Below are 56,993 nucleotides of genomic sequence, written 5' to 3'. Positions count from 1 at the left end.
GCTCCTGCACGTACACGTCGAAGACGGCCTCGTCGCGCCGGTTCGAGGCGAACGCGAAGCGGTCGCCCTCGGAGTCCCAGCCGCCCCAGCGGTGTTTCGCCTCCGGGCGCTCCGTGAGGTCGGTGATCTCGCCCGACTCGTAGCTGAGCAGGTAGAGCTGGGCGCGCTCGTTGCCGCCCTCGTCCATGCCGAAGACGGCCTCCGCGCGCTCGGGCGAGGAGTCGACGAACGACACCGACTCCTCGAAGAACGTGTGCTGTTCGGGCCACCCGAGCGGCTCGTCGAGCGACCACACCTGTCCGGTGCCGGTCGTGTTCAACAGGAAGGAGAGCCGTCCGTTGGGTCCGAGGTCCGCCCCGCCGGCGTTTCGTACGTTGAGGTAGCGCTCGATGTCGTACCGGTGCATGGGGTCCGGTTCCGCGCGCTGTGTGAAACCGTTTCGGGTGGGGGAACCGGTCGCACGGCCGCGACCCGCGCGTTCGGCCGCGTCGCCCTCTCCCGGCGGATGCCGTGTCTTTTTATCCGCCCCAGCCGTCCGGTCGGCGTATGCGCGTCGCGTTCGTCTCGCTTTTCGCACCCGGCCACGGCGACACGCCGGCGCGGTCGCGGACGCGACGGATCGCTCGGGGGCTCGCCGAGCGCGGCCACGACGTGGTCTGGCTCTGCGCCCGCTGGTGGGGCGGCGACCACGACGCCTTCGAGGACGACGGGATCGCCTACCGGTCGGTGACCGCCGAGCCGTCGCCGTCGGCGTTCGCGGCGCGGCTCCCGCTCGCGCTCCGCCGGGTCGACCCCGACGTCGTCCACGCGGTCAACACCCCGCCGACGCCCGGGATCGCCGCGACGGTCGCGGGGACCCTCTCGCGGACCCCCGTCGTCGTCGACTGGTGGCGCGACCACCCCGCCGACTCCCGGCGGCGGTACCGGCTCCTCGCTCGGCGGGCCGACGCGGTCACGACCCCTTCCCGGACGACCAAGACGCGGGTCCGCGAGCACGGCGCCGCCGGCGAGAACGTGCGAGTGATCCCCGAGAGCATCGACTTCGGCCTCGTCGAGTCGGCGGGCGTCGACGACCGGTTCGACGCGGTGTACGCCCGGCGGCTGGACCGCCACGCCAACGTCGAGACGTTCCTGCTCGGGCTCGCGGAGCTCCGCGGTCGAGACTGGACCGCCGCGGTCGTCGGCGACGGCCCCGAGCGCGCCCGGATCGAGTCGACGGCGAGCGACCTCCGGATCGACGACCGGGTGTCGTTCCTCGGCGACCTCCCGCTCCGCGAGCGGATCGAGCTGTTCAAAGGGACGCACGTCGCGGTGGCGACGGCGACGTGGGAGACGTTCGCGACCGATCTGCTGTGGGCGCTGGCGTGCGGCTGCGTCGCCCTCGTCGAGTACCAGGCGGACTCGAGCGCCCACGAGCTCGTCGAGGGCCGCCGGCGCGGGCGACTCGTCACCAGCCCGGCCGAACTCGCGGACGAGTTCGTCGCCGTCGGCGACCTCGACAGGAAGTCCGTCGAGCGCGACTTCGCGTCCTACGACCACGACGCGGTGCTCGACCGGGTGATCGAGGAGTACCGCGGGCTCTCGAACGGGGAATAGCGCCGAAAACGAGCGGGCGCGACGAGCGGCTACTCCTCGTCTCGCGTGATCGTGCCGCCGTACTTCATGAAGACGAACGCGAGCCCGAGCGTGCTCGCCATCGCGACGAACGTCGCGACGCTGAGCGCGCGGGCGCCCTGCGGGACGAACACGGCGTCGGAGCCGCCGCCGCCGGTCGATTCGGTCTCGATGTCCTCGCCGACGGCGAGGCCGCCGTGCATGCCGGTCGTGGTGTGCGGCACGCAGTGGTAGTGGGTGATGCCCACGTCATCCTCGCTCGTCTCGTACTCGTAGGTCTCACCTTCTTCGCCGATCGGGTCGCCGCTGTCGAGGGCCGCCGGGCCGCCGTCCTCGACGGTTTGGACGTTGTGGGCGCCGCCGTTGCCGGTCCACTCGAACGTGACCGTCGTGCCGGTGTCGACCCACAGCAGGGTCGGGTTGAACGCGAGCCCCTGGTCGCCCGCGCCGACCTCGACCGTGACCTCGCTCTCGCCGCGGGCGTCCTGGTACTCCCCGCCGTTCCCCTCGGCTCCGCTCGGCCAGACCGGCTGTTCCTCCTGTGCCGCCGCGGTTCCCGCCGTCGCCGCCGTCGCCCCCGCGACGCCCGCCGCGCCGCCGGCGGTCCGGATGAACGTGCGCCGAGAGACGTCGTCCGTGCTCATACACCCCGGTTCGTGACGGCCTGTAGTGAATATGTTGATCCGAGCGTGCTCTCCTGTCGTGATCGACGCCCCGATTGACGACGGGAGGACGTGAATTGCTGTAGCGGATCGATTATTTATAAGTGAACGAGCGGTATCGCTCGCGTTCCGACCCGTTTATGGTCGCCGCCGCGCGCTGTCTCGGTATGACCGACGACGAGCGACGGAGCGAGCTGGTCGCCGCGCTGCGGGCGGCCGACGCCGTCCGGTTCGGCGAGTTCGAGCTCTCGCACGGCGGGACGAGCGACTACTACGTCGACAAGTACCTCTTCGAGACCGACCCCGACGCGCTCCGGCTCGTGAGCGAGGCGTTCGCGGACCGGCTCGCCGACACCGACGCGAAGCTCGCGGGCGTCGCGCTGGGCGCGGTCCCGCTCGTGGCCGTCACGGCCGCCGAGATGGGCCGCCCGTACGTCATCGCGCGCAAGCAGGCGAAGGAGTACGGCACGGGCAACCGCATCGAGGGCCGGCTCGACGAGGGCGAGGAGGTCGTCGTGTTGGAGGACATCGCGACGACCGGGCAGTCGGCCGTCGACGCCGTCGAGGCGCTCCGCGAGGCGGGCGCGACGGTGAACCGCGTGCTCGTGGTCGTCGACCGCGAGGAGGGCGCCGAGGAGCTGCTCGCCGACCACGACATCGAGCTGGAGTCGCTGCTGACGGCGACGGAGCTGCTGGCGGAGCGGGACGCGGAGTAGCCCGGCTCGAGCGGTTCGACCCTTTTAAATCGGCGTCAGGCCTCCGGCGCCTCGACCGTCGGCACCGCGACCCGGTCGAGCACGTCGGCGATCACGTCGCGCTTGTCGGCGTCGTTGACGGCGGCGTCCGGGGTCAACACGAGCCGGTGGGCGAGCGCCGGCTCCGCGACGCGTTTCACGTCGTCCGGCGTGACGAACTCGCGGTCGGAAATGACCGCGGCGGCCCGCGCCGTCTCGAAGAGCCGCTGCGTGCCGCGCGGGGAGACCCCCACGTCGACGCGGCGGTCGTTTCGGGTGGCGCGGGCGACCGACGCCATGTACTCCAGCAGGTCGTCGTCGACCCGGACCGTCTCGGGCACTTCCCGGAGGTCCGCGACGGCGTCGGGATCGAGCACGCGCTCGACCGTCGGCGCCTGCGCGACGCGGCCGGCGCGCCGCCGGAGCAGATCGACCTCGCCCTCGTCGTCGGGGTAGCCGATCGCGGTCTTGATCGTGAACCGGTCGAGCTGGGCCTCGGGGAGCGGGAACGCGCCCTCGCTCTCGACCGGGTTCTGCGTCGCGATGACGTAGAAGGGCTTCGGGAGCTCGTGGGTCTCCCCGTCGACGGTCACCTGGCCCTCCTCCATCGCCTCCAGCAGGGCGGCCTGCGTCTTCGGCGGCGCGCGGTTGATCTCGTCGGCGAGCACGACGTTCGCGAAGATCGGTCCGGGCGAGAAGGCGAAGGAGCCGTCGCGCTCGTCGAACACGTTGGTCCCGGTCACGTCGCTCGGGAGGAGGTCGGGCGTGAACTGGACCCGCGAGAACTCTAAGCCGAGCGCGGCCGCGAACGAGCGCGCCGAGAGGGTCTTGCCGGTGCCGGGCACGTCCTCCAAGAGGACGTGGCCGCGGGCGAGGATGCCGAGCGTGACGCGGTCGAGGAACTCGCGGTCGGCCACGACCGCGCCGCCGACCTCGTCGACGACGCGGGAGCAGGCCGCCGCGGCTTCGGGGACGTCCATACCGCTACCACGCGATCCGCGCCGAAAAGCGTTGTCGCGGGGCGGCCGAAGCAATTGGCCGACCCCACCGGTGACCGTACCGGCCGACCCCACCGTCGGCGTCGGCGATCGAAACGCATAACAGCGGAACCGGCCAACCGAAGAACGAGCCGAGGTAGCCTAGCCTGGCCAAGGCGGTAGATTCGAAATCTACTGTCCATTCGGACACCGGAGTTCAAATCTCCGCCTCGGCGCTTCTCTCGCGTTTCCGACCGGTCAGCGACGCGTTTTGTCGTCTGTCCGTATTTCCGTCCGCCGTCGATCACCGTCGGCGTGAGGCCGGGAGCCCGGAGGAGCGCGAACGTGTTCGGTCCGGAACCCGAGCCAGCGGGAGTGGGGGGAAGGGTCTTTATCACCCGTCGGCAGATCCCGACCGTGAACGATCACACGCTGTACGAGCGGCTGGGTGGACGCGAGGCGATCGGTGCGGTCGTCGACGAGTTCTACGACCGGGTCCTCGACGACGACCGGGTCGCACACCACTTCGAGGACGTCGACATGACGGCGCAGCGGGCGCACCAGACGCGGTTCCTGAGCGCGGTCGCCGGCGGCCCCGCCGAGTACGACGGGGACACCATGGACGAGGCTCACGACGGGATGGGAATCACCGGCACGGAGTTCGGCGCGATCGCGACGCACCTCGACGACGCCCTCGCGGAGTTCGACGTCGACGACGCGGACCGAGAGGCGGTGCTGGCGGCCGTCGAGGAGTTCCGCGACGACATCGTCGAAGCGGAGTAGTCGGTCGCGGCCGACCGCTACGGCTCTCCGCCCAGCGACTCCTGTTCCGGGGCGGCGTCGCCGCGGAGCCGCCGTCGGCGCTTGTCGTAAGCGGCCTCGAGCTTCGCGTTGGTCGCCCGCGAGACGAGGTAGCAGTCGGCGTCGTCGCCGTCGCGGGGATGCGCGCTCGCGACCCAGACGTGGCCGTCGCCCGTCGAGAGGTCGTCGGCCCAGCGCTCGGCGGCCGCGCGGCTCTCGAACGCGTGGCGGGAGCCGTCCTCGAAGACGAGTCGACCCACCTTCGCGTTGCGCTTGCGGGCGGAGGGTTTCACCGCGACGACGACGCTCACGGGCGACGTTCGGGCGGCATCGCTTAAAAACCCCGTCAGACGGCGGCAGCGGGGATCGCAAGAAACCCAACCCCGTGTTCCGTACCACGTCCCATGAGCGATCCGGACTGGTACGAGGACGCGACGATCTACTCCTTCGACGTCAAGACCTTCAACGACAGCGACGGCGACGGCTGGGGCGACTTCCGCGGCGCGATAGACCGGCTCGACCACCTCGACGACCTCGGCGTCGACGCCGTGTGGATCCGCCCGTTCTACCCGAGCCCGCTCCGCGACAACGGCTACGACGTGGCCGACTACTACGGCGTCGACGACCGGCTCGGGACCCTCGACGACTTCCGCGAGTTCGCCGACCGGGCGCACGAGCGCGGGATCCGGGTGATCACCGACCTCGTCTTCAACCACACCTCGAACGACCACGAGTGGTTCCGCCGCGCCCGCGAGGACCCCGAGTCGGAGTACCACGACTACTACCTGTGGACGAGCCACGTCGACGACGCCCACCAGCGCGGCAACATCTTCCCGGAGTACGAGGACGGCGTCTGGACGTACGACGAGATCGCCGGCAAACACTACTTCCACCAGTTCTACGGCCACCAGCCCGACCTCAACGTCGCGAACCCCGCGGTCCGCGAGGAGCTGTACGACGTGCTCCGGTTCTGGCTCGACCAGGGCGCCGACGGCTTCCGGATCGACGCCGCTCACCCGATGCTGATGCCGAAGGGGCACGAGGCGACCACCCTCGACGAGACCGACCTCGGCGAGTCCATCGAGCTGTTCAAGGAGATGCGGCGGGTCGTCGAGGCGGAGCAGTCCGACGCGGTGCTGCTCGCCGAGGCCGACGACGAGCCGGAGCACCTCGACTACTACTTCGGCGACGGCGAGGCGTTCCACCTCCAGTTCAACTTCGTGATGAACGCGCACCTCACGTACGCGGTCGGCGTGAAGGACACGTGGCCGCTCCAGCGCGCCGAGGAGATCCTCCCGGACGTCTCCGAGGTGGGCGGCTGGGTGAACTTCCTCCGGAACCACGACGAGTGGAACCTGCTGAAGCTCCCCGAGGAGGCGTTCGAGCACGCCCGCGAGTACTTCGGCGACGACGCCGGCGACTCGTGGATCTTCGAGCGCGGCCACCGCCTGCGGCTCGCCGACCTGTACGGCGGCGACCGCGATCGGATCGCCGTCGCCCACAGCCTCCTCTTCTCCCTCCCGGGCTCCGTCGCGCTCCAGTCGGGCGACGAGATCGGGATGGGCGCGGACCTCTCGCTCCCCGAGCGCGAGGCCGTCCGCACCCCGATGCAGTGGGACGACTCGGCGAACGGCGGCTTCTCGGCGGCCGCCCCCGAGGACTGTTACAACCCTGTGGTCGACGAGGGGGCGTACGCCTACGACCGGGTCAACGTCGCCGCCCAGCGAGACGACCCCGACTCGCTGCTCTCGCGCGTCGAGGCGCTCGTGGCCGCCCGCGACGCCTGCCCGGAGATCGCCCGCGGTGACTACCGCGCGCTCGACACCGACCACAAGGAGACGCGCGTCCACCGGTTCGACCACGGCGCGGGGGACGGGACGGACGAGGACGGGACCGTCCTGCTCTGCGCGCACAACCTCGCGGACGGGCACCGCAAGGAGGTCGTCGGCTTCGACGTCGACCCCGAGACGGTCGAGCACGTCGTCGGCGACGGCGGGCACTACGTCGCGAAGGGGGGCGTCACGTTCGAGCTCGACGCCTGCGATTACGCGTGGCTGCGCGGCGAGAAGCGGTAGAAGCGACGGCGCGTCGGACGGACGCGGGTTCCGTCGCCCTCAGTCGTCCGCCAGCGAGGCCGCGTCCGGCGTCGCCCCGTCCTCGGCGGCGGCCGAGAGCAGGCGGTCGAGCCCGTCGACCATCGCGACGACGCTGGCGCGCGTGATGTCGGCGTCGGTCGAGGAAACTGAGACCGACCGGTCGCCGCGCGAGAGGTCGACCTCGACGGTGACGACCGCGTCGGTGCCGCCCGTGATCGCGTCGACGTGATAGGAGTCGAGGTCGAAGGAGACCTCCTCGCCGGCGGAATCGCCGGCCAGCGCGGCCCGAACGGCCTCGAGACCGGCGTCGACGGGGCCGGCGCCCGTGCCGGAGGCGACGCGCTCGTCGTCGCCGACGCGGAGCCGGACCGACGCCGTCGGGAGGTTCCCGCCGGAGGTGGCCGACAGGTCGACGAGCTCGACGTGGCGGTCGCGCTCGCGACCCTGCACGTCCTCGGTGATCGCGAGGAGGTCGGCGTCGGTGACGCGCTTCCCGCGGTCGCCGAGCTCCTTCACGCGGTTCACGACCTCGCTCAGTTCGTCGTCGTCGACCGCCACGTCGTGTTCCGCGAGCGCGGCCTTGACCCCTGCGCGCCCGGCGTGTTTGCCGAGGACGAGCCGCCGCTCGCGGCCGACCGTCTCCGGCGGGTACGGCTCGTACATCGTTCCGTCCTTCAGGGTCCCGTCCGTGTGGATCCCGGACTCGTGGGCGAAGGCGTTGGCGCCGCAAACCGCCTTGTTCGGCGGGAGCGCGACGCCGGTCGCCTCCGACACGGTCCGGCAGAGCCGATAGAGTCGCTCTAACTCGACGGTGTCGATATCGTACGACCGATCGAGCGCGATGGCGACCTCCTCCAAGGCGACGTTGCCGGCGCGCTCGCCGACGCCCATTACGGTGCCGTGAACGGTGTCAGCGCCCGCCTTCAGCCCCGCGTGGACGTTCGCCACGCCGAAGCCGAGGTCGTCGTGGGTGTGGAGGCTCGTCGGGCCGCGGTCGGCGAGCCGCGAGACGACCTGCGCGGTGCGCTCCGGATCGGCCGCGCCGACGGTGTCGCAGTAGCAGATCCGGTCGGCGCCGGCGTCGAGACCGGCACCGAGCAGGCGCTCGAGGTAGTCGAGATCGGCGCGGGAGCCGTCCTCGCCGAGCACCTCGACCCACAGCCCGTGGTCGTTGGCGTACTCGACGAGTTCGACCGTCGTCTCCACCACGCCGTCGCGGGTCGAGCCGACCTTCGTCTCGACGTGTTTGTCCGAGGCGGGGACGACGAGATTCACGCCGTCGACGCCGCAGTCGAGCGCGTGGTCGATGTCGGCTTTCACGCCGCGGGCGAAGCTCGTCACGGTCGCGTCGAGGCCCTCGCTCGCGACCCGGCGGATCGCCTCGCGCTCGCCCTCGGAGGTGCACGCCGAGCCGGCCTCGATCAGGTGCATCCCCGCCGCGTCGAGTTCGCGGGCGACCTCGACCTTCTCGGCCGGCTTGAGCGAGACGCCCGGCATCTGCTCGCCGTCGCGCAGGGTGGTGTCTAACAGCTGTACCTCGTCGAGTGTGGTGAGTGGTGTTGGGGTCAAAAGGGAGTCCGTCGGCTCGTCGGTGGGTTCGGGGGCGGTACCGCCGCGGGGCGGTCGCGCCCCGGTGTCGTTATCGTCGGAGAATTTCGCGGCCAGCCGCCGTGAGGCGACTTCCTCTATCCCCCGAACGACCACGATCGTCTCGTGTCATTCGTGTCCGTGCCGACGAGTCACACACGGATAAACCGTCGGATCGCGACAGGTTTGACCGGACGGCTACCGCAGCGCGGTCGGGCGCTCCCTCCGAGGAGAGGCCGCAGATGCGACACCGGGGATACGGTTATACGGCCGCCGTCGGACGGATCGGTATGCGAAAAGCCGCGATCGACGACGTCGACGTCGTCACGAACCCGATGGGCGTCCACGACCTGCGAAAGCCGGTCTCGCGGGTGCTCGGCACCGAACACGTCGCGATGAATTACTTCGAGCTCGCCCCGGGAGACGCGTTCTCCGGCGGGCTCCACACGCACGGCGACCAGGAGGAGGTGTTCTACGTGCTCTCGGGGACCGCCACCTTCGAGGTGGGTCGCGAGCGCGAGCGGGTCGACGTCGGCGCCGGCGAGCTGATACGGTTCGCGCCGGGGGAGTTCCAGTCGGGCTTCGTGCGCGAGGACGCCAGCGAGGAGGTCGTCGCGTGGGCGTTCGGCGCGCCCGGCGCGCGCCACGACTGGGACCGGATCGAGTCGCTGATCGAGTGCCGCGAGTGCGGCGAGGAGCTCCCGCACGCGACCGAGCTGACCGACGAGGGGCGGTTCCGGTTCACGTGTCCCGAGTGCGGGACCTCCTTCTCGCCGTAGTCGACGGGCTCAGAGGTGCCGAGCGCTCGGCTGTCCCGCCCGCCGTCTCACCTCAGCAGCGACCGGAACGACCGCCGTCCCGTTCCGCACCGGTCTCGGTAGTCGCAGGCGGAACACCGGTCGTCGTCGACGCGCGCCGGCGGACCCTCGATCGCGCGAGCGGCTCGCAGCGCCCGCCGGTAGGCGGCCTTCTTCCGGGTCGTGAGTCGGACCTCGCGGACGGTCCCGACGCTCGGGTACTCGACGAGCGCGCGCGGCACCTCGCGCTCGCGCTCCCACGCGACCGCCTTGGCGACGGCGACGGCCCTGACCGCCTGCGGCTCCCAGACGCCGTTCGTCGGCGGCTCGCCGGGCGAGACAACGGTCGGGACCGGCGGGTCTGAACCCGCCTCACCCGCGAGCACCTTGTGGACCGTCCCGTGGCAGTCCTTTCCGGATCGGAAGGCGCGCTCGCGCTCGGGGTCGACGAGCCGGTCGTAGTCGCCGCGCTCGCGGAGCCGCGAGAGGTTCCGGCGGTACGCGGCAGGCGACCGGCGGATCGGCAGTCGTCGGAGCGTCGCGTCCGGCGCGTCGGCGAGCGAGGGATACCGAAAAGCGAGGTCGATCCGAGCCCGCACCTCGTCGGGCACGCTCCGGTCGTCGTCACGGCGCGCGTAGTAGAGCTGTCGCGGACAGTAGGCGGCGCGGGCGAGGTCGCTGAAGGCGATCACGGCTGGGGTGGCCGCGGTTCCGTTGAAAAGGAGTCGGCGCCCCCTCGGCCGGTCACCCTCGTATCCGATCGAGGTCCGCCACGAACGCTCGGAGCGTCTCCCGCGTCACGTGGGGCATGCAGACGACGCGCAACTCGCCGCGACCCGTCCGCGAAACCTTCCAGCCCGCCTCCCGCAGCGCGTCGAACTCGGGCTCCGGGAGCGCCGCGGCGACGAGCGGGAGCTCCGGTTCGACCACGTCGTACCCGCGATCGCCGAGCGCCCCGGCGAGCCACTCGGCGTTGGCGGTCGCGCGCTCGACCGCGTCGCGGTAGCCGTCCGGCCACAGCGCCTCCATCGCGGCGACCGCGCCGGCGACGCCCGCGCCGCTCCGGGTCCCCGTCAGCGTCGCCTGCGACCGCGTCTCGAGGTAGGGCGTGTCGACCGCGAGCGCGTCCAGCGCCGCGTCCTCGAGGGCGAGGAGCCCGCCGGCCGGCACCGCCGCCTGTCCGAACTTGTGCGGGTCGATCGTCAGCGTGTCGACGGCGGCGTCGCCGAACGACCACTCCCCGTCGGCGAAGGGGAGTACGAACCCGCCCCACGCCGCGTCGACGTGCATGAGCGCGCCGGCGTCGTGAGCGATTTCGGTCAGCGCCGGGATCGGGTCCACTCGCCCGTACTCCGTGCTCCCGGCGACGCCGACGACCAGCGCCGTCGCCCCGTCGACCGCGGCCGCGACGGCGTCGGTCCGGGTCCGGAAGTCGTCGTCGACGGGTACTGTCCGGAGCTCCACGTCGAGCAGCTCCGCGGCCTTGTGAAACGAGAAGTGGCCGCTCTCGGGAACGACGACGTTCACGTCGGCCGCGTCGTGGCGGTTCCGCGCGGACCGGACCGCCTGTACGTTCGCCTCGGTGCCGCCGGACGTGACGTACCCCGCGGCGTCGGTCGGGGTCGGGTGATCCGCGAGCGTCGCGAGCAGTTCGACCGCGCGCTCTTCGAGCGACGCGACCGCCTCGTACGTGGCCGGGTCGCCCGGGTTCGTCGCGAGGAACCGCTCTGCCGCCTCCCGGGCCGCGGGGTGCGGTTCGGTACACATCGACGAGAGCACCCGTTCGAACGACTGCGGCTCGGGCTGCTGCATTCGACCGAACGTTACCGCGGAGCGTCTTACCCGTTCCGCTCCGGGGCCTCTCCCTCGAGCGAGTCGCTTGCGACCGCGTCAGCGAACCGAGTCGAGGAGGAGCCGCTGTTCGGTCCGTTTCACCTCGTGTTGCACGTCGCGGACCGCGTCGATGTTCGCGGAGATGGAAGAGACGCCCGCCTCGACGAGGAACTCGACCATCTCGGGCTTCGAGCCGGCCTGCCCGCAGATGCTCGTGTCGACGCCGAGCTCTCGGCACGTCTCGATCGTGTCACCGATGAGCCGTAACACCGCGGGGTGGAGCTCGTCGAACCGGTCGGCGACGTGCTCGTTGTTGCGGTCGACGGCCAGCGTGTACTGCGTGAGGTCGTTCGTCCCGAAGGAGGCGAAGTCGATGCCGGCGGCCGCCAGCTCCTCGATCTGCAGCGCGCTCGCGGGCGTCTCGATCATCACGCCCCACCGGTGCGTCTCGGGGTCGATCCCGGACTCGCGCATGTGTCGCTTGATCCCCTCGATGTCGCTCGCGTCGTTGACGAGGGGGAACATCACCTCGAGGTTGTCGTACCCCATCTCGTAGAGCCGAGCGAACGCCGCCAGCTCCTGCCGGAACGGCTCGGGCTTGTCGAGACTCCGGCGGATCCCGCGCCAGCCGAGCATCGGGTTGTGTTCGGTCGGCTCGCCGTCGCCGCCCTCCAGCTCTCGGAACTCGTCGGTCGGCGCGTCGATGGTCCGGACCCTGACCGGTCGGGGGTAGAACTCGTCGGCGACCTGCCGGACGCCCTCGATGAGCTCGTCCTGATACGCGCGGGCGCCGTGCTCCGCGATGTACTTCTCGGGGGTCTTCCCGAGCGACAGCACCATGTGTTCGATCCGGAGCAGGCCGACGCCGTCGGCGCCAGTCGCCGCGGCGCGCTCGGCGGCCTCCGGGATCGAGACGTTCACTTTCACCTCCGTCGCCGTCATCGGCTTGACGGGGGTCTCCGGCCGCGCCGCCTCGACGGGTTCGAACTCCTCGCCGGGCTCGGCCTCGTCGTCGGCGCCGGCGCGGATGGTCCCCTTGTCGCCGTCGAGCGTGACGCTCTGTCCGTCGTTCAGGATCCGCGTCCCGTTTCCGGTGCCGACGACCGCCGGAACGCCGAGCTCCCGGGAGATGATCGCCGCGTGGCTCGTCATTCCCCCCTCGTCCGTGACGATCCCGGCGGCGCGTTTCATCGCGGGGACCATGTCGGGCATCGTCATCTCGGTGACCATCACGTCGCCCTCCTGTACCTGGTCGAGGTGGTCGAGCTTGTGCACGATCCGGACGGTGCCGGAGACGACGCCCGGACTGGCGCCGAGCCCGTCGACGAGCACGTCGGCGTCGTCCGCGAGGCCGCGATCGCTCCCGCTGTTCGCGGTGGCGCCGTCGTCCGTGCCGCCGTTGCCGGCGGTGCTCTCCGCGCCGTCGCTCGCGTCGGCCGCTCCCCCGCTCTCGGCCTCCTCTTGGATCGTCGTGATCGGACGGGACTGCAGCATGTAGATCTCGCCGTCGTATATCGCCCACTCCACGTCCTGTGGCGTCCCGTAGTGGTCCTCGACGCGCTTGCCGAGCTCGACGAGCTCCCCGATTTCCTCGTCGGAGAGGACTCTGGCGTTCCGTCGTTCGTCGTCGACCTCCAGCGTGACCGTCTCGCCGGTCTCGGAGTCTTTGACCATCTCCACCTTCTTGTCCGCGACCGTCACCTCGTCGACGGTGGCCCGCTCGCGGTCGTACACGTAGTTGTCGGGCGAGACGGTGCCCGAGACGACCGCCTCACCGAGGCCCCACGCAGCCTCGATCGTGATCTGCGGGTCGCCGGTCGAGGGGTGGCTGGTGAACATCACGCCCGACTTCTCGGCGTCGACCATCCGCTGGACGACGACCGCGATGTCGACGTCGGCGTGCGGGAACCCCCGCTGCTGCCGGTAGTAGATCGCTCGTTGGGTGAAAAGCGACGCCCAGCACTCCTTCACCCGCCGAATCAGGTCCTGCTCGCGGACGTTGAGGAACGTCTCCTGCTGACCGGCGAACGAGGAGTCAGGGAGGTCCTCGGCGGTCGCGGACGAGCGCACCGCGACGAACGCCTCGTCGCCGTCGTCGCCCATCGTCCGGTACCGGTCGACGATTTCCTCGCGAACGTCGTCGGGAAGCGGCGTCTCTAAGATCAGCTCAGCCGCGGTCTCTTCGGCCGCTCGCAGCGCGGCGGAATCCTCTGGGTCGACGTCGACCGCGGCGAACAGCTCCTCGTCGATTCCCGCCTCTTCGATGAACGCGCGGTACGTCCCCGCGGTGACGGTGAATCCCGGCGGAACAGGGAGTCCCGCACCGATGAGTTCACCGAGCGAAGCCGCTTTCCCGCCGACGGTCCCGACGTCGTCGGCGTCGACATCCTCGAGCCAGAGTACTGCCATTCGTATGCTCGATGGATCCGAGAGCCGACGTATGAAGCTTCCGGCACGCGCAACTGTGAATAAAAGATTACTCGCGGTCGAGTGATCGCGTCGACTCGAGGCGTTGACCCGGCGAAGTCGTCTCTGGACCGACGACACTCCGCGCGATCGAGGGGAACCGCGTCGTTCCGACATCCGCCGCGGACACTGGGACGAGAAACGTGGTTGAGGGCCGAAGCGCTCCGGGGAACGACGAACCGGTCGACGGCTCGTACACGGCCGTACGGTCCGTCCATTGGAATACTTATCTCCCGATCCACACACACGACTGATCACGTGTTACAGGTGTTGTAACAGTCAGTCGGTGCGACCCGTCGTCGGCCCCGTCGGTCACGCCGATGCGAGCCGCTCCCGCTCCGCACGCAGGAGCCGCTCCCAGAGACCGAACAGGCGGCTGTCGAGCCGGTAGCTCTCGTCCACTCGGCGGACCCACGCGTCGTCGGCGAACAGCAGCCGCTGGAAGCGCCGCACGGGCTCGGAGAGCCGATCGCGGTCGCCGCCGTAGTACGACAGCGACTCCTCGCGGGTTCGGTCGACGAGCGCCGCCGGGACCTCGACGCCGTCGGCGGCCGCGGCGTGTTCGAACCACTCCAGATGCAACAGCGCGTCGGCGAGCAGGAACCGTTCGCGGAAGCCGGAAACGCGGGCGAGCGCCGGTCTCCCGTCGACGGTCACGTCTCGCGGCCGGGAGAACCGTGGCGCGGTCACGGTCACGTTTGCGGCGTCCGCGACCTCGGCCGCGACGCGTCGGAGCCGCCACTCCCCGTATCGGACCGGCGCGATCAGGCCGAGCTCGTACCACGTCGGGAGCCACTCGCAGTACGGCTCGGAGAACCGCCCGTCGGCGAGCAGCGTCGCCGCGACGGAGCGGGCCGCCGACGGCGACAGCGTCGAGGGGTCCTCGCGGAGATCGGCCGCGATCCGCGCCCCGTCGAGCGCGTCGACCCCCTCGAACCCCATTCCCTCGGCGACGTGGCGTGTGTATGCGCGGCTGGCGGCGTACCAGTCGGCGAAGTCGGTCGGCGCCGTCAGGCGGAGGAGGCGGAGTACGGTGATAACCGTGCTACGCGGCGAAACGACCTAACTGCTGTGGCGGTTCACGTGTCGAAGTTGTCGAGGCGGCTCAGCGCGTCCGGGAGGGTGATATCGCGGTTCGTCCGCGTGAGGTGGCCGTACACGAACACCGCCGGCGCCGCACCGATCCCCATCGCGAGCAGGGCGGCGGGGAGCGTGAGATCGCCGAACACCGGGAGATCGAGCGCCCACGCGCCCACGATGATCCCGGCGGAGAGCGCGAGCGCGACGAGGCTCGTCACGAGGGCGCCCTCGCCGTTCGTCTCCACCTCGACGACGAACTCGTCGGGCTGCTCCGAGACCCGCCGGACGACCGAGTCGCGCTTGTCGAACTCGACGAGTCCCGCCTCGTCCATCTTCGGGCAGTGGAACTGGTGGAGCGACGTGTAGACGCTCTTCCGTTCGCCGTACTCGACCTCCCCGACGGTCGTCCCGTTCTCCCACGCGGCGATCTGCTGAGAGGCGTCTCCGAGCGACGCTTCCGGCGATTCCTCGCTCAGGTAGTGCCACAGGAGCCGCCGCCGCTCGTTGCTGAGGATGTCGATGACCTCCGTCGCGTTTAGTTCCTCTCGCTCGCCGTCGCCGTCCGCGAGCCGCTGCTCGCTCGCTGGCGATCTCCCGGCGCCGTCCGGCGATCCGTTCCCGGTCTCCGGTGACGCGTTACCCGTCGACGACACCGAGACCGCTCCGTCGTCAGCCGACCCGTGTCCGTTCTTTTCAGCGTTGGACGAGGGGGAGGAACTGGAAACCATGAGAGCCTAATTCGTTTGAGATCATAAATATGTTTCTCAATCTGAACTTCTTATTAACGGGATTTTTCGAGAAGGTATAAATTGATTGCGACCGCTCGATTCCTCTCAATCAGACGTATATCGCGGACACACCGGATTTTGACTGATCTGGCCATTATTGTTCGAATCTGGCAGATAGAGTGGATATCTGTTTATTATGGCTGCGTCAGAAATATATTGATTCTTATATATTGGCTGCCGTTCGGGTTTCACCCGCCTCGATCAGATGGGTCAGCCCGTCTCTCACGGTATTCTATTTCGTGGGAATACCACCCGTACGAACAGTAACATCGCGTTACGCGCCGTTCGCAGCCGGAAATCCGCCGTTGCGGTGATGGTTGTGACTCGTTTCCACACGTCATTCAGCCAATAACTACGGGTGGTTCGGCGCATGTGTCGCTCACCTCCGTGCGTGGAGGTCAAACCCTGCAGTAGCGAGAATTCATGACAGAACACTCATTGAAGAAGCCTCTCGCCGTGCTCTTCACGGTCTTCATGGTAGTATCCATGTTTGCGCCCGTCGCGGGCGCGTCCGTGGCCGCCGACGGCGGCGAGGCGCAGATGGATCTCGACGGGGAAGCCGTCGAGAACGTCGAACAGTTCGATCAAGAGGTACAGCCGACGACTGACGACGGGCTTTACGAACAGCAGAGCCCGGACGACGTCGAGATAGACCCCGAGCTGGAACGGCTCTTCGAGACGGCGAACGGCGACGAGACGGTCGACGTCGTCGTCAGGCTCGACCCCGCTGACACGAGCGACGTTCAGGGACAGGAGGCGACGGTCAACGCCCTGAAGTCCCACGCCGCGCAGACCCAGCAGGACGTCGTTCGGTTCGCGGAGTCGACCGAGCACGTGGAGCTGAAAAAGCAGCTCTGGATCAGCAACGCCGTACTGCTCGAAGTTGACCCCGACCGGATCTCGATGGACGAGATCGCGGCCACGCAGGGGGTCGAACGCCTCCACCACAACTTCGAAGTGGAGATCTCACAGACCGACGGGGAGGACGCGAACTCGAGCGACGGCGACTCCAACTCGACGGACGACTCCGACTCGACGGACGACTCCAACTCGACGGACGACTCCGACTCGACGGACGACTCCAACTCGACGGACGACTCCAACTCGACGGACGACTCCAACTCGACGGACGACTCCAACTCGACGGACGACTCCAACTCGACGGACGACTCCAACTCGACGGACGACTCCGCCAACAACGAGTCGGCGCCGACGAACGAGTCCGCCTCGTCTACTGAGTCGACGACCGACGAGTCCGACTCCGAGCCCGTGGCCCCGTCCTCGATGCAGGCGGAGGACTGGGACACCACGTACGGGCTCGACATGATCAACGCCACCGAGGTCTGGGACCAGCACAACACCCAGGGCGAGGGCGTCGAGGTCGCGGTGCTCGATACGGGAATGGACGACTCGCACCCTGACCTACCGGAGCTCGACGACGAGCACTGGCAGGAGTGGGACTCCGACGGCAACCCGATCGACTCCGAGCCCCAGGACGCCAGCGGCCACGGGACCCACACGAGCGGGACCATCGCCGGTGCCGAGGACCCCGCCGGTGACGTCCCGACCTTCGGCGTCGCGCCCGACGTCGAGCTGTACCACGGAATGGTCATCCCCGGCGGCTCCGGCTCCTTCGTGCAGGTCGCGGCCGGAATGGAGTGGGCCGTCGACACCGCGGGCGTCGACATCATCTCGATGAGCCTCGGCGCGTCCGGCTACACCACCGACATGGTCGAGCCGTCCGAGAACGCCCGCGACGCGGGCGTCATCCTCGTCGCGTCGGCCGGCAACTCCGGGCAGGGCACGACCGGCTCGCCGGGTAACGTCTACCCGAACTTCGCGAGCGGTGCGGTCGACGAGAACGCCGACGTGGCCTCCTTCTCCAGCGGGGAGACCGTCGACACGGACGCCGACTGGGGAAGCGATGCGCCCGACTACTGGCCAGACGAGTACGTCGTGCCGAACGCGGCCGCGCCCGGCGTGGACGTGCTGAGTTCGGTGCCCGACGGCGGCTACGACGGCACCTACTCCGGCACGTCGATGTCGGCGCCCCACAAGGCCGGCGCCTTCGCGCTGATGCTGTCGGCCGCGGGCGACCTCGACCGCGAGACCGCCATGGAGACGATGGAGGAGACCGCCTGGAAGCCGGACGACGCTCCCGAGCCTCCGGGCACTCCGGACGACCGGTACGGCCACGGCATCATCGACGTCGCGGCCGCGACCGATCAGGTCGCGCTCGACAGCGGCGTCACCGGCACGGTGACCGACAGCGACGGCGAGCCCGTCGAGGGCGCGCTGGTCGAAGTCGAGGAGAACGGCTTCTCCGCCGAGACCGACGCCGACGGCGAGTACACGACGCTCTCGCCGCCCGGCAACTACACGGTGACCGCCGGCGGATTCGGCTACGAGGAGACCAGCGAGAGCGTCTCGGTCCCGGACAACGAGACGTTCGTCGAGCAGAACTTCACGCTCTCGGACGCGCTCGGCGTCGAACTCGTCGACGGCCAGCCCTCCGCGGTCGAGGGCGGCGAGTCCTTCGAGATCGCGGTGAACGTCGCCAACCTGGAGACGTACGCCGTCGAGCGCGACGGCAGCTACGAGGGCGACCTCACGCTGGAGCTCAACGGCGACGAGATTGAGGAGGGCGAGGACGTCGACGTCGGTGACCTCACCGGCACCGCGACGCTCACCGTCACGACGCAGTCGAACACCGAGGGCGAACTCGGCCTCGACCACACGTTCTCGGGCGCGGGCGACACGGTCTCGGTGACCACCGGCCCGACCGAGGTGTTCGCGGAGTACACGCCGATCGCCGTCGTCGACGACGGCTCCGACGGTGACGATGTCGTCGACCGGCTCGACGCGCAGCTCCCGGCCTCGTACGAGATCTCGCTGCTCACCGGCAGCGAGGCCGTCGACGCCGCGGAGAGCGGAGAGCACCAGGCGTACGTCGTGCAGAACATCGACGAGACGCACGTCGAGGACCTCAAGACGCACACCGAGGGCGCTTCGACCGGCGTCGTCTGGCTCGACCAGTGGGGCAGCTCCAGTAACGCCGTCCCCGCGCGGTCGAGCGCACTCGGCGACCCCGCCTCGACCAGCGACAGCTTCACCTCGCCGAACCCCGAGATGGAGATCGTCGAGGACAGCCCGCTGTTCGAGGGCGTGGGTGACGTGGGCGACAGCTTCGGCATCCACTCGGCGACGTTCGCCGACCACGCGTGGTTCTCCGACTCCGACTTCCAGACCGTCGGCCACGTGCAGGCCGGCGGCGTGACCGACGGCGACGCCGCCGCGGTCGACGAGGGCCAGCGCGAGGTGCTCCTCTCGACGTTCGGGTCGAGCGGATTCGTCGACTCCGGCGACTACAGCACCGAGGCCGACATGGTGCTCGCGAACTCCGCGCAGTGGGCGGCCCAGACGCCGCCCGTGATCATGAACGAGGGACAGCCCGAGTGGGCCGGCTCCGGCGACATGGTCGAAACCGAGTTCGCGGTGGATGACCTCTACATGGTCAAGACCGAACTCGCCGACGACAGCACGGCCGACCAGTCCGAACTCAGCCTCTACCACGGCAGTGAGGACGGGAACAACGCCTGGGGTGAGTGGCGCGTGTACCCAGATCTCATGAACGACGAGGAGTACCCGGTCTTGGTCGAGTCGCAGGAGGACACCGTCGGATCGGTGACGCTCGAAACGACGTTCGCGTTCCTCGAGGACGGCGAGTCCGCGCCGCAGGACCCGTCCGAGGTCCCCGAGGAGAACATGATGGAGATCACCATCTCCACCGGGCCGACCGCCGTCTACGACAAGCCGCTGACGGTCGGCGACGGTGAGGACGTCGAGACCATCCAAGAGGCCGTGGACCTCGCGCCGGACGGCGCCGAGATCCACGTCACCGAGGGGACCTACGAGGAGACCGTCTCCGTCGAGGACACCCGCAACCTCACGATCACCGGCGACAACGCGACGATCGCGCCGCCGAGCTCCGACGGCTCGCACGCGCACGCCTCGATCGCCGCTAACGGTACGCACTTCGAGGGCTTCGACTTCGAGACCCCAGAAGGGCTCGCCGGCGTCGGCGTCTCCGCGTCCGACGTCACCGTCGACGACGTCTCGGTGACGGGCGCGTCCGACGCGGTCCACGTCGATGACGGCGGGAACGTCGAGATCTCGAACGTCTCGGCGTCCGGTGCCGCCGGTGCCGGCGTCCACGCGGTCGCCAGCGCGCACGTGGAGGTTCATGACCTCGAGGTCAGCGACTCCGCGTACGGCGTCCACGCGGCGGACAGCACGGACGTGACGGTCGACTCGCCGACCGTCGTGAACGTCTCCGACGGCGTGATGGCCGAGGGGACGGAGACACTGCACGTCACCGACGCGCACGTCGACGGCGCGGGCGAGGCCGGCATCGCAGCCGTCGACTCGGCCGGCGTCGACGTGACGGACGCCACCGTGACGGACGCCACGTACGGCGTCCACGTCGACGGCGGCGCGGTCGGAAACCTCACCGACAACGCCGTCGAGGAGTCCGAGTACGGCGTCGTGGCCGAGGGCGGTGCGGACGTCGGTCACGCGGCCGAAAACGAGATCGCGAACGCCACGACCGGCTTCATGTTCGCCGGCGCCGGCACGTCCGGCGAGTTCGCGATGAACGACGTGAGCGCCGAGACCGGCGTCGTGGCCTCGGGCGTGGGCGACGACCTCACGTTCCACTTCAACGACCTGGAGATGACCGACACGGCCATCGCCCAGGAGGGGTCGCCGTTCGACGCGCCGCTCAACTGGTTCGGCGAGGACGGTCCGCGGGCCAACAACGGTATCGACGGCGATGTCCGCTACTCGCCGTTCCTCACGTCGCCCGCCGACGAGGTCGACACGAACACGACCGAGCTGGCGGTCGACATGGCGATGGAAGCCAACAACACCTACACGGTCGGGGTCCCGGCGACGACGAGCCAGACCGTCGACGAGGTGTTCCAGGACGACTTCGAGGGCGCCATCTACGGCTACGACGCGGAAGGCGGCGAGTGGACCATGCTGAGCGGGAACGACAGCGTCAGCGCGCTCTCCGCCATGCTGGTCGTCGCCGAGGAGGACACCCACGTCACCCTCAACTTCCAGCACGACGACGAAGCGGTCACACCCGGCTCCGAGGACCTCCACCACGGGTGGAACCTCGTGAGTCCGTCCGCCTACGATCACGCGGACGACGCGTTCACCGAGGAGATCAGCGGCGAGACGTACCAGGTCGACAACTGGATGCAGGCCAACGAGCACGCCGACGGTCACCTCGGCGAGCACATGGTCGGCGACGAGTACGTCAACCCGTTCGGCGGCTACTGGGCGTTCGTGCCCGCGGAGGACGCGGAGTACACGCTCTCGGCGAACCTCCACATCAACCCGACGATGGACGACTACTACCGGGACCTCGGTCTCGTCGGCGGGGAGGACCCCGGCGACGACCCGGGCGAGCCTGAGGACGTGTCCGTCGCGGTCGTCGACGAGACCGACTTCCACGAGGGCGCCATCGCGGACACCCTCTCGGACGAGCTCGACGACGACACCTACACCACCGTCGACACGCTCACGGCCGACGAGCTGCTCGACGAGATGGACCAGTACGACGTCTTCGTCGTCCAGCGGATCGGCAGCGACTCGCTGCAGTCCGACTTCGAGGACGCGCTCGCCGACGACCAGGGGGTCGTCTACCTCGACTCCTACCAGGGCGCGAGCTCCGAGGGGTACGCCGACGGCGTGCTCCGGCTCAACAACGTCCGCGAGGACCCGTCCGAGCGCGACTCCGTCTCGCTCGACGCCGACGGCGAGCCCGTCGAGGTCGACATCCAGACGAGCCACCCGATCTTCGACGGCGTCGGCAGCGAGGGCGAGTCGGTCGCGGTCGTCGACTCCGGCACGACGTGGGGCGCCTGGTTCGACGGCTACGGCGGGCAGGTCGTCGGCCACTCGGACTTCAGCCCGAGCGACGAGGGCGAGTTCGAGGGGCCGGGCGTCGCGGTCGATGAGGACCGCAACGAGGTCCTCAACACCGCGATCGCCATGGACTACTTCCACGACAACCCCGACGACTACACCGAGGAGGGGCTGACCCTCTTCGCGAACTCCGTCGAGGAGGCCGCCAGCATGGCCGCCGCGGACGCTGCGGCGGGCGACGAGGCGACCGAGGAGGAAGAGGCCGAACAGTCGATCGAGGTCGAGTCCGGGACCACCGCGGTCGCCGGGGTCGGCGCCTAACCACACCAATCACCGATGACAACGACACGGACACGCGTTCGCGCGCTCGTGCTCGCACTCCTCGTCGCCAGCGCGGCGGTCGCCGGGACGGCCGGCGTCGCGGCGCAGGACGACGGGGGTCCCCCGGCGCCGCCCGCGGCGTACTACGGCGACCTGACCCTGGACGGCGACCCCGCGCCCGCGGGCGTCGAGGTCACGGCCTACATCGACGGAGAGGAGCGCGGGAGCTACCTCACCGCCGAGGAGGGCTCCTACGGGAGCTCTTCCGCCCTCGAGGAGAGCCTCACCGTCCGGGGCGAGCCCGGCGAGGAGGGGGCCACGGTCGAGTTCACGGTCAACGGCCAGCCCGTCGACGCGACGGTCGAGTGGGAGTCGGGCGCCGTCGAGAACGTCGATCTGGCGGCGTCGGCGTCGGGTGACCCGCCCGGCGACGGCGGCGACGGGTCCGACGGTAGTGACGGGTCCGACGGTAGTGACGGGTCCGATGGGTCCGACGGCTCCGACGGCGCCGCACCCGGCGGCTCCGACGGCTCCGACGGCTCCGACGGCGGATCGACCGGTGGCACGCAGGCCGCCGGCTCCGGTCCGTCGCCGAGCGGATCGACCGCACAGACCGTCGACGGTACGGTCGAATCGGTCGACTCGGGCGAGTGGGCCGTGTCCGTGTCGGCCGACTCGGTCGACGCCGACGCGACGGTCGAGGCCGATCTCGGCGACGCGCTCGCGACCGACGCGGCGTCCGTCGAGGGCGTCGACGTGACCGTCGACGAGGACGTCGCCGAGTTCGGGCTCTCGGTCCGGCAGCTCGGGAGCGGCGAGGCGGCCGACCGGGTCGGCGAGCTTGGCGGCGCGACGCCGGTCTCGTACCTCGAGTTCGAGCCGGACGGGTTCGAGAGCGCGTCCGTCGCGGAGAGCGAGTTCTCGTTCACCGTGGACGAGTCGGCGCTCCCCGACGGCGCGTCGCCGGAACACGTCTCGCTGTACCGGTTCGACGACGGCTGGAACCCGGTGCCGACCGCTTACAACGGCGACGGCGAGTACGTCGCGACCGCCGAGGGCTTCTCGGTGTTCGCGGTCGGCGCGGCCGAGTCCGGAGTCGGCGTCGCCGCGGCCTCGCTGGAGAGCGACACGATCGCGCCCGGCGAGCTGGCGGCGGTCTCGGCGACCGTCGAGAACACCGGCGACGCCGAGGGGACCGCCGCGGTGACGCTCCGCGTCGACGGCGAGACCGTCGACGAGCGGGAGGTGACCGTCGGTCCCGACGAGAGCCGCGAGGTGACGTTCACACCGCGGTTCGACGAGACCGGCGACTACTCGATCGCGGTCGGCGACGAGACCGCGGGCGACCTCACCGTCGAGAGCACCGAGTCGTCGTCCGCCGAGGGCGACGAGAGCGAAGAGAGCGACGAGAGCGGAGCCGAGACCGCCGACGCGGGCGGATCCGGTGACGGCGTCGCCGCCGAGGCGTTCGGCATCGACCCGCTCGCGATCGGCGGCGTGCTCGCGCTGGCGCTCGTCGTCGGCGGCGCGCTGGCGCTCCGGCGGCGGTGACCGGCGGCTAGCGCCGCCGCGGTTCGCGGCTTTTTATACGGAATCAGCGTCGTTCGATACGGAATCAGCGTCGTTCCCCTCCGCCAGCGCGTCGTCGAGCCCCCACTCCGACGCGCGCTCAGCTGCCTCCGAGCGCGCCTGTTCGCGGATCGCCTCGATCCGTTCGTCGTCTTCGAGGAACGCGGCGACGGCGTCGCCGTCGTCGTCGCTGCCGGCGTCCAGCCGCTCGTCGGGGGCCGCGTCGCGGGTGCGGTCGGCGAGCGCCTGGTCGTCGGCGAGTTCGGTCGCCGCGGCGCCGGGGGCGACGCGGAGCGCGTCCTCCTCGTGGGCCGTCTCGAGCGCGCCGTCGTCGACGGCGTACAGCTCGACGCGGTAGGGGCCGGGGACCGCGAGCTCGGCGAGCGCGTCCGGGCCGCCGCTGTCGCTCACCGTGTTGTACGCGAGCACGGGGACGCCCTCTTCGAAGGTGACCACGCCGCGGGCGTCGCCCTCCAGAAGGAGCGTCTCTTGGGGGACGAGCGTCGCGTAGCCGGTGAGTTCCCTGTCGAGCGCCCGGGCGAGCGGCGTGCCCACGTCGGAGACGACGCGCGAGCGCAGCAGGTCCCCACGGGGGATCCGAAGCTCCGGCGAGCCCGCGGTTCCGTTCATGGCGTGTCGGGGACGACCGCGCTCCGGAAGCGGTCGGCGACGGCCCCCTCGTCGCCGTCGCGTACGTCGAGCCGGGCCGCGGCCCGCCGGTAGCTGGCGGCCGGATCGCTCTCCGGGGCGTGCGCGAGCAGCGGTTTCCCGGCGCGGCGGGCGTCCCGGACCACGTCGCTGTCGGGGACGTTCGCGAGAACGGGACCGCCGAAGCGCCGCTCGGCCTGCTCGGCCACGTCGGCGGCGTCCTCGCGGACCTTGTTGAACAGCACGCCTGCGGTCTCCGTCCCGTACGAGCGCGCGTACTCCTGGACTTTCAGCCCGTCGGAGAGCGCCGGGATCGTCGGTTCGACGACGACCACGACGCGGTCGGCGAGGACGACCGGCAGCACCGCCGACTTCGAGCCGAGCGCGGCCGGCGAGTCGAGCAGCAGCACGTCGGTGTCGCTCGCGAGCTCGGCGACGACCTCGCGGAGGCGGCCCGGCTCGGCCGCCTCGAAGCCCGCGAGCGAGGTTCCACAGGGGACGACGGAGAGCCCGAACCGGTCGTACGTCGCCTCCGAGACGGCCGTCGCGGTCCCCTCGACGAGGAGGTCGTGGAGGGTGACCGCCGCGTCGTCGAGCCCGGCGTGGAACAGCAGGTTCGCCATCCCCGTGTCGGCGTCGACGACGGTGACGTCGTGCTCCTCGGCGAGCGCCATCCCCAGCGCGAGCGTGCTCGTCGTCTTCCCCGTGCCGCCCTTCCCGCTGGCGACCGCGAACGCCTCGACCATGCGCCGACGTGTCGGGCCGCCGGGCTAAAACCTGTTCATCGCCGTTCACCGCGAGCGCGAGGGGGCACCCGAACGCGGTCCGCCCCACCGATCCCACCGGACAGCGTTTTGCCGCTCGGCGCCGAACGTCGACCATGCCGACCGTCATCGACGCGGACGCGTTCCGGGACCGGATCGACGAGCGCCGGCGCGGCGAGCGGTCGTTCGCCCTCGTCGACACGCGGCCCCGGGAGAGCTACGAGAGCTGGCGGATCGCCGACTCGGTCCACTACTTCTACAAGCCGTTCCACGAGTTCGACGCCGACGGCTTCGAGGCCGCGACCGGACTCGGACCCGGGGACGCGATCGTCACGGTCTGCGCGAAGGGGAAGGCCTCGCTCGACTTCGCCGAGGAGCTCGAGGCGGCGGGCTACGACGACGTCACCGTCGTCGACGACGGGATGCGCGGCTGGTCCGGCGTGTACGACCGGACCGCGGTCCCCCTTCCCGACGCGGGCGACGAGCCGCTCGACATCGTCCAGATCCAGCGGCGTGCGAAGGGATGTCTCGGGTACCTCGCGGTGGGCGGATGGGCGGCTGACAAGCAAGCCGATTCCGACGGCTCCGACCGCGTCGCCATCGCCGTCGACGTCTCCCGTCACGGCGACGAGTGGCTGGCGGCGGCCGCCGAGCGCGACGCGTCGATCGCGGCGGTCCTCGACACCCACGTCCACGCCGACCACCTCTCCGGCGGTCGCGAGCTCGCCGACGAGCTCGGCGTGCCCTACTACCTTCCGGCGGCGGCCGCCGAGCGCGACGTGGCGTACGACTTCGAGCCGCTCGCGCGCAACGAGACGCTCGACGTCGGCGGCGTCGACGTGAAGGCGCTCGCGACGCCCGGCCACACCGACGACGGCGCGAGCTACCTCGTCGGGCGGTCGGCGGTGCTCACGGGCGACACGCTCTTCACCGACAGCGTCGGTCGGACCGAACTGCAGTTCGCGGCGGGCGGCGACGACGGTGCGGACGACGACGCGGGCGACGGAGCGGACGAATCCGCCGGCGCGGCGACCGGCGCCGAGCGCCTCTACGACTCGCTCCACGGGACGCTGCTCGCGGAGCCCGACGCCGTCGTCGTCTGTCCCGGCCACTTCGCGGTCGCGAACGACGGGACGACCGGCGGGGTCGTGCCCGGCGAGCCGGTGACGACGACGGTGGGCGCGGCGCGCCGAGGGCTCGACGTGCTCGGGCTCGGCCGCGAGGCGTTCGTGGAGAAGATTACGGCGACGCTCCCGGAGAAGCCGCCGAACTACGAGGCGGTCATCGCGGCGAACCGGGGCGTCGAGTCGCCGCCGGACGAGACCGCGGCGATCGAGTTGGAACTCGGACCCAATCGCTGTGCCGCCGACACCGGGGCGGAGCCCGCGGCGGACGACTGACACGTGAGGCGACTTTGCGGCGAAGGCTCGATCCGGTTCGGGCGTCGGTAGTCACTCGCCGTCCGCCCGCTCCGCGATCCGGTTCGCGAGCTCGCGCGCGGCAGCGACGTGCTCGTCGGCGTCGCGGTCGCCGGTCCCGTCGATTTCGGCGAGCAGCGTTCGGATCTCGTCGGCCCGTCGAACGACGGTCGTTTGGTCGACGCCGCCGCCGGCGATCTCTGCGGCCAGCGCCTCCGCCTCGCCGAGTCGCCAGCCCGACTCGCGCTCTACGGGACGTTCCGCTGTGGCCGCGAGGTGTTCGTGTAACGCGGTGACCGGATCGAGCTCGTCGCTCACTGTCCCGTCATCGTCGGTGGTCACTCGTCGTGGATGAAGACGAGCCGCTTCGACTCGGTGTTACAGAGGCACAGGTCGATCCCGTCGCGGGTCGCGCCGATCTGCTGCCAGCCGTGGTCGCTGACGAACAGCGTCTGAAAGACGCCGCGGTCGCAGTCGGGGTTCGGACAGCCGACCCCCGCGGCGTTCTTATAAACGGTCGTCCCGCCGCCGGAGCTCTGACGGACCAGTCCGTCGCGCAGCGAGCGGAACTCCTCTGCAGTCATCGGGTCCTCGGTCTCCTCGTCTCCCATGTCTTCGCGTTCGCGGCCCACGGTATATAAATCGCCTGTCTGTGGCAACAGGTAACACGCAGACCGGCGTCCGATCCGCGCCTCTCGCTCACGCGGCGTCTCGCTTCGCGGCGTCCGCGTACGCGTCGGCGATCCGGGTCGGCTCCGGGAGCTTGTAGCCCGCGCACAGCGCCTCGACGAGTTCGACGGTCGTCGCGGGCGACACGCGGTGACCGGGGCTCACGTACAGGGGGTTCACGCGCCGGCTGTTCGGGTACTGTCGCGACTGGTAGGCGTGGCCGATCGTACTCGCCGTATCCGGATCGGCCGTCTCCACCGAGTCGTCCGCGCGGACCGGCGTTCGCCACCCGACCGGCCGCTCGTCGGTGGACTCGTCGGGCGCGCCGCACAGCAGGCTCTTCGCGACGCCGACGCTCGGCACGTCCAGTAGCACGCCGACGTGAGTCGCGACGCCGGCCTCCCGGAAGTGGATCCGGCCGGAGCCGTCACACACCAACAGGTCGGGCTCGGTTTCGAGGCCATCGAGCGCCGCCAGCATCGGCTCTCCCTCCCGGAACGCGAGCAGCCCCGGGACGTAGGGGATCGAGAGCGGCGTGGTCGCGCTCGCGTACTCGATCACGGCGCCGTCGCGGATCGCGACCGCGGCGGAGACGGCCCGGTCCTCGCCGTCGTCGGGCGTCAGGAACGCCTGATCGACTCCCACAACGACCGGGGACGCCGAGTTCCCTGCCTCGGATCGCGCGTCCGGCAGCCCGTCGGTCAGGTCCGCCGGCTCGCCGATCGCCACCGCGGCCGGGTCGATCCCGTGGTCGTCCGCGAACGTCGCCGCCGCGGCCAACTCGCGCTGGAGCGACTCCATCTCGGTCCGGGAGAGCGCGGGGTCGGGGAGGAACTCCGAACGGGCGACGCCGGCCGGATCGATCGATGGCGCCATTTAAAAGCGTCCGCCCGGGCCGCCTGGCCCGCCCGGTCCACGGGGACCGCGCGCGCCGCCCATCGAGATGCCGCCCATGCCGCCCGCAGAGCGCGCGAGCCCCTCGTTGCGCTTACCGAACGCGAGCCCGATGGCGAAGCCGATCAGGTGCGCGAGGTGCGCGATGTTGCCGGCGCTGCCGGCCCCGCCGGCCTGAACGCTCTGGACGACGAGGACCGCCGAGACGAGCGCGATCCCCCACGTGAGGTACTTGATCTTCATCGGGACGACGAAGAAGAGGAGCACCTGCATGTTCGGCCGCCAGACGGTGAGGACGCCGAGGATCGCGAAGCCGGCGCCGCTGGCGCCCAGCACGCCGGTCGACGTGGCGCCCATCCCGATCGCGAACAGGATGTGGCCGAGCCCCGCGATTATCCCCGACAGGAAGAAGAACGCCGTGAAGCGCTTCGACCCCACGGCGCGCTCGACGAGCGGCCCGAAGAAGAACAGGACGACGCTGTTGCCGATGATGTGGTAGAGGCCGACCGGCGAGTGGGAGAGCACGGCGGTCACCCAGGTCCAGACGTTCCCGAGGGCGTCCGCCCGGAGGACGAACAGCTGGTCGTGGAGCGCGGGGCTCACGCCCCAGAACACGACCAACTGCGCGAGGAACGTGACCCATATCGCCAACAGGATCGTGTACGTCGCGTTCCCGCGGAAGTAGCTCACGAGCCCGCCGGTGTTCGTCTCCCGGTCGATCCGTCGCTTGACGCGGCCCGTGACGCCGGCGAACGAGCCGGAGCCCGACCCGCCCGCGCTCCCGGCCCCGCCGGCCTCGACGCTCCCGTCGAACCCGCTGTCGAAGACGCCGCCCGGATCGTCCCACTCGGCGAGGCCCGGACAGTTGTGGTTCTCGGGCAGGCGGTGGTCGGCACAGAACGTCCTGCCGCACCGGTTACACTGATACGGGAGGTTCTCGTACTCCCCACACACGTCGCACGTCGCCATTAGGACCACTTACGGGGGCGTTCGTAAAGCGGTTTGGCTCTTTAGGTGGCGTACGGGGAGACGGTTGGCGGTCTCGGTGATTCTTTATAAGTGATCTTCGCTGTCACAGCGGTGAACACCTCCCCAGCCTCGTCGGTTGCCCTCCGCGTTGCTCCGGGCAACCGACTCCCTCGCGCGCCGGTTCGCGGCCTGACGGCCGCTCACGGGCACGCGCCACCACCGCACCGCATTTGTTTATAAACAATCGCCACGCTTAGATCGACGGTTTATAAACACTCACTCGCTCGTCCCTCCTCCCCGCAACCCGTCGACGAGCTCCCTGAGCGTCGCGAGCGGGTACTGGCCGGGCGCGGTCGCGTTCGCGGGATCGACGGGCGCGTAGCCGATCTTCGAGCCGTAGATCGGGGTAACTGCGCGGGTGTGGCGACCGGGCTCGCCCATGCACATCGTCGCGACGCGGTGGCCCGCCGCGGTCGTCTCGTGGGTCGCCTCGATCATCGCGAGCGCGTCGGCGGGGGCGGTCGCGGTCGTCGCCAGCTTCCCCACGTCGCCCTCGTCGGCGGCGTCGGCGAGCAGGTCGACGAGGGCGGCGGGCTCGGGCGTCGACTCGAAGTCGTGGACCGAGACGACGACTGCGACGCCCTCCTCGCGCGCCGTGTCGCGGAGCGCGGTCGCGTGCGACTCCTCGCCCTCGGGCGCGTTGCCGCGGAGGGCGGCGAGCTCGACGTCGACGGCGGCGACCGCCTCGTGGCCGAGCGCGGTCGAGAGCGCGTCGAACCGGCCCAGGTCGTCGGCCTCGCCGCCCTCCCACGACGCTCGGTTCGTGACGAGCAGCGGGAGCTCCCCGTCGTACGCGTCGAGCTGGGCGAGCGGGGAGTCTGCCAGATCCATCCGAAACTCCACGGCGTCGGCGTCCTCGCGGGCGCGCGGCTCCTCCGAGAGGTCGGCCGTGCTCGCGGTCAGGACGAACTCCTCGAACATGCGCGGAGCTTCCGGGGGCGGGGACTTATGTGTGTGCGTCCGGGGCGAAACGGGATCGACAGGTGCGGAAAAGCGTCGTCGGTCGGCTCAGGCGACGAGACCGTCTTCGGCCTCTAACAGCTCGTGGTACCGGTTCCGGATGGTGACCTCGCTGATGTCGGCGACCTCGCTGACGGCGGCCTGCGTCGTCTTCTCGTTCGTGAGGAGGGCGGCGGCGTAGACGGCGGCCGCGGCGAGGCCGACCGGCGACTTGCCCGAGTGGACGCCCTTCTCCTTGGCGTTGCGCAGGAGGCTCTTCGCGCGCATCTCCGACTCCTCGGAGAGCTCGAGGTCGGAGGCGAACCGGGGGACGTACTGCTCGGGGTCGGCCGGCTTCACTTCGAGCTTGAGCTCGCGGACGACGTAGCGGTACGTCCGCGCGATCTCGGCCTTCTCGACGCGCGACACGTCGGCGATCTCGTCGAGGCTGCGCGGGACGCCCGCCATTCGGGCGGCGGCGTACACGCAGGAGGTGGAGACGCCCTCGATGGAGCGGCCGGGCAGCAGGTCCTCGTCGAGCGCGCGGCGGTAGATGACGGAGGCGGTCTCGCGGACGTTGTCCGGGAGTCCCTGCGCGCTGGCCATCCGGTCGATCTCGCCGAGCGCCTGCTTCAGGTTGCGCTCCTTCGAGTCGCGGGTGCGGAACCGCTCGTTCCACTTGCGGAGCCGCTGCATCTTCTGGCGCTGGCGCGCGCCGAGCGAGCGCCCGTACGCGTCCTTGTCGCGCCAGTCGATGTTCGTCGAGAGCCCCTTGTCGTGCATCGTGTTCGTCGTCGGGGCGCCGACGCGGCTCTTCTCGTCCTTCTCGCGGGAGTCGAACGCGCGCCACTCCGGCCCGCGGTCGACCGAGTCCGCCTCCACGACGAGGCCGCAGTCGGCGCAGACGCTCTCGCCGTGCTCCTCGTCGTTGATGACGTTCCCGCCGCACTCCGGACAGCTCAGCGTCTCGTCGGTCTGTTCCGATTCCGTCTCGTCGGTCTCTGTTCGGGAGCGACTCCCCCGCGTGTGTAGTCGTTCACTCATGGCTAAACCCCCTCTCGGTAACTGAACACGGCCCGAGAGCGATCTTACCCGATAGACGGCGGAACTGAACTTAAAACGACCGGAACGTGTCGCCGGAATCCCGACGAAAGGACACGATCTATCACGTGTTTTCGCGGATCGCAGCGACGAAACACAGTGGGTAGATCTACGTCTCCGCGATCAACACGAAACTACCAAGGGAGCAATCGGCGCCACCACGACTTCGTCGTCGATTCGTCCGAATCGCTCGGTTGATCGCCGGCAATTGAGCCGTCAAGAGCGACATCCGGTGATGACTGGCCGATATTGTCTGGCGTCGTTCCCATCGTCGTTACGTCGTCTGGGTGCATCGGCTGTGGGGACCGATCCCTTGGGGTCTCGTCTTCGGGGAGCCGTTCACCAGTACAACTGTGATTTTCCGGGAGACGATGCTCCGGGCAGACCGGTTCTCCACAGTAGGCGCATCGATATGGCATCCCATCAGAGGTTGAAGCTGATCCGCAGACAACACATGATTTGGCGGCCATATCGCCACGTTACTCGGTGATCTACTTATTCGTGTCTGTTATCATTCACATCTCGGGAGATTACCGTGTTTGTTTGGGTGCCGGTGTCACCGATCGAAACCCTTGGCATAGTCGCTTCCCAAGGGTTTCGCATGTCTGAACAGCGCCTCGTCTCGCTGGCGCCGAGCGCGACGGCGACCGTGGCCGCCCTCGGCGCCGCCGAGGCCCTCGTCGGCGTCACGCACCACTGCGATCCCCCCGCGGACGCGGGCGCCGCGCACGACGCGGGGTCGCCCGCTCCCGTCGGCGGGTGGCTGAACCCCAACCTCGGTCGCGTCGCCGACCTCGACCCCGACGCCGTCCTCACCAGCGACGGGCTCCAGAGCGACCTCGCGGACGACTGCCGCGCGCGCGGACTCCCGGTCCGGCACCGCGAGCCCGCGACCCTCGACGAGGCGATCGCGACCTTCGCCGCCCGCGGCGCCGACGTGGGGCGACCCGAGGCCGGCGAGCGTCTCGCCGCCGCCGCCCGAGAGCGCCTCGACCGAGTTGCCGACGCGGTCGCGGACCGATCCCGACCGACCGTCTACTGCGAGGAGTGGTCGGACCCGCCGATGGCCGCCGGCAACTGGGTCCCCGACGCCGTGCGCGCCGCCGGCGGTCGGTACCCCTTCGTCGACCCGGGCGAGCGCTCCCGCGAGGTCGACCTCGCGAGCGTCGAGGCGGCCGACCCCGACCACGTCGTCGTCCACGTCTGCGGGCACGGCGACCGGATCGATCCCGCGACCGTGGAGGGACGCGACTGGGCCGTCGACGCGCCCGTCCACGTGATCGACGACTCCCTCTTGAACCAGCCGAGCCCCGCCCTGATCGACGGCGTCGAGCGGCTGGCAGGCCTGCTCCATCCCGACATCGAGAGATATTCGTAAGCGGTCGCCCGATCACGACCATGCGAGTCGGCGTCGGCAGCGGCAACCCGGTGAAGCGACGCGCGGTCGAACGGGCGCTCGGTATCGCGGGGGAGTCGGACTCCGAACCGGGCCTCCTCGACGGGCTCTCCGAAAGCCCGGAGGCAGTCGCGGTCGAGGCCGTCCCCGTCCCCTCCGGCGTGAGCGAACAGCCGACCGGCCACGCCGAGACGATCGCGGGCGCCGAGAACCGGGCCGCGGCCGTCCTCGACGCGGAGCCTGACGCGTGCGACCTCGCGGTCGGCATCGAAGGGGGCGTCGCCGGATTCGACGGCGCGAACGGGCTCTTTCTCGTCATGTGGGCCGCCGTCGCCGACGGGTCGCGGGTCGGCCGCGGCGCGGGCCCGAGCCTCGAACTCCCCGGCCCCGTCGCCGCTCGGATCGAGGACGGCGAGGAGCTCGGTCCCGTGATGGACGACGTCCTCGACACGAACGGGGTCGCGAGACGCGGCGGCGCCGCGGGCGCGCTCACGAACGGCCGCGTCGACCGCGCCGACGCCCTCGCGACCGCGGTCGCCGGCGCGTTCGGTCCGTTCGTCTCCGATCTGTACTGACCCCAACCGCGGTCGCCTCCGTCGTTCGAGGATCGTACCGAAACGCGGCGCTCGTTCCCCCGCTGTGGTCCCTCTATCGAGAGAAATCGCATGACTGCGACGTGTTAATCCGGTTTACCAACCGCCTTATGGGGGGAGACGACCTGTGTCGGGTATGAGCACGGTCCAATCCGACGCGGTCGCCGTCGAGTCCGCCGGCCTCTCGTCGAAACAGGCGCGCATCCTGCGGTACCTCCGCGAGAACGCCGGCGAGCAGACCTACTTCAAGTCGCGGCTGATCGCCGACGATCTCGACCTCTCGGCGAAGGAGGTCGGCGCGAACATGGGCGCCGTCGCCGACGCGGCCGCCGACCTCGACGTCGAAAAGTGGGGCTACTCGTCGGGGACGACGTGGATGGTCGTGGCCTGAAGGCGCGCGGCGTACGACCCGAACACGAGCGGGCCGTTCACGGGTCGTACGCGACCAGCGACGCCGCGTCGTCCGCGAAGGCGACGGCGTCGGCGTCGAAGGAGTCGGCGTATCGGACGGCGAGCGTGAGCAGCCGCTCGGGCTCGGTCAGCGCGTAGCCGTCGGTCCGGTCGAGGAGCCCCGCCGCTTCGAGGTCGGCCGCGGCGGTGCTTACCGTCGGTCGAGAGACGCCGAGCTCCGCGGCCAGCTCCGCCCCGGTCGCCGTCGGGTCGCGCAACAGCGCGAGGATCATCCCGCGGGGCGTGTCGCGCCGGAGGTACCCGAGCGCGCGCTTGTCAAGGTCGTCGAACCTGCCGGCGGGGAAGTAGCGGCGGTAGTCGGCGTCCTTCGCCGACTCGACCTCGCCCGCCTCCTCCAGCTTCCGGAGGTGGTACTGCGCCTCGCCGGTCCCGAGCCGGAGGTCGTCGCGGAGCTTCGAGAAGTGAGCGCCGGGGGTCGTCGGCACGTACCCGCGGATGGCCTCGCGGGTCTCGTTCGCGTCGGCCTCGTCGTCTCCGGACTCGGCGCTCGCGGTCCCGACGAACGGCGCGGCGGCTCCGATGGCGGCGAACCGCCGGAGCGTCTCGCGTTTCCGTCCGTCGATTCCGTCTGTCACGGCGCGTGTTAGTCGTCGCCCCGACAAAAGCACTTCGTTCGGCGGTACTGGACGGTCTCGCGCGCCCGGCGGCGATTACGCCATCGTCACCGACGGCGTCGACGAGGCCTGGTCAGCTCTCGCGTTCGGTCTCCACGTCGCCGTCGACGGCCTCCTCGTCCATCTCCTGGATGACTTCGTCGGCCGACTTGATGTCCGCGCCGGCGCCGCCCGCCTTGACCGCCTCCGCCTCCTTCTCCAGTTCCTCGACGTTCATCTCCGCGGACTCCTCGATCTGACCGAGGATCTCGTCGATGTCGTCGAGCCCGAGCATCTTCCGAGTGTCGTCGTCGAACTCCTGTCCCTCCAGTCCCTCCATGTCCTGCACGTCGGAGCCGGAGAGCGCCTTGCCGTAGCGGCCGACGAGGCTGGTGAGCTCCTGCGGGAGGACGAACGTGGTGGACTCGCCTTTCCCGATCTCCTCTAAGGTCTCCATGCCGCGCTCGATGATGGCGCGCTCGCCCATCGACTCGGCNTCCTGCGGGAGGACGAACGTGGTGGACTCGCCTTTCCCGATCTCCTCTAAGGTCTCCATGCCGCGCTCGATGATGGCGCGCTCGCCCATCGACTCGGCCGAGCGGGCGCGGAGGACGGTCGAGATGGCGTCACCCTGCGCTTCGAGGATCTGGCTCTGTTTCTCCCCCTGCGCGCGGATGATGTTCGACTGCTTGTCACCCTCGGCCTGCTCGACCGCGGAGCGACGTTCCCCCTGCGCTTCGAGGATCATCGCGCGCCGGCGGCGCTCGGCGGAGGTCTGCTGCTCCATCGCCTGTTGAACGTCCTTCGAGGGGTTGACCTCGCGGACCTCGACGCTCTCGACGCGGATCCCCCATTCGTCTGTGGGTTCGTCCAGCTCCTTGCGGATCTTCGCGTTGATCTCCTGGCGCTTGTTCAGCGTGTCGTCGAGCTCCATGTCGCCGAGGACAGCGCGGAGGGTCGTCTGCGCGAGGTTCGAGACGGCCTTCTTGTAGTCGTCCACTTCGAGGAAGGCCTTCTTCGCGTCCATCACCTTGATGTAGACGACCGCGTCCGCCGTCACCGGCGAGTTGTCCCGCGTGATCGCTTCCTGGCGAGGAACGTCCAGTGTCTGGGTCCGCATGTCGAACGGGTACGTGCGGGAGACGAACGGCGGGATGAGGTTGATACCCGGCTCGAGCAGCTTCCGGTACTCGCCGAACACCGTGAGCGTCTTCTTCTCGTAGGCGTCGACGATCTCGAACGACTGCCAGAGCGTGACGACCACGAGCAGTAAGAAGAGCAGCCCGACGCTCACGAGGCCGAAGCCGAAACCGAATTGGAGGGTCATCGGATCCATGCCTCGAAGTTAGGCCAACCCGTTCTTAATACTTCGCCCGAATGACGGCTCGTTCCGCCGGTTCCGGCGCGGGTCGCGAACCCCCGCCACCTGTCAGTCGGCGCCGTCTGCGAACCGCTCCGCGACGGCGTCGAGCGTGGCCCGGACCTGCCGCTCGTTGAACCGGCGGACGACCGGCTCGCCGAGGACGGTCAGGGCGTTCTCCGGGAGGTCGTATTTCGCCGCGTAGGTCAGTCTCGTCCCGCCGTCCGCGGGCTCGAACGTCAGGTCGATCGTCCCCGTCAGCCGGCCGCGGAGCTCGAAGGTCATCCGTTCGTTCGGCTCGTGGACCGTCTGGACGATCTCGCCGTCGATCCCGAGGCCGGCCATCCGGTAGGTGTACGCCAGTCGCTTCCCGCCGTTCGAGAGCCGCTCGACGTCTCTGACGTCTTCGAGTCGGGGCGTGACGGCGGCGTGGTTGCGCGGGTCGTCGAGGAAGGCGAACACCGACTCGACGTCGGCGTCTATCTCGGCGGTATCGCGTGCGGTGAACATGGCTATCGAGCTGATCTGCGCCTCAGTTCCGCGACCGCGGGTGGACGTACGCCTCGACGAGCTTCCGCTCGGCCGCCCGCAGGTGCTGGTGGAAGGTCTGTCTGGTGATCCCCATCTGCTCGGCGATCTCCGAGCCGTCGACCGGGCGGGGCCACTCGAAGTACCCGTTCAGCTCCGCGGTCCGAAGCGCCGCCCGCTGTCTGTCGGTGAGTCGGTCGTCCACGGCGGCCGCGAACTCCGTCAGGCTCCGGTCCCGGTTCTCGCGCTCGGACCGCGACCGGAGCGTCACGCCCTCGTACTCCGCCCGGAACACGTCGAGCACCTGTCTCACGTCCTGTTCGGGCCGCGTTTCGAGCGTCACGTCCGCGCCCTCGGGACGGGCGCTGACCGCCACCACGACGACCCCGTACTCGGCGAGCCGCGTCAGCGGCGGCGCCTCCGTCAGCGTGACCGCCGCGGTGAGATGCTCGTCGTCGGACGAAACGGAGCGGACCTCCTCGACGAAGGGGAGGCCGTCGATCGCGTCGACGCCCGCCGCGGGCGAGTCGACGTGGACGTACAGCTCGCAGGCGTCGTCGTCGAGCCGTGTCGTGCCGAGGTGCTCGACGGTTCCGTCCACGGCGGCCGCGATCCGCGAGAGCGAGAACGAGGGGTCGTCGATCTCGACGTGGAGCTCGACGACGCGGTCCGTGGTGAGGATCCGAGTCGTTTCGACCGAGTGGAGCCCGTTCGCGATCATCTTCCCGACGGACTCGCACACCCGCCGCTCGCGGCGGCCGAGCGGGTCCTCCTCGTCGCCGTAGATCCCGAGCAGCCCGTACTGGTGGTCCCCGTACGTGATCGGCGCGACGACCAGCCGGTGGCCGCCGACCGCGTCGGGGGCGAGCCGCGCGTCGGCCCCGTTCCCCGCGGCGCACTCCGTCGCCTCGTCGGTCTCAGCCGCCTGCGGAACCGCCGACGGAACGTCGTCGAGCGGAATCGAGGTCCCCGGCTCGACCGGGACGCCGCTCGCGGCGGTGACGTCGAGCCGGCCGGTCGCCGGCGAGACCTCGGCGATCCAGCCGCCGGCGTACCCCTGCTCGGCGGCGATCTCCTCGCAGACGCGCTCGGCGATCGACTCGGCGTCTTCGCTCTCAACGAGGATCCGCGTGATCTCGCTGAGGAGCCCGTTCACCCGACCGAGAACCCGGTCGAGCGCCTGTCGCTCGCTCGCGAGCTTCTCGGCGCGCTCCTCGGCGAGCCGCTCCGCGTTCTTCCGGTCGGTCACGTCGTTCTGAAACCCGACGTAGTGGGCGAGATCGCCGTCGCCGTCGTACACCGGCGCCACCGTGAGCTCGTTCCAGAACGGCGTCCCGTCGCGGCGGTAGTTGCGGATCTCGACGGTTATCTCCTCGTTTTCCGCGACCGCCTCCGCGATCCGCTCGACGGTTTCCGGGTCCGTCCCCGGCCCCTGAAGGAACCGCGGGTTCCGGCCGAGCGCCTCCTCGATCGGATACCCGGTGTGTTCGATCCAGGCCTCGTTGGCGTACACCAGGGGGTAGTCGGAGAGATCCGGGTCGCTGATGCTGATGCCGACCGGCGCCTCGGCCACCGCCCGCTTCACCTCCGTCGCGGACGGCTCGCGGCCCGAGATGTCCTGTCGCGCGCCGGGCGGCGGGCCCTCGGTACAGCGGGCCGACACGTCCGACACCAGCCGCTCGATCGAGCCGGTACCGTTCCGACGGCGGACCTCCGCGGCGCCGCGTTCGAGGGCGCCGGCCGCGCGAGCCCCGTCGTCGTCCGCGGTGAACAGCACGACCGGGACCTCGAGGTCCGCGTCCGCTACCGCCTCCGCCAGCGAGACGCCGTCGTCGCCCGGGAGGGCGTACTCGCTCACGACGCAGTCGTACGCCGCCGTGGTCGCCTCGGCGACCGCCGCGGTCGCGGTGTGGGCTGTCGTCACGTCGAACCCGGCCGCGTCGAACGCGGATTCGATCGGGCCGATTCCGTCCTCCGGATGAACTAAGAGGGTTCGAGGGGACGACATACCTCCTGTTAGTCGTCTGTGGGATTAAGCGTGGTGTCGGTGGACCCGTTCCGAGGACGCGCCGTTCCGGAGATAACAAACCCTAAAACCCGGCTCGGCGACCGATCCCGTATGCATTTGCGGTTCGTCAGGCGGCTCGGGCTCGCGGACGCGGTGACGGTGGCGAACGCGGCGGTCGGCTTCCTCGCGGTCGTCGCCGCCACCGTCGACGCTCGGCTCGCTGCCCGCCTCATCCTGCTCGCCGCGGTCGCGGACGGGCTCGACGGCGTCGTGGCGCGCCACCGCGGCTCGACCGACGCGGGGCCGTACCTCGACTCGCTGGCGGACGTGGCGTCGTTCGGCGTCGCGCCCGCCGCGCTCGTGGCGTTCCTCCTCCTCGACGCGCGAACGTTCGCGGACGACCCGGTCTTCGTCGCCGCCGGCCTCGGCGTCGCGGCCCTGTTCGTCTCGATGGCGGTCGCCCGGCTCGGGATGTACACGGCGTACGACGCCGACGAGCGCGAGACGGTCGGCGTGCCGACGACGCTCGCAGCCACGGTGCTCGCCGCGGCCGTCATCGCCGGCTACACCGCCCCCCTGCTGCTCGTCGCGGCGACCGCCGCGTTCGCTCTGCTGATGGGGTCGACGGTCACGTACCCCGACCTCCACGCGCAGGACGCGCTCGTGATGGGCGTCGTGCAGGCGGCCGTAATCGTCACCCCGCTCGGCCACGCGGCCACGTCCCTCCTCCCGGCGTGGATCGGCGAGGGGTTCGCCTTCGCGCTGCTGTTCCTCGCCGTCGGCTACCTCGCCCTCGGACCGCGGTTCTACTGGGGCGACGGGATCCGGTCGCCGAACGACGTGGAGGGCCCGGCGGACACGGCCGGCGCGGTGGACACGACCGGCGCGGCGGACACGACCGACGCGGCGGACGCCGACGCCGTCGAAGACCGCGGCGCCTGAGGCGTCGGAACCGAAGGGCCGTCGCTCGGCGCTGCGGAACGTTCGAACCAACGAAAAAGCATCGACAGAAGGGGAATCGGCGTCGGTCGCGACCGGCGACCGCGTCTACAGCAGGTCGTCGAACTCCTTGTACCGGGTGATGTCGACGCCATCGTCGGTGACGACGGCGACGTTGATCCCGTTGCCGGACGCGAGGTCGCGCTCGACGGCGGACTGGATCGCCTTCGCGGCGATCTCGGTCGCTTCGTCGACGGTGACCTCGTCGTGGTACTCCTGTTCGAGCACACCGAGGGCGTACTGCGAGCCGGAGCCGGTGACGGTGTACTCCTCCTCGGTCGTACCGCCGAGGGCGTCGATGGAGTAGATGTGGGCGCCCTCGTCGTCGACGCCGCCGAGGATCGGCTGGACGATGTAGAACGCGCCGGAGCGGAGGAGGTTCCCGGTGAGCGTCGACAGCGCCTCCATGGACATGTCCTTGCCGCGGCGGGTCTCGTAGAGGCTCGTCTCGGCTTTCAGCGTCGAGATGAGGTTCTGGGCGGCGGAGACTGAGCCGGCGATGGTCAGCGCGCCGCGGGGGTGGACCTCCTCGACCTTCTGGACGTCCTTCGAGGAGACCATGCCGCCGAGGGAGGCGCGCATGTCGGTCGCCATCACGACGCCGTCGGCGGTCTTGATGCCGACGGTTGTGGTGCCGGTCTTCATCTCGCCCTCGCCGTCGGCCTGCGCCGCGCGGCGTTCGCTGTGTTCGAACTCGCCTATCTCCGGTCCGAAGACGGGCTGGTCGCGGCCCAACTCATCGGCCGGCCCGTCGGAGAGGTCGCCTGTCGGTGTTCGCATTACGCCTCCGTTGGCCCGGCGCGCTGATAAAGGCAACCCTTCGGGGACCGACCGCCGGTTCCGACGGGTCTATTGGTCGCGGACCTCCCTCGACACCGCTTATAAATGAGCCGGCGCCCGAACCGACGCCGGACCGGTGTTCTCGCCTCCGCCCCGACGGCCCTTCGAACTCACACGAGCCGGTCGTCAGGGCCCTGTCTCGTCTTCTCGTCTTCTCGTCTTCTTGCGGTGGCGCGTGCCTGCGAGCGCCTCGATAAGGACTCTTGAGGAGGGGGCGTTCCTGAGAACGGGACACTCTCGAAAACGGACGGTCACGACGACGGCGCGTTCACTCCTCGGTGGCCTCGTACACCTCGCCGGTGGTCTCGACGAGCCGGCCGATGGGGACGTTGATACCGAGTTGCTTGCGGGCGAAGACGGCCACCGGGAACAGCGAGATCCCGACGGCGACGGTCGCCTGGTGCAGCCCGAAGAGGGCCGCCGTGCGGATGCGGTCGAACATGGGTCTTCGAGCGACCGGTGCGGAGGTGTATATAAATACTTTTCGGGAGCGAGTTCGAACGGACCTCGACGCAGTCATGCGTTTTTCGGTTATAACTTATTTTTCATTAACTATTCTCGCCGTGTCGCTGATCCCGGGATATCGACGGCGGGGCGAACGCGGCTCGTTTCCATAACTTATGAGAATCCACCGTGGCTCGTGCGCTTCGCGTTGGGCCGTCGTCGAGCCCCGTGCGCCTCGTTGTCGGGCTTCACGGCGCTCCGGGCGTCCTCGACGCACCGACCGTCGCGGACCGAACGGGATATAACCGGTCCGTCGCCTATCACGCGGCGTGCAGAACGTCACGGACAGGACGCGGAACCCGTTCGGGATGCGCCCGGACTGCGAGTCGTTCGTCCCCGGTTACGGCGACGCCAACGCCGACTTCCACGTGATCGGCGACCACCCCGGGGTCCACGGCGGCGTCGACGCCGGCGTCCCGTTCACCGGTGAGCCGTGGTCGGCCGCGTTCCTCTCCGCACTGGCCGAGGGCGGCCTTATCGCGGGGTTCGACGAGGGACCGGTACCGGATGACCGCCCGGCGGGCGACGACTCGGCGGACGACGACTCGGCGGGCAACGCCGAGACCGTCGACCCGATCGCCGTCGATCGGACCTTCCTCTCGTTCCTCCACATGTGCGTTCCCGACGGCGTCCCGGACGAGGCGTCGTACGACGACATGGAGCGGTTCTTCGACGCGGAGCTCCGAGCGATCGCCGCTCACGTCCTCCTCCCGGTCGGCGCCCGCGCGACCGACCACGTCCTCCGGCAGTACACCGCGCGGGCGCACAAGACCGAGATCGACATGGACGCGCTCCACGCCGAGGAGCTGCTCGGCTCCGGGTGGCTCGTCCTCCCGATCAAAGACCCCGCCGAGTGGACCGACGGCGACGGCGACCGGCTCGCCGCGGCGCTCCGCGAGCTCCGATCGACGGACTTCCGCCGCGAGAGCGACCTCGGCCGCTTCATCGCCGGCAGCGACCCGTACCTCGTTAGGTGAGGCACCGCGCGCTGCGAGGCCCGGGCCGCATCGCCCGTCGCGGCGGTCCGCACCGTTCGCCCCCTCGCCTCCCGACCCGGTCACCGGTCGGATGGATGGGCGGTTCCGCCGCGTCTGTGCGGTTCCGATCAGATCGTTCGGGTCGAATCCCCGAGATTTGTGGCCGAACGTCATTCATTCGCGGGTCGCTGTTGTCATATTTGTCACTACTCCCTGAATTTTATATCGGTCCCCGTTATCCGTCAGTAGACGCCCGATCGATCGGGCGTCGGCCGTAGGACTGGTACTCCATACGGCGGCTTGGTCAGAATCGGCCCTCACGGGCCGTTTTTCGCGACGCTCGGTCCCCGCTATGTTGTCGCCAGCAGCGCGTCGAGATACTGCCCGACGTGGTCGTCCATGCGCCGCTTGAACCCCGCTCGCCGCGCGAGCCGGTCGAGCTCCCGGGAGACGTACGTCCCGTACTGGACCGCCTTCTTGTCGGCCGTCCGGACCGACTCCGGCACCCGACCGGTCGCCGCCCGCCGGAGCGCGACCTTGCGCTCGCCGTCGCTCGCGAGCAGTTCGCCCGGCAGCGCGAGCGCGGCCGCGACGATCCGGTCGTCGAGCAGGGGCGCGATCGGCTCGACCCCGGCGGCGCGGAGCGCGAGCACGTCGCGTTCGAGCTGGTCCGGGAGCGTTCGGACGGTCTCGGTCCGCGCGCCCCGCACCGTCTCCGCCGCCACGCGGTCGTCGCCGACGGGGTCGGCCACCTTGCTGTAGCCCCCGAACAGCTCGTCGGCGCCCTGCCCCACCGCGAGCCGGCGGACGCCGTCGGCCGCGGCCGCCTCCGCCGCGAGGTACAGCGGGACCGCGATCGCGACGTCCATCGGATTTCGGCGGCCGGTCGCCGCGGCGACCTCGCGGACCGCGCGCACGAGGTCGTCGTGTGTGACCTTGACCACGCGGAGGTCGAGTTCCATCGCCGCGGCGGCCTCGCGGGCGGCCGCGACGTCGTGACACCCCTCGAAGCCGGCGACGTAACACGGGGCGTCCGGGACCGCGGCGGCGACGACCCCGGAGTCGACGCCGCCGGAGAAGGCGACCGCGAGGTCGCTCTCGCTCGTCTCCGTTTCGAGACCGCCGAGCGCGGCGTCGAGCGCCTCGTCGACCGCGGCTTGTCCGGACTCCGGATCGACCGGCCCGTCGTCCGGGAGCGACCAGACGCGCTCGGTCCCCGCGCTCGAGGCGATCGCGCCGGCCGGGACGGGTTCCGGGTCGTCGAGGTCGGTCCGGTCGAAGCTCCACGCGTCCGGATTGGTGGGGTCGCCTCCGGATGCCGAGTTCCCGCCAGACGACGAATCGGCGGCACCGCGCTCGACGAACAGCGGCTGGCGGCCGAGCACGTCCCGGACGAGGACCGGTCCCTCGCGGTTCGGCGGCTCGCGGAGCAGTCCGGCGAACCCGCGCCCGCCGGGGAAGGGGTCTCCGGCGCGGAGGGCGTCGCGGACGCGCTCGGGCGGCGCGCCGCGCAGGTCGGGGGAAGAGCGAGGGGCCGACATCGCGATCAGCGGAGCGCGTTCAGCGCCCGGAGCGCGCGGCGCTTGGCGCCGCCGCCGAACTGCCGGAGCGAGACGCGCCACGGGGTCCGTTTCCCGACGACGCTGGTCCGGCCGTCGGCGATGCCGTCGAGGATCGCCCCGGCCGAGCGCTCGTCGGCGCCGACCTCGGTCACGGCCTGTCCGACCATCTCCGAGATGTGCGCGTCGCTGCCGGCAGTCATCGGGAGCCGGTTCCGGATCGCGAACTTCTCGGCCTGCCGGTTCGAGCGCCCGGTGAACAGCCGGGAGTTGTACACCTCGAGGGCGTCGGCGCTCGCCAGCTGCTCGTCGGTGATGTGGGCGGCGACGCCGTGGCGGGACTTCTGGAAGGGGTGGGGAACGACCGCGATCCCGCCCTGGTCGCGGATCCGATCGAGCGTCTCGTCGTAGGGGAGTCCGCTCTCGACGCGCTCGCCGATGCCGAACGCGAGGATATGGCCCGCCGCGCTCGTCACCTCCATGCCGACGATGCCGACGAGCCCGTAGTCGGGGGCCTTCTCGGCCGCCTCGATGCTGGCGTCGATCTCGTCGTGGTCCGTGACGGCGAGCGCGTCGAGCCCGACTCCGGCCGCCTGCTCCAAGAGGAGGTCGACCGGGTCGCGCCCGTCGTAGGACAGCGCGGAGTGCGCGTGTAGCTCCACCGATAGCACGGACGGCAGTTGGAGGGTAGCGGTAAAAAGCAACCCGGTACGAGGCGTGTGGGCCGTCACGCACAGACACCCGCCGAGACGCGGGATCCGGTCTCAGGAGTCGCGGGTCTGGTTGCCTCGGAGCAGCGCACGGCCGTCCCCCGTCTACCGCGCCCGCTGAAAAATCACATTTCTGATACGTGGGCGAACACTTCGTCATCGGTAACGGTACTCGGTCACGGTGTTCGCTCCGTCGCTCCGTGAGGAGGGGAGTAGTCTGTAACAGTTATATATCGCGGAGAATGACAGTCATCTAATCCGAACTGTATCGATGGTAGTCACACCCACAATCCCCGAAGCGGCGACAGCACGCGACGACACTCCTGCGTTCGACGCGACGGTCGATTCCCGATGAGTTCGCGCGTCGCGGCGGTGATGATCGCCGCGCTCTGCCTCACGTCGGTCGCGCTGGCCGCGCCGCTGATCCAACCGGACCTGGGGAGTCCGACGGAGTCCGCGACGGGCGGGGGCTCCGGCGTCGCGGAGTCGATCGAATCCACGCTCGACGAGGCCGAGGGAGACGAGCCGCCCGGGGACCGACCCGATGGCGGCGAGGGAGGGGAGGACGGCGGTCCGTTCGACGGCGAGCGCTTCGACGCGGACGACGCCGAGCGGCTCGGCTCCGACGCGGACCCGTACACGCCGGGCGGCGCGGAGGGCGCGACGGAGTCGGGCGGCGCGGACGGCGCGAACGCGCCGGGCGACGACACGGGCATGCTCCGGTACGGCGCCCTCAAAACGCCGTACTGGCGCGCCGCCACGTACGACACCTACACGGGAACCGGCTGGGAGCGGTCGACGAGCGCGTCGGCGTACGACCCGCCGTACGAGCACGACGGCGCCGCGGACCGACGGCGATACCGCGTCACCGCCGAGACGCCGATGAGCATCGTTCCGGCCCCCTACCAGCCGGTCGCCGTCGGGGGGCTCGACGACGTCGTCGTGTACGGCGACAGCTCCTTCGATCGGACCGCTCGAATGGACGCGGGCACGGAGTTCACCGTCACCAGCGACGTTCCCGAGTGGAGCTACGAGGAGCTCGAGCGCGCCGGCGACGACTACGACCCCGACGTCGTCGAGCGGTACGGCACGCCGCGCGAGGAGACGCCGGATCGGGTCCACGAGCTGACCGACGAGATCGTCGCCGGACAGTCGACCCCCTACGGGAAGGCCGTCGCGATCGACCACTGGCTCAAAAACGAGCGCGGGTACTCGCTTGACACCCCCGAGCCGGGCGACGACGTCGTCGACGAGTTCCTCTTCGAGATGGAGTCGGGGTACTGCGTGTACTTCGCGGCGTCGATGACGGAGATGCTGCGCACGCAGGGCATCCCCGCGCGCTACGCGACGGGATACGCTCGCGCATCGATCGAGGACGGCGTCGAGGAGGTCACCGCTGACCGGGCCCACGCCTGGGTCGAGGTGTACATCGACGGCGTCGGCTGGGTGACCTTGGACCCGACGCCGCCCGAACGCGAGGACGTGCGCGCGAACGACGGCGACGCGACGGCCACGGACGACGCCGTCGAGGCGAACGCGCGGTACGCCGTCGGGACGAATCTCCTGTCCACCGAGGACGGAGACGACGACTGGGAGACCGTCGACGCCGACGTCGAACTGCTCTCCGACCCCACCCCCGGTACGGAGGGAACGGTTCGCGTCACGCGGGGCGGGTCCCCGCTGGTCGACCACCGCGTCAGCTACAACGGCGACGTGGTCGGACGGACCGACGCGGACGGCAACGCCACCGGAACGCTGCCGTACGCGGAGAACCTCGAGGTGACCGTCGAGGAGTACACCGCGCCCGGCGATCCGAGCGAGGACGAAACCGAAGACAGCGCGGACGACGACGGCGAGGATACCGAGGACGCCGACGGAGAGGAGAGCGATGGGGAAGAGGCCGACGGCGAAGAAGGCGAGGGAATGGAGGGTGACGGAGAGGAGAGCGACGGCGAAGAAGGTGAGGAAACGGAAGGCGACGGCGTGTTCGACGACAGCGGGAACACCATCGGGAGTACGAATTCGCCGGACCAGGTGGAGATCGGCGGCCCGATCTCCGAGCTCCCGACGGGGACGGTGTTCACCGTTCGCCACGGCGAGGGTGGAGACGACGCCTCGTCCGTTGAGACGACGGAGCGCGTGTTCGCCTCGGGGGCGTCCGCCGGACTCGTTCGGCTCGAGCAGTCGGATCCGGACGCCGGTATCTCGCTGAACACCGCCATCGACGTGACGTTCGCGGAGACGCCCCTGCATCCGGGTGACGAGGTCGACGTGACGGCGACCATCGACGGGTCGCCGGTCCCGAACGCGACTGTGACCGCCGGAGAGACGGAGACGACGACCGACGGAAACGGGGTCGCGACGGTTCCCGTTCCGTACGCCGAGGAGGTTCGCATCGAGGTCGAACGCGGCGACGCGAGCGGCGAGGCAACCGCACCGGTCGCGACCGACGCCGCCATCACCGCACTGAACGAGCCGGCGGTCGGTGGGGATCTGGCCGTCGAGGTCCTCGTCGACGACCGTCCCGTCGAGGGGCTGGACGTACTCGTCGACGAGGCGGCCGTCGCGGAGACCGACGGCAACGGCACGGCGACGGTCCCGGTCGGCTACGAGGAGACGGTCGACGTGGCGGCGACGCGCGGAGCGGTGCGCGGCGCCGACACGTTCGACGTGAACACGGACCTCGACGTGGCGACCGGCGGGCTTCCGCTCCCGGGCCGGTCGGTGACGCTCACGGCGACCGCCGGCGGCGAGCCCGTCGAGGACGCCACCGTCACGACCGGCGCGGGCGAGACGACGACGGACGCGAACGGAACCGCGGCGGTCGCCGTCCCGGTAGTCCCGCAGTCCGAGTTGGGATACGTCGTCGAACGCGGCGACGCCGCCGCGGACGGTGCGATCGGGCTCGTCCGCGTCTGGGCCGCCATCGCCGGTCTCGCGCTCGGTACCGCGGGGGCCGCGGCTCGATGGACTGACCCCCGGTCCGCGGGACGACAGGCGACCGGTATCCTCCGTGTCGCGGTCGAGCGGCTTTCGCGGGTTCCGCGCCGGACCGTCTCCGCGGTCATCCGCGCAGCGGTGTGGATAGGGGCGCTGCTCGCCCGCGGCGGACGCGGCACGGCGTCGACCGTCCGATCGATGCTCGCCGCGCTCGCGTCCGCCGCTCATCGAGCGGCCGTCGATCTGCCGCGGTTCCTGGCGGCCACGGCCGCCGGCCTCGCGACGCGCGCTCGCGGAGTCGCGAGACGCGTCGCCGCGTTCGCGCGGTGGCTCGCGGTCGGTCCCCGGACGTGGTGGCGGCGCCTCCGTCGCGTCGGAGGGTCGGAACCCGACGAAGCCGGCTCCGCCCGTTCGGCCGCTGGGACACCCGCTGTGGACGGTGCGGAGGGAGAGGAACCGCGGATCGACCCGCGAGTCGTCGTGACACGCGCGTGGAACTGGCTGGTCGGCGTCGTGCGGCCCGGCGGCTCGATGACGCCCCGCGAGATCGCCGACCGCGCGACCGCGCTCGGGCTCCCCCAAGGACACGTCGACCGCGTGCTGGAGGCGTTCAGGTCGCTCCGCTACGCCCACCGCGAGCCCTCCCAAGACGACGCCGAGACGGTGGCCGACGCCGAGCACTCGCTCCGGTCGGCGCGGGGTGGTGACGAGTGATCCGAGCCGTGAGCGCCGCCCTCGGGGCCCTCGTGCTCGCCGCCGCCGGCGTGCTCGCGCTCGCGCCCGGCGTGCTTCCCCCGGAGGTCCTCGACCCCGTAACGGCCGTCGACGTCGCCGATATCGCCGAGACGGGTCTGCTCGCGGCCGCCGCCGTCGCGCTCCTGTTGGGCGCTCTCGGTCGCGTGTCGATTCGAGCGCTACCGCGCGACCCGGTGTCGGTTGCTCCCCGTGACGAGAGCGATCGCACGGTGCCGATATCGGGGGTCGACTTCGACGCGGCCGTCGCCGAGCACGACCTCTACCGCCGGGGTGCGACCGTCCCCGAGCCCGCGTCCGAGCCGGGACTCACGGAGACGCTCGCGGCGACGCTGGCACGCCTCGAAGGCTGTTCGGAGGCCGACGCTCGCGAGCTCCTCGAATCGGGCGCGTGGACCGACGACCGCGACGCCGCCCTGCTGTTCGCGACGGCTCCCGACTCCACGGCCGCCGAGCGGTTCCGCGCGTGGCTTCGCCCGGAGGCGACGTTCGAGCGTCGCGTGCGTGCGGCCACCGGCGAGCTGGAGCGGCTCTCCCGCGAACTACACGGCGTCGGGAACGCGGAACGCGAACGGGACGGTGGGGAGGCCGACGCCGCGTCCACCGACCGGGAGGTGGAGGCGCGATGACCGACGAGTGGCTCGTCGAGACGAGTCGACGAACGGAGGGGATCGCGGTCGTCGGGCTGTTCGCGGTGGCGGTCGGTGCGGCGACCGGGACCGGCGCGACGCTCCTGCTCGCGGTGCCGCTGGTCGGCTTCGCGCTGTACGATCGGCTGACGACGTTGAACCCGCCGGAGCTGGCCTGCGAGCGCGCGCTGGAGACGGAACGCCCGCTTCCCGGCAGGAAGGTGACGGTCACGCTCACGGTCAGCAACGAGGGCGAACGAAACGTCCCCGACCTTCGAGTTGTCGACGGCGTCCCCGGGCCGCTCGCCGTCGTCGACGGCTCCCCGCGGGCCGGACTCTCGCTCGCGCCCGGCGAGTCGGCCTCGTTCGAGTACGCGGTTCGGACGCGGCGCGGGTCCTTCGAGTTCGAACCCGCGACGCTCATCGCACGGAACCTGAGCGGATCGCGACGCGCTCGCCGCACCGACGCGGTCGAGACGACGATTGACTGCCGGGTCCATCCCGAGACGTACGCGCTCGACGACCGGGCGAGCCTCGTTTCGGGGATGCTCGACACCACGCGGGGCGGCGCCGGCGTCGAGTTCCACTCGACGCGCGAGTACCACTCGACGGACCCGGCGAACCGTATCGACTGGCGCCGACTCGCTCGAAGCGGAGACCTCACGACCGTAACCTACCGCGAGTCGAGGGCCGCGACGGTTCAGCTCGTGGTGGACCGCGGTCCGGGCACGGACGTGTCGTACGCCGCCGACGGCCTCACGCACGCCGAGTACGCGACCTACGCCGCCGAGATGGTGGCCGAGATGCTGCTCGGATCCCACCACCGCGTCGGCCTGACAACGCTCGGGGATACTCGGAACGCCATCCGGCCGTCGACCGGCGACGAGCATCGGCTCTCGCTTCGGCGGCTGTTCGAGGGCCTCGACGGGGCCGGCGCGGATCGCCCGGATCCGACCGCGACCGCCGACGAGCTCGCGGACATGCCGCCGAACCACACGCAGTTCACGCTCATCTCGCCGGTCGCGGACGACGAGTTCGTCGAGCTCGCGACGCGACTCCGAGCACACGGGAAGAGCGTCGTCGTCCTCTCGCCGCGACAGCCCCGCGCCGAAACGGACGGACAGCGGATCCTGCTCGCTGACCGGGCGCTCCGCCTCGACGACTTGCGACGAAACGGCGTGACGGTGTTCGACTGGGACACGGCGGAGCCGCTTCGGATCGCGCTGGAACACCGATTCGGGGGCGCGGTATGAGGTCGGGACGCCACCCGACCCGGGCGATGACCGCTCTCGGCGTCGGCGTCGGGTCGCTCGCCGTCCTGCTTCCGCTTGCGCTGATCGCCCCGGTCGTGGCGGGTGCCGCGACGTTCGCCGCCGCGGTCGGCGTCGGACTGCTCGCCGCAGGCACCGTCTCAGCGCGGCTCACCCACCTCGCCTATCTCGCGACCGCTCCGCTTGTCGGTGTCGGCATCGCCGTGGCGACCGCCGGTCACGTTGACGTCGCGGCCGTGGCCGCGGATCCCCTCGCGGCTCGGCGCACGCCACTCGCCGCCGGCGCGGTCGCCGGGCTCACGGGCACCGTCGCGCTGTCGCTCCTGTTCGGAAGCGCGACGCGAACCGTAACCACCGCGAACGTCCGCGCCGCGCTGGTCGGGTCGCTTCGCGCGGCCGCGCTGTTCGCGACGGCGTCGGGGATCCTCTTCGCGGTGTCCCAACTGATCGGCGAAACCGATCTCGGCGTCGTGTTCGACCGGATCGTCGCCGACGCGGCCGCCGCCGACCAGAGCCTGACGAGTTTCGCGGCGCTGCTCGCGTGGGTCCTGGTGACGGCGCTCGCCGTCAGCCTCCTCCGTGGCGCCGGGCGACTGGCCACGACGCCGCTGGAGTCGGTCGACGCGCGGGACGCCGCCGAACTCGCAGAGGACCCCGAAACCGACCTCGAGACCGAATCGACCGGGAACGACGACCGACTCTCGACCGCGGTCTCGGCGTCGGCGATCGGCCTGCTCGTCCTGAGCTTCCTGCAGCTGATCGGTGGCAAGCTTGACCCGGCCGAACAGGACCCTCTGCTCGCCGATCTGCTCGTGGCGAGCGACGCGTTCGGCGAGGCCGTGACCACGGAAACGGCGCTGATCGCGCTGCTCGCCGTGATGGGCGCACTGGTCGCGGCCCGACTCGCCGTCGCCTTCGCCGAGTGGGCTCGACGGCGGCACGACCGGACCGAGCGCGTTCTCGGACCGACGGTCTCGTCCGCCGGCATCGTCGCCGCGGTCGCGTTGGGGGTTCAGGCCGGCGTCCCGGCGTATCGCCCGGCGGTCGAGGCCGAGCTGCTGGCGGCGGCGGTGTCGCCGTTGCTCGTCCGCGAACTGGTCGGAGCGCTCCCAGCGCTCCTCCTCGGCGGCGTGGCCGTCCTCGCCGCCGTCACCGCCGCGTCGCTCGCGTTGGTGCGGGTCTATACGGGGTCGATCGCCGGGGGACCGGGGGACTGGCTCGTCTACCGAAACCTCGTGTTCCTGTCGAGCGCGGTATCGATCGTCGCCGCGACCGTGTACGGCGTCATGCCGCTCGCGGGGTTCGTCGCGATGGCGGCGGCGCTGCTGGCCCGGGACTTCCTGGAGTACGGCTACACGCTGGCGGTCGAGCTCCGAACCCGCGCGGTTCAGCCGCCGGAGATCGCTCACGTCGTCGCCAGCGCGGGCGTCGGCGTCGTGCTCGTCGGCCTCACGCTGGGCGTTCACCACGCCGGACGCTCGTTTAGCCCGCCGTCCGCGACCTCGTTCCTCGCCGTCCCGCTGCTCGTCCTCGCCGCGGCGCTGCTGCTGCTCTACTTCAACTCGGAGTAGCGGGACCGCCGGGAGTCGCGGGCCGCCGGAGCGCTACGCCTCGGGAGCGCTCGCGTCGCGCGGCACGTCGACGGTGTCGAGCACGTCTTGGATGACGGCGCGCTCGGCGACCCGGTTCACGCGTGCCTCCGTCGACAACACCAGCCGGTGGGCGAGCGTCGGTTCGGCCACCCGCTTGATGTCGTCCGGGACGAGGTAGTCGCGTCCGCGGAAGGCGGCCGCCGCCCGCGACGCCTCCAGCAGGCGCTGCGTGCCGCGCGGGGAGACGCCGGTGTCGACGCGTTCGTCCTCCCGGGTCGCCCGCGAGAGGTCGACGACGTAGTCGACGAGGTCGTCGTCGACCGACACCGCCTCCGGAGCGGTCCGCAGCGCCGCGGCCGTCTCCCGGTCGATCGTCTGCGTGACGCTCGGGGCGGAGGCGTACCGGTCGAGCCGGCGGAACAGCAGCTCGCGCTCGCCGTCACGGTCCGGATAGCCGATGGCGGACTTGACGAGGAAGCGGTCGAGCTGCGCCTCCGGCAGCTCGAAGGTCCCCTCCTGTTCGACCGGGTTCTGGGTCGCGATCACGAAGAAGGGCGTCGGCAGATCGTAGGTGGTCCCGTCGACGGTCACCTGACGCTCCTGCATCGCCTCCAGCAGCGCCGACTGCGTCTTCGGCGGCGCGCGGTTGATCTCGTCGGCCAACAGGACGTTGGCGAACACCGGCCCCTTGCGGAACTCGAAGCTCCCGTCGTGGTCGTTGTAGACGTTACTGCCCGTGATGTCCGCCGGAAGGAGGTCCGGCGTGAACTGGATCCGGCTGAAGCTCAGCCCCATCGCCGTCGCGATGCTCTCCGCGGTGATCGTCTTTCCCGTCCCCGGAACGTCCTCCAGTAGGACGTGGCCGTCCGCGAGGACCGCGGTCAACACCGTCTCCAAGAACCGCTCGTCGAGGACGATCGCCGACTCGATCTCCTCGGCGAGCGCCGACACGTGGTCGGCGACGCGCTCCGGCGCGATCCGGTTCGTCATACGCGTTCCTCCTCGGCGGGGGCATCCATGTTCGTACCCACCTTCAGTCGGATTGTTGATGTATGTTCCGTCTGACCGCGCGGTTCCGCTCCGACGACCCCGTCTCGATGTCAGTGCCCGGAGCGCCGTGAACGACCAGATCGGCGACACCAAAAAACGGAGTCGCGCGGGCCGATCAGAACGCGCTCTCGCCGACCGTCTCGCGGTACGTTCCGGTCCCGCGGTGGCCAGCGTCGTCCCACGCGTCGACCGCGACCAGCACGCGGGTGTTCACCGCGTCGGCCGGCGCGTCCTCGATCCGGAGCGTCGAGTCGCCGATCCGGGCGACGGCCTCGCCGCCCTCCGTCCCGGTCACCATCACCTCGATCACGTCGCCGGGCTCGTAATCGGGCGTCGACCCTCGGAACGCCAGCCCGGCGAAGAACTTGTCGAAGCGGCTCATGCGCGCGACACCTCCTCTGAGGTCCGGTCGGGGATGTACTCCCGCCCGAACCCGGTGATCGCGGCGATCAGGAAGACGATCACGAGGAACCAGCCGTGGAACACGTACGGCACGACCTCGATCGGATTGACCACCATCTCGGGACCGTACTGCTCGCCGAGCCCGTCGGGACCGACCATCACCTGGTACCCCACCAACACGCCGCCGGCCCACGGGAAGATGTACCCGAGCGCCGACGTGTTGGCGTCCAGGATGTTCGCGCGCCGGTAGCCGTTGATGTTGAACTTCTCGCCGATCCGCGCGATGTACGGCGCGATCGCGATCTCCGCGGCGGTGTTGATCGTGATCATCCCGTTGATCGTCGCCGTGCCGAGGACCATCGTCAACTCGGCGCGCCGGACGTTCGTCGCGACGGAGTTGAGCAGGAACTCCTGGATCGCCGCGAAGCCGCCGCCGCGGATCATGATCTGCGCCATCGACACGATCAAAAGCGTCAGCACGATGAGCGGGAAGAACCCGGTCGCGCCCGAGTAGAGGCTCCCGCCGACGCTCGCGGTCTCACCGACCGCGACGAACGGCAGCGCGGTGAACGCCCCGGCCTCGCTCACGGTGAAGACGAGGATGTCGCTCACCGCGGAGAGGCCGAACGCGAGGTTGAACGCGACGGCGACGATGAGCCCCCACGAGATCGCCTCGACGATGTGGCGCCCGGCGACCGCGGTCACGATCACGACGCCCATCGAGATCAGGTGAACGAGTCCGAGCGCGGTCGCCGTCTCGCGGAGCGCGGCCGACCCCTCGAGGCTCGCGCCCGACAGGACCGATCCCATGATCAGGTACGCGATAAACGCGGGGATCGCCGCCGCGATGGCGTATTTGAACCGCGAGGCGACGACGCCGCCGATGTCGGCGTCCTGCGTCACCGCGCTCACGATCGTCGTGTCGCTGACGGGCGCGAGGTTGTCGCCGAACACGGCGCCCGATAAGATTGCGGCGAACAGCAGCACCGGGTTCGCCCCGATCAGCACGCCGGCCGGGAAAAAGAGGGTCACGAACGCGATGGTGGCGCCGTATCCCGTCCCGATTCCGGTCGCGAGCAGGCCACAGAGGACGAACGCGGCCGCCGGGAACGTCGCCGCGCCGACGTTCAACGCGTCGGCCGCGAAGATGAGTCCCTCGACGAACCCGCCGACCTGCAGCGTGTCGGCAAACATTCCGGCCCACAGCCAGGCGACGATCGCCGTCGCGGCGACCCGCTGGGTCATCCCCTCGAAGATCGTGTCGGCGTACGCCTTCCAGTCGCCGCGGGCGAAGAACATCCCGAGGATCGTCCCGATCAGCGCCCCGATCACCAGCCCGTTCGTGTCGCCGATGCCGAGGACGCCGCTCTGGAAGATGGCCCAGACGATGAAGAAGGCGAGGGGGATCGTGCTCGCCCACTTCCCGCCGTAGAAGCTGATCCGCGGCTCGGAGTCGGTCTCCCCGGCGCCGAGCCCACCGTCGGTCGCGAGCTCGTCACCCCGGCCGCCCCGACAGCCGTCGGGCGCAGCGCCGTCTGGTGGTTCGTCGCCTGTCCGATCGATCGGATCGCCGTCGGATTCGTCGATCATGTGTCTTTCCCACACGCTCGGTCATCGACGACCTACGTAAACCCTCGTGTCCTCCTGCGGTCAGCGCTCCGTCTCTTCTCCCGCCTGCGTCACCGAGTTCATCCCGCCGCGCTCGCCAGCGCAGCCCACAAGAACACGCTTAAGAACCCCGACGCCGACCCTCGACATGGGAACAGCACAGCTGCAGATCCGACGCGCCGGGGTCTTTTCGCCCGCGGCTTGGGAATGTAGCAGTGCGCCGACGCCTCCGGCGTCGCGGTCGGACCGTCCGCTCGCGCGGATCGTCCGGTCGGACAGCTCGATCCGCGAGCCGTCCGTCAGCCGCGTCGCGCGGAGTCGCGGTCACGTTGCGGTTGTGCCGTTCCAACCAGATACACAATGGCACGAATGCACACGCGCCGTCGCGGTTCGTCCGGTTCGGACAAGCCGGCGACGGACGAGAACCCGGAGTGGAGCGACGTCGACGCCGAGGACATCGAGTCCCGCGTCGTCGAACTGGCGGAGCAGGGCCACGACCCCAGCGTCATCGGACTCAAGCTCCGTGACGAGGGCGTCAAGGGCGTTCCGGTGCCCGACGTGAAGCTGGCCACCGGCAAGAAGCTCACCGAGATCCTCGAGGAGCACGACGCGGAGCCGGAGTTCCCCGAGGACCTCTACAACCTGATGCGCCAGGCCGTCCGCCTGCGCGAGCACATGGCGGAGAACGGACAGGACCACCAGAACAAGCGCGCGCTCCAGAACACGGAGTCGAAGATCCGCCGCCTCGCGAACTACTACCGCGGCGACGAGATCGACGAGGAGTTCACGTACACCCACGAGTACGCCGCCGAACTCCTCGACGACGAGTAACGACACCGAGAACGACTCCGACGGGTAGCGACTCCGACGAGTAACCGACGCGACGCGTCGATTCACGACGCATCGACCCACGACCGCTGCACGACGCATCGACCCACGACCCACGACCGCACCCACCCAATGACCGAAGCGACATCCGCCACGCCCGCCCCCGACGCGCTCGCCGACGTCCTCGCGGACGCGCCGTTCGTTCGGCTCGTCGCGACCGACGACGGCGACGCGGTCGCAGCCGCAGGGCTGCTCGCGCGGGCGCTCCGGGCGGTCGGCACGCCGTTCCAGGTCCGCGTGTCCCGCGATCCGGTCCCCGACGCCGGCGACGACGCCGTCGCGGTGAGTATCGGCGCGGACCGCGGCCCGCACGCGATCAGCGGAACGGGGCGCCCGGCGAGCGCGGACGCGTTCGCGATAGCGCGCGCGCTCGGCGTCGATCCCGATCCGATCGTTACGCTCGCCGGCGTCGTCGCGGCCGGCTCCGTGCCCGGCACGGACGGCTCCGGCGACGCGCTGGAGGCGGCCGAGCGCTCGGACCGCGTCCGCCGACGGCCAGGCGTCGCGCTTCCGACCGCCGACCTGGGCGACGGGCTCGCGGCCTCGACGCTCGTCCGGACGCCGTACTCCGGCGACGCCGAGGCTGCGCGCGCCGCGCTCGCGACCATTGGGCTCCCCGCCGACCTCGACGACGACGCCCACCGACGCCTCGCGTCGCTGGTCGCCGTCGACGTCGCGGACGCCGAGGGCGCGAGTACGCGGGCCGCCTCGGCGGTCGAGCGCGCGCTCCGGCCGTACGAAACGGTCGGGGACGCGGCCCCGTTCGAGACGGTCGGCGGCTACGCCGACGCGCTCGACGCGCTCGCCCGCGAGGCCCCCGGAACGGGGGTCGCGCTGGCGCTCGCCGCCGACCCGAGCGACGGGCTTCGGACCGCCGCGCTCGACGCGTGGCGGACCCACGGGCTCGCCGCGCACCGCGCGCTCGACGCCGCGACGATCGGCCGGTACGACGGCTGCGTCGTCGCGCGGGTCGACCTCGCGGGGGACGGCTCCGAAGACGGAGGCGGCTCCGAGAACGGCGACGCCGAGCGCGACGCGACCGCCGTCCTCCCGACGATCGCCCGGCTCGTCCGGGACTTCCGGTCGCCGGAGCCGGTGGCCGTCGCGGTCGACGAGTCGACCGGTCGGCTTGCCGCGGCTGCCACCGAACCCCTCGGGCTCGGCGACGCCTGCCGGTCGGTCGCGACCGAGTTCGACGGCGACGGCTGGGGGACCGCCGACCGCGGCGGGATCGCGGTCACAGAGAGCGAAGCGACCGACGGCGACATCACGAGCGCGCTCGCCGCGCTCAGGGAGGCGTTATGAGCGAGAAATCCGCCCGAGGCGGGGAGCCCGCTCGGAGCGAGGCGTCGACCCGGACGGCGACCGTCCGGACGACCCACGCCGACGCCGGCCTCGTCGCCGCCGCGCTCGCCCCAGATGAGACCGACTCGATGACCACCCGCATCGACGGCGACGCGATCGAGTGTGTCGTCGAGCGGCCGACGACCGGCGGGCTGCGGTCGACCGTGGACGATCACGTCGTGAACCTACGCGTCGCGGACCGACTCGTCGAGCGCGCGAGGGACCACCTCGCGGCCGACGACGGAGGGCGCCGCTCCGACACCAACGGCGACACCGACACCAACACATGAGCGAACGATCCGTATCCAAGAGCAGAGAACAGAAGCGCTGGTACACCGTGCTGGCGCCCGAACAGTTCGACCGGCAGGAGCTCGGCGAGACGCTCGCCGAGGAGCCCGACCAGGTCGTCGGCCGCACGATCACGACGACGCTGGGCGAGCTGACCGGCGACTCCGGCGCGAACAACACGAAGCTCACGTTCAAGATCACCGACGTGGGCAGCGACACGGCCTACACCGAGTTCATCAAGTACGAGCTCACGCGGGACTACCTGCGCTCGCTCGTCCGCCGCGGCGCCTCGAAGGTCGAGGCGTCGATCACGGTGCTGACGACGGACGACTACCGCATCCGCGTCCAGCCCGTCGCGCTGACGACGAAGAAGGCCGACCGCTCGCAGGAGAAGGCCATCCGCCGCGTCATGATCGACAAGGTCCACGCGGCCGCCGAGGAGCGCACCTTCGAAGCGTTCGTCGACGCCATCGTCGACGGGAACCTCTCGTCGGCCATCTACGGCGAGGCGAAGCTGATCTACCCGCTCCGCCGCGTCGAGGTCCAGAAGCTGACGCTCGAGGCGCGGCCGTCCGAGGTCGCCGCCGAAGAGGAGACCGCCGTCGACGTCGACGCCGACGAAGTCGCGGTCGACGCCGACGAGTAACGCCTCGCCGAGCGCCCCCGCAGTTTTCCCGTTTATCAGTCGCGTAGCGGCGGCGCCGATGTGAATTCCCGTGAGCGAGAGCAGAGGAGACGATTCCGTTTATAAATAGATCGTAATAAGACGGTGCGACCCCGGTGGCGCGCGCCTCCGAGTGGCCGCCTCTGGCGGCCGCGAGGAGCACGCGCGAGGGAGTCAGTCGCCGCAGCGGAGCGGAGGCGACTGACGAGGCTGGGGAGGCGTGAGGTGCTGTGCGGTTGCGGACGGGTGGGACTCAAAGGGGCAGTCGGTGAGGCGGGCGCAGGGGACGCAAGGACCACAGGGAG

The 56,993-nt window shown here is 70.4% G+C and carries 51 protein-coding genes and 1 tRNA gene (1 of these 52 running past the window's edge); 22 read left to right on the top strand and 30 right to left on the bottom strand.

What is annotated here, in order from left to right; all coding sequences use genetic code 11:
• Positions 1-406: the 5' end (the start) of a S9 family peptidase gene (locus C469_RS05835; protein ID WP_008004696.1), read on the bottom strand. It extends 1,499 nt beyond the left edge of the window; only the first 406 of its 1,905 coding nucleotides appear in the window; it begins with the start codon at positions 404-406; its stop codon lies beyond the left edge, outside the window.
• Between the two features lie 140 nt (positions 407-546).
• Here C469_RS05835 and C469_RS05830 point away from each other — a divergent pair, with 140 nt between their 5' ends.
• Positions 547-1,596: a glycosyltransferase gene (locus C469_RS05830; RefSeq protein ID WP_008004694.1), complete on the top strand. Its 1,050-nt coding sequence runs from the start codon at positions 547-549 to the stop codon at positions 1,594-1,596.
• Between the two features lie 29 nt (positions 1,597-1,625).
• Here the strand turns inward: C469_RS05830 and C469_RS05825 are convergent, their stop codons facing one another.
• Positions 1,626-2,258 carry a halocyanin domain-containing protein gene (locus C469_RS05825; protein ID WP_008004692.1) on the bottom strand — a complete coding sequence of 211 codons (633 nt, stop codon included), beginning with the start codon at positions 2,256-2,258 and terminating at the stop codon, positions 1,626-1,628.
• A gap of 185 nt (positions 2,259-2,443) precedes the next feature.
• Here C469_RS05825 and pyrE point away from each other — a divergent pair, with 185 nt between their 5' ends.
• On the top strand, positions 2,444-2,992 hold the full coding sequence (gene pyrE, locus C469_RS05820) for an orotate phosphoribosyltransferase (protein WP_187127443.1): 549 nt from the start codon (positions 2,444-2,446) through the stop codon (positions 2,990-2,992).
• A gap of 35 nt (positions 2,993-3,027) precedes the next feature.
• On the opposite strand, the gene C469_RS05815 is transcribed toward pyrE, so the two are convergent.
• Positions 3,028-3,990, bottom strand: a complete 963-nt coding sequence (locus tag C469_RS05815) for an AAA family ATPase (RefSeq protein ID WP_008004689.1) — start codon at positions 3,988-3,990, stop codon at positions 3,028-3,030.
• Between the two features lie 148 nt (positions 3,991-4,138).
• Between C469_RS05815 and C469_RS05810 the strand changes: the two genes are divergently transcribed.
• Both C469_RS05810 and C469_RS05805 read left to right on the top strand, forming a co-directional pair.
• Positions 4,139-4,223, top strand: a tRNA-Ser gene (locus C469_RS05810).
• A 181-nt stretch (positions 4,224-4,404) separates the two neighbouring features.
• Positions 4,405-4,770, top strand: a complete 366-nt coding sequence (locus tag C469_RS05805; RefSeq protein WP_008004687.1) for a group I truncated hemoglobin — start codon at positions 4,405-4,407, stop codon at positions 4,768-4,770.
• 17 nt (positions 4,771-4,787) lie between these two features.
• Here C469_RS05805 and C469_RS05800 read toward each other — a convergent pair whose 3' ends face one another.
• Positions 4,788-5,099, bottom strand: a complete 312-nt coding sequence (locus tag C469_RS05800; RefSeq protein WP_008004684.1) for a hypothetical protein — start codon at positions 5,097-5,099, stop codon at positions 4,788-4,790.
• A 93-nt stretch (positions 5,100-5,192) separates the two neighbouring features.
• On the opposite strand from C469_RS05800, the gene C469_RS05795 reads away from it, so the two are divergent.
• The gene (locus C469_RS05795; protein ID WP_008004682.1) at positions 5,193-6,863 is read left to right on the top strand and encodes an alpha-amylase family protein; all 1,671 of its coding nucleotides are present in this window, start codon (positions 5,193-5,195) and stop codon (positions 6,861-6,863) included.
• A 39-nt stretch (positions 6,864-6,902) separates the two neighbouring features.
• On the opposite strand, the gene C469_RS05790 is transcribed toward C469_RS05795, so the two are convergent.
• Positions 6,903-8,453 (bottom strand): (R)-citramalate synthase, encoded by a 1,551-nt coding sequence (locus C469_RS05790; RefSeq protein ID WP_187127442.1) that lies wholly within the window; start codon positions 8,451-8,453, stop codon positions 6,903-6,905.
• A gap of 308 nt (positions 8,454-8,761) precedes the next feature.
• Here C469_RS05790 and C469_RS05785 point away from each other — a divergent pair, with 308 nt between their 5' ends.
• Positions 8,762-9,250, top strand: coding sequence for a cupin domain-containing protein (locus C469_RS05785; protein WP_049911068.1), 489 nt, complete (start codon positions 8,762-8,764; stop codon positions 9,248-9,250).
• Between the two features lie 47 nt (positions 9,251-9,297).
• On the opposite strand, the gene C469_RS05780 is transcribed toward C469_RS05785, so the two are convergent.
• The 5 genes from C469_RS05780 to C469_RS05760 form a co-directional block, all read right to left on the bottom strand.
• A complete protein-coding gene (locus tag C469_RS05780; RefSeq protein ID WP_008004677.1) occupies positions 9,298-9,960 on the bottom strand; it encodes a hypothetical protein in 663 nt (220 codons plus the stop codon).
• 52 nt (positions 9,961-10,012) lie between these two features.
• Entirely contained in the window at positions 10,013-11,080 is a 1,068-nt protein-coding gene (gene mfnA, locus C469_RS05775; protein ID WP_008004675.1) for a tyrosine decarboxylase MfnA, read from the bottom strand.
• A gap of 78 nt (positions 11,081-11,158) precedes the next feature.
• Positions 11,159-13,510, bottom strand: a complete 2,352-nt coding sequence (gene ppsA, locus C469_RS05770) for a phosphoenolpyruvate synthase (protein ID WP_008004673.1) — start codon at positions 13,508-13,510, stop codon at positions 11,159-11,161.
• Positions 13,511-13,879: 369 nt separating this feature from the next.
• Positions 13,880-14,509 carry a hypothetical protein gene (locus tag C469_RS05765; protein WP_008004672.1) on the bottom strand — a complete coding sequence of 210 codons (630 nt, stop codon included), beginning with the start codon at positions 14,507-14,509 and terminating at the stop codon, positions 13,880-13,882.
• 137 nt (positions 14,510-14,646) lie between these two features.
• Positions 14,647-15,375 carry a DUF7344 domain-containing protein gene (locus C469_RS05760; RefSeq protein ID WP_008004670.1) on the bottom strand — a complete coding sequence of 243 codons (729 nt, stop codon included), beginning with the start codon at positions 15,373-15,375 and terminating at the stop codon, positions 14,647-14,649.
• A gap of 546 nt (positions 15,376-15,921) precedes the next feature.
• Here C469_RS05760 and C469_RS05755 point away from each other — a divergent pair.
• Both C469_RS05755 and C469_RS17605 read left to right on the top strand, forming a co-directional pair.
• Complete coding sequence (locus tag C469_RS05755; protein WP_008004668.1) at positions 15,922-21,690, top strand: S8 family serine peptidase; 5,769 nt, start codon at positions 15,922-15,924, stop codon at positions 21,688-21,690.
• 15 nt (positions 21,691-21,705) lie between these two features.
• Positions 21,706-23,241, top strand: a complete 1,536-nt coding sequence (locus C469_RS17605) for a CARDB domain-containing protein (protein WP_160163058.1) — start codon at positions 21,706-21,708, stop codon at positions 23,239-23,241.
• 33 nt (positions 23,242-23,274) lie between these two features.
• Here C469_RS17605 and C469_RS05745 read toward each other — a convergent pair whose 3' ends face one another.
• Both C469_RS05745 and C469_RS05740 read right to left on the bottom strand, forming a co-directional pair.
• On the bottom strand, positions 23,275-23,889 hold the full coding sequence (locus tag C469_RS05745; RefSeq protein WP_008004664.1) for a hypothetical protein: 615 nt from the start codon (positions 23,887-23,889) through the stop codon (positions 23,275-23,277).
• Positions 23,886-24,653, bottom strand: a complete 768-nt coding sequence (locus tag C469_RS05740) for a nucleotide-binding protein (protein ID WP_008004663.1) — start codon at positions 24,651-24,653, stop codon at positions 23,886-23,888. The genes C469_RS05745 and C469_RS05740 overlap by 4 nt, the downstream gene beginning before the upstream one ends.
• 134 nt (positions 24,654-24,787) lie before the next feature.
• Between C469_RS05740 and C469_RS05735 the strand changes: the two genes are divergently transcribed.
• Positions 24,788-26,071: an MBL fold metallo-hydrolase gene (locus C469_RS05735; RefSeq protein WP_008004661.1), complete on the top strand. Its 1,284-nt coding sequence runs from the start codon at positions 24,788-24,790 to the stop codon at positions 26,069-26,071.
• Between the two features lie 51 nt (positions 26,072-26,122).
• Here C469_RS05735 and C469_RS05730 read toward each other — a convergent pair whose 3' ends face one another.
• The 7 genes from C469_RS05730 to C469_RS17730 form a co-directional block, all read right to left on the bottom strand.
• Positions 26,123-26,407: a hypothetical protein gene (locus C469_RS05730; RefSeq protein WP_049911074.1), complete on the bottom strand. Its 285-nt coding sequence runs from the start codon at positions 26,405-26,407 to the stop codon at positions 26,123-26,125.
• Between the two features lie 20 nt (positions 26,408-26,427).
• The gene (locus C469_RS05725; protein WP_008004657.1) at positions 26,428-26,700 is read right to left on the bottom strand and encodes a DUF7385 family protein; all 273 of its coding nucleotides are present in this window, start codon (positions 26,698-26,700) and stop codon (positions 26,428-26,430) included.
• An 88-nt stretch (positions 26,701-26,788) separates the two neighbouring features.
• Positions 26,789-27,634 (bottom strand): endonuclease V, encoded by an 846-nt coding sequence (locus tag C469_RS05720; protein WP_008004655.1) that lies wholly within the window; start codon positions 27,632-27,634, stop codon positions 26,789-26,791.
• Entirely contained in the window at positions 27,635-28,621 is a 987-nt protein-coding gene (locus C469_RS05715; protein ID WP_008004653.1) for a rhomboid family intramembrane serine protease, read from the bottom strand.
• A gap of 276 nt (positions 28,622-28,897) precedes the next feature.
• Positions 28,898-29,602 carry a type I 3-dehydroquinate dehydratase gene (locus C469_RS05710; RefSeq protein WP_008004652.1) on the bottom strand — a complete coding sequence of 235 codons (705 nt, stop codon included), beginning with the start codon at positions 29,600-29,602 and terminating at the stop codon, positions 28,898-28,900.
• Positions 29,603-29,689: 87 nt separating this feature from the next.
• The gene (locus C469_RS05705; protein ID WP_008004651.1) at positions 29,690-30,664 is read right to left on the bottom strand and encodes a transcription initiation factor IIB; all 975 of its coding nucleotides are present in this window, start codon (positions 30,662-30,664) and stop codon (positions 29,690-29,692) included.
• Positions 30,665-30,855: 191 nt separating this feature from the next.
• Entirely contained in the window at positions 30,856-31,191 is a 336-nt protein-coding gene (locus tag C469_RS17730; protein ID WP_082230115.1) for an AN1-type zinc finger domain-containing protein, read from the bottom strand.
• 131 nt (positions 31,192-31,322) lie between these two features.
• Between C469_RS17730 and C469_RS05700 the strand changes: the two genes are divergently transcribed.
• The 3 genes from C469_RS05700 to C469_RS05690 all read left to right on the top strand — a co-directional run bounded on the left by C469_RS05700 (position 31,323) and on the right by C469_RS05690 (position 33,101).
• On the top strand, positions 31,323-32,099 hold the full coding sequence (locus tag C469_RS05700; RefSeq protein WP_008004650.1) for a cobalamin-binding protein: 777 nt from the start codon (positions 31,323-31,325) through the stop codon (positions 32,097-32,099).
• Positions 32,100-32,110: 11 nt separating this feature from the next.
• Entirely contained in the window at positions 32,111-32,692 is a 582-nt protein-coding gene (locus C469_RS05695) for a DUF84 family protein (RefSeq protein WP_049911071.1), read from the top strand.
• 154 nt (positions 32,693-32,846) lie between these two features.
• Positions 32,847-33,101: a DUF7123 family protein gene (locus C469_RS05690; protein WP_008004648.1), complete on the top strand. Its 255-nt coding sequence runs from the start codon at positions 32,847-32,849 to the stop codon at positions 33,099-33,101.
• Between the two features lie 37 nt (positions 33,102-33,138).
• Here C469_RS05690 and C469_RS05685 read toward each other — a convergent pair whose 3' ends face one another.
• The 4 genes from C469_RS05685 to C469_RS05670 all read right to left on the bottom strand — a co-directional run bounded on the left by C469_RS05685 (position 33,139) and on the right by C469_RS05670 (position 37,670).
• The gene (locus C469_RS05685; RefSeq protein ID WP_008004647.1) at positions 33,139-33,756 is read right to left on the bottom strand and encodes a winged helix-turn-helix transcriptional regulator; all 618 of its coding nucleotides are present in this window, start codon (positions 33,754-33,756) and stop codon (positions 33,139-33,141) included.
• Between the two features lie 112 nt (positions 33,757-33,868).
• On the bottom strand, positions 33,869-35,110 hold the full coding sequence (locus C469_RS05680) for an SPFH domain-containing protein (protein ID WP_008004645.1): 1,242 nt from the start codon (positions 35,108-35,110) through the stop codon (positions 33,869-33,871).
• Between the two features lie 93 nt (positions 35,111-35,203).
• Positions 35,204-35,644: an SRPBCC family protein gene (locus C469_RS05675; protein ID WP_008004644.1), complete on the bottom strand. Its 441-nt coding sequence runs from the start codon at positions 35,642-35,644 to the stop codon at positions 35,204-35,206.
• 22 nt (positions 35,645-35,666) lie between these two features.
• Complete coding sequence (locus tag C469_RS05670) at positions 35,667-37,670, bottom strand: bacterio-opsin activator domain-containing protein (RefSeq protein WP_008004643.1); 2,004 nt, start codon at positions 37,668-37,670, stop codon at positions 35,667-35,669.
• Between the two features lie 111 nt (positions 37,671-37,781).
• On the opposite strand from C469_RS05670, the gene C469_RS05665 reads away from it, so the two are divergent.
• Positions 37,782-38,612 carry a protein sorting system archaetidylserine synthase gene (locus C469_RS05665; protein WP_008004642.1) on the top strand — a complete coding sequence of 277 codons (831 nt, stop codon included), beginning with the start codon at positions 37,782-37,784 and terminating at the stop codon, positions 38,610-38,612.
• A 105-nt stretch (positions 38,613-38,717) separates the two neighbouring features.
• On the opposite strand, the gene psmB is transcribed toward C469_RS05665, so the two are convergent.
• The gene (gene psmB, locus C469_RS05660) at positions 38,718-39,449 is read right to left on the bottom strand and encodes an archaeal proteasome endopeptidase complex subunit beta (RefSeq protein WP_008004641.1); all 732 of its coding nucleotides are present in this window, start codon (positions 39,447-39,449) and stop codon (positions 38,718-38,720) included.
• A gap of 328 nt (positions 39,450-39,777) precedes the next feature.
• Positions 39,778-39,951: a hypothetical protein gene (locus C469_RS17140; protein ID WP_008004640.1), complete on the bottom strand. Its 174-nt coding sequence runs from the start codon at positions 39,949-39,951 to the stop codon at positions 39,778-39,780.
• Positions 39,952-40,282: 331 nt separating this feature from the next.
• Here C469_RS17140 and C469_RS05655 point away from each other — a divergent pair, with 331 nt between their 5' ends.
• Positions 40,283-40,990, top strand: a complete 708-nt coding sequence (locus C469_RS05655) for a uracil-DNA glycosylase family protein (RefSeq protein WP_008004639.1) — start codon at positions 40,283-40,285, stop codon at positions 40,988-40,990.
• 350 nt (positions 40,991-41,340) lie between these two features.
• Here the strand turns inward: C469_RS05655 and C469_RS05650 are convergent, their stop codons facing one another.
• The gene (locus C469_RS05650; RefSeq protein WP_008004638.1) at positions 41,341-42,531 is read right to left on the bottom strand and encodes an asparagine synthase C-terminal domain-containing protein; all 1,191 of its coding nucleotides are present in this window, start codon (positions 42,529-42,531) and stop codon (positions 41,341-41,343) included.
• Between the two features lie 5 nt (positions 42,532-42,536).
• Positions 42,537-43,220 (bottom strand): PHP domain-containing protein, encoded by a 684-nt coding sequence (locus C469_RS05645; protein WP_008004637.1) that lies wholly within the window; start codon positions 43,218-43,220, stop codon positions 42,537-42,539.
• Positions 43,221-43,610: 390 nt separating this feature from the next.
• Here C469_RS05645 and C469_RS05640 point away from each other — a divergent pair, with 390 nt between their 5' ends.
• From C469_RS05640 to C469_RS05625, 4 genes are read left to right on the top strand one after another with little or no spacing between them, the layout of a single operon-like run.
• Positions 43,611-46,913, top strand: a complete 3,303-nt coding sequence (locus C469_RS05640; RefSeq protein WP_008004636.1) for a transglutaminaseTgpA domain-containing protein — start codon at positions 43,611-43,613, stop codon at positions 46,911-46,913.
• A gap of 8 nt (positions 46,914-46,921) precedes the next feature.
• Entirely contained in the window at positions 46,922-47,581 is a 660-nt protein-coding gene (locus C469_RS05635) for a DUF7269 family protein (RefSeq protein ID WP_241429985.1), read from the top strand.
• On the top strand, positions 47,578-48,834 hold the full coding sequence (locus C469_RS05630) for a DUF58 domain-containing protein (protein WP_008004632.1): 1,257 nt from the start codon (positions 47,578-47,580) through the stop codon (positions 48,832-48,834). Before C469_RS05635 ends, C469_RS05630 begins: the two co-directional genes overlap by 4 nt.
• On the top strand, positions 48,831-50,423 hold the full coding sequence (locus tag C469_RS05625; RefSeq protein ID WP_241429984.1) for a hypothetical protein: 1,593 nt from the start codon (positions 48,831-48,833) through the stop codon (positions 50,421-50,423). Before C469_RS05630 ends, C469_RS05625 begins: the two co-directional genes overlap by 4 nt.
• Positions 50,424-50,456: 33 nt before the next feature.
• Here C469_RS05625 and C469_RS05620 read toward each other — a convergent pair whose 3' ends face one another.
• From C469_RS05620 to C469_RS05610, 3 genes are all read right to left on the bottom strand, one after another.
• Positions 50,457-51,434 carry an AAA family ATPase gene (locus tag C469_RS05620; RefSeq protein WP_008004629.1) on the bottom strand — a complete coding sequence of 326 codons (978 nt, stop codon included), beginning with the start codon at positions 51,432-51,434 and terminating at the stop codon, positions 50,457-50,459.
• 175 nt (positions 51,435-51,609) lie between these two features.
• Positions 51,610-51,876 (bottom strand): DUF7513 family protein, encoded by a 267-nt coding sequence (locus C469_RS05615; protein ID WP_008004627.1) that lies wholly within the window; start codon positions 51,874-51,876, stop codon positions 51,610-51,612.
• Complete coding sequence (locus C469_RS05610) at positions 51,873-53,486, bottom strand: Na+/H+ antiporter NhaC family protein (RefSeq protein ID WP_008004626.1); 1,614 nt, start codon at positions 53,484-53,486, stop codon at positions 51,873-51,875. Before C469_RS05610 ends, C469_RS05615 begins: the two co-directional genes overlap by 4 nt.
• 378 nt (positions 53,487-53,864) lie before the next feature.
• On the opposite strand from C469_RS05610, the gene C469_RS05605 reads away from it, so the two are divergent.
• The 4 genes from C469_RS05605 (at position 53,865) to C469_RS05590 (ending at position 56,670) form a co-directional block, all read left to right on the top strand.
• Complete coding sequence (locus tag C469_RS05605; RefSeq protein WP_008004624.1) at positions 53,865-54,335, top strand: 30S ribosomal protein S15; 471 nt, start codon at positions 53,865-53,867, stop codon at positions 54,333-54,335.
• 129 nt (positions 54,336-54,464) lie between these two features.
• Complete coding sequence (locus C469_RS05600) at positions 54,465-55,697, top strand: hypothetical protein (RefSeq protein ID WP_008004621.1); 1,233 nt, start codon at positions 54,465-54,467, stop codon at positions 55,695-55,697.
• Positions 55,694-56,026, top strand: a complete 333-nt coding sequence (locus C469_RS05595; RefSeq protein WP_008004619.1) for a KEOPS complex subunit Pcc1 — start codon at positions 55,694-55,696, stop codon at positions 56,024-56,026. The genes C469_RS05600 and C469_RS05595 overlap by 4 nt, the downstream gene beginning before the upstream one ends.
• On the top strand, positions 56,023-56,670 hold the full coding sequence (locus C469_RS05590) for a 30S ribosomal protein S3ae (protein ID WP_008004616.1): 648 nt from the start codon (positions 56,023-56,025) through the stop codon (positions 56,668-56,670). Before C469_RS05595 ends, C469_RS05590 begins: the two co-directional genes overlap by 4 nt.
• Positions 56,671-56,993 lie beyond the last annotated feature (323 nt).

It is taken from the genome of Halorubrum lipolyticum DSM 21995 (assembly GCF_000337375.1).
Taxonomy (GTDB): domain Archaea; phylum Halobacteriota; class Halobacteria; order Halobacteriales; family Haloferacaceae; genus Halorubrum; species Halorubrum lipolyticum.
The sequence above is the reverse complement of the archived record's forward strand: the minus strand, read 5'-3'. Positions and strand labels throughout refer to the sequence as shown.

Excerpts from the sequence above, each read along its gene's own strand:
- C469_RS05665 (WP_008004642.1), top strand. The coding sequence starts at position 37,782 with ATGCATTTGCGGTTCGTCAGGCGGCTCGGGCTCGCGGACGCGGTGACG.
- C469_RS05590 (WP_008004616.1), top strand. The coding sequence starts at position 56,023 with ATGAGCGAACGATCCGTATCCAAGAGCAGAGAACAGAAGCGCTGGTAC.
- C469_RS05675 (WP_008004644.1), bottom strand. The coding sequence starts at position 35,644 with ATGTTCACCGCACGCGATACCGCCGAGATAGACGCCGACGTCGAGTCG.
- C469_RS05630 (WP_008004632.1), top strand. The coding sequence starts at position 47,578 with ATGACCGACGAGTGGCTCGTCGAGACGAGTCGACGAACGGAGGGGATC.
- C469_RS05765 (WP_008004672.1), bottom strand. The coding sequence starts at position 14,509 with ATGGGGTTCGAGGGGGTCGACGCGCTCGACGGGGCGCGGATCGCGGCC.
- C469_RS17730 (WP_082230115.1), bottom strand. The coding sequence starts at position 31,191 with ATGGCCGCCAAATCATGTGTTGTCTGCGGATCAGCTTCAACCTCTGAT.
- C469_RS05600 (WP_008004621.1), top strand. The coding sequence starts at position 54,465 with ATGACCGAAGCGACATCCGCCACGCCCGCCCCCGACGCGCTCGCCGAC.
- C469_RS05705 (WP_008004651.1), bottom strand. The coding sequence starts at position 30,664 with ATGAGTGAACGACTACACACGCGGGGGAGTCGCTCCCGAACAGAGACC.
- C469_RS05715 (WP_008004653.1), bottom strand. The coding sequence starts at position 28,621 with ATGGCGACGTGCGACGTGTGTGGGGAGTACGAGAACCTCCCGTATCAG.
- C469_RS05815 (WP_008004689.1), bottom strand. The coding sequence starts at position 3,990 with ATGGACGTCCCCGAAGCCGCGGCGGCCTGCTCCCGCGTCGTCGACGAG.
- C469_RS05795 (WP_008004682.1), top strand. The coding sequence starts at position 5,193 with ATGAGCGATCCGGACTGGTACGAGGACGCGACGATCTACTCCTTCGAC.
- C469_RS05620 (WP_008004629.1), bottom strand. The coding sequence starts at position 51,434 with ATGACGAACCGGATCGCGCCGGAGCGCGTCGCCGACCACGTGTCGGCG.
- C469_RS05760 (WP_008004670.1), bottom strand. The coding sequence starts at position 15,375 with ATGGTTTCCAGTTCCTCCCCCTCGTCCAACGCTGAAAAGAACGGACAC.
- pyrE (WP_187127443.1), top strand. The coding sequence starts at position 2,444 with ATGACCGACGACGAGCGACGGAGCGAGCTGGTCGCCGCGCTGCGGGCG.
- C469_RS17140 (WP_008004640.1), bottom strand. The coding sequence starts at position 39,951 with ATGTTCGACCGCATCCGCACGGCGGCCCTCTTCGGGCTGCACCAGGCG.
- psmB (WP_008004641.1), bottom strand. The coding sequence starts at position 39,449 with ATGCGAACACCGACAGGCGACCTCTCCGACGGGCCGGCCGATGAGTTG.
- C469_RS05720 (WP_008004655.1), bottom strand. The coding sequence starts at position 27,634 with ATGGCGCCATCGATCGATCCGGCCGGCGTCGCCCGTTCGGAGTTCCTC.
- C469_RS05605 (WP_008004624.1), top strand. The coding sequence starts at position 53,865 with ATGGCACGAATGCACACGCGCCGTCGCGGTTCGTCCGGTTCGGACAAG.
- C469_RS05595 (WP_008004619.1), top strand. The coding sequence starts at position 55,694 with ATGAGCGAGAAATCCGCCCGAGGCGGGGAGCCCGCTCGGAGCGAGGCG.
- C469_RS05785 (WP_049911068.1), top strand. The coding sequence starts at position 8,762 with ATGCGAAAAGCCGCGATCGACGACGTCGACGTCGTCACGAACCCGATG.
- C469_RS05725 (WP_008004657.1), bottom strand. The coding sequence starts at position 26,700 with ATGGGAGACGAGGAGACCGAGGACCCGATGACTGCAGAGGAGTTCCGC.
- C469_RS05640 (WP_008004636.1), top strand. The coding sequence starts at position 43,611 with ATGAGTTCGCGCGTCGCGGCGGTGATGATCGCCGCGCTCTGCCTCACG.
- C469_RS05650 (WP_008004638.1), bottom strand. The coding sequence starts at position 42,531 with ATGTCGGCCCCTCGCTCTTCCCCCGACCTGCGCGGCGCGCCGCCCGAG.
- C469_RS05740 (WP_008004663.1), bottom strand. The coding sequence starts at position 24,653 with ATGGTCGAGGCGTTCGCGGTCGCCAGCGGGAAGGGCGGCACGGGGAAG.
- C469_RS05670 (WP_008004643.1), bottom strand. The coding sequence starts at position 37,670 with ATGTCGTCCCCTCGAACCCTCTTAGTTCATCCGGAGGACGGAATCGGC.
- C469_RS17605 (WP_160163058.1), top strand. The coding sequence starts at position 21,706 with ATGACAACGACACGGACACGCGTTCGCGCGCTCGTGCTCGCACTCCTC.
- C469_RS05615 (WP_008004627.1), bottom strand. The coding sequence starts at position 51,876 with ATGAGCCGCTTCGACAAGTTCTTCGCCGGGCTGGCGTTCCGAGGGTCG.
- C469_RS05700 (WP_008004650.1), top strand. The coding sequence starts at position 31,323 with ATGTCTGAACAGCGCCTCGTCTCGCTGGCGCCGAGCGCGACGGCGACC.
- C469_RS05825 (WP_008004692.1), bottom strand. The coding sequence starts at position 2,258 with ATGAGCACGGACGACGTCTCTCGGCGCACGTTCATCCGGACCGCCGGC.
- C469_RS05610 (WP_008004626.1), bottom strand. The coding sequence starts at position 53,486 with ATGATCGACGAATCCGACGGCGATCCGATCGATCGGACAGGCGACGAA.
- C469_RS05710 (WP_008004652.1), bottom strand. The coding sequence starts at position 29,602 with ATGTTCGAGGAGTTCGTCCTGACCGCGAGCACGGCCGACCTCTCGGAG.
- C469_RS05755 (WP_008004668.1), top strand. The coding sequence starts at position 15,922 with ATGTTTGCGCCCGTCGCGGGCGCGTCCGTGGCCGCCGACGGCGGCGAG.
- C469_RS05625 (WP_241429984.1), top strand. The coding sequence starts at position 48,831 with ATGAGGTCGGGACGCCACCCGACCCGGGCGATGACCGCTCTCGGCGTC.
- C469_RS05690 (WP_008004648.1), top strand. The coding sequence starts at position 32,847 with ATGAGCACGGTCCAATCCGACGCGGTCGCCGTCGAGTCCGCCGGCCTC.
- C469_RS05745 (WP_008004664.1), bottom strand. The coding sequence starts at position 23,889 with ATGAACGGAACCGCGGGCTCGCCGGAGCTTCGGATCCCCCGTGGGGAC.
- ppsA (WP_008004673.1), bottom strand. The coding sequence starts at position 13,510 with ATGGCAGTACTCTGGCTCGAGGATGTCGACGCCGACGACGTCGGGACC.
- C469_RS05735 (WP_008004661.1), top strand. The coding sequence starts at position 24,788 with ATGCCGACCGTCATCGACGCGGACGCGTTCCGGGACCGGATCGACGAG.
- mfnA (WP_008004675.1), bottom strand. The coding sequence starts at position 11,080 with ATGCAGCAGCCCGAGCCGCAGTCGTTCGAACGGGTGCTCTCGTCGATG.
- C469_RS05830 (WP_008004694.1), top strand. The coding sequence starts at position 547 with ATGCGCGTCGCGTTCGTCTCGCTTTTCGCACCCGGCCACGGCGACACG.